The organism is Microtetraspora niveoalba, assembly GCF_001570405.1.
GTDB classification, from domain to species: Bacteria; Actinomycetota; Actinomycetes; order Streptosporangiales; family Streptosporangiaceae; genus Microtetraspora; species Microtetraspora niveoalba.
In genome coordinates this window covers 1-55,990 of record NZ_BBYM01000018.1, presented here as the reverse complement: position 1 = coordinate 55,990, position 55,990 = coordinate 1, and the positions used below count along the sequence as shown (strand labels likewise).

Sequence of the window (55,990 nt, the reverse complement as noted above, 5' to 3'; positions counted from 1 at the left end):
GCTAACAACACGGGCGGACAGAAGCGAGTGAGCGTCGGCAATGGAAGTGCGCACCAGTCAAGAGCCCGTTCGCCGGAACGTCAATAGCGGGTTTCCGGCGCGTTTCGCCGTGATCGGAACGTGACGCGACGCCCTCTTGACGGTGCAGTTGTTAACGTTCACAGTCTTGCCCAAGCCGAAGAGAGAGGCGGGGCCGGACGTCGGGGGCCACCCGCTCGTGATGCTCGGCGCGGCCGGGCGCGTGCCGGCCGCAGGAGAAGAGGCCGGGTCGCGACGCGGCCTGTTAGCGCTCACATCAAGAAGGGACCCCCACCGTGTTGAAGAGGATCTCGGCGCTGGTTCTGGCCGGCGCCACCGCCCTGACGCTGGCCGCGTGCGGCGGCGGCGCGGGACCGGCCGCGGGCGGCGGCGACGGAGCGCTCGTGATGGGGTTCGCGCAGGTCGGCGCGGAGAGCGGCTGGCGGACCGCCAACACCAAGTCCGTCCAGGAGTCGGCGAAGAGCGCCGGGGTCGAGCTGAAGTTCTCCGACGCGCAGCAGAAGCAGGAGAACCAGATCAAGGCGATCCGCTCCTACATCCAGCAGAAGGTGGACGTCATCGCCTTCTCGCCGGTCGTCGAGTCGGGCTGGGACACGGTGCTCAAGGAGGCCAAGGACGCGAACATCCCGGTCATCCTCACCGACCGGGCCGTCGACTCCGAGGACACGAGCCTCTACAAGACCTTCCTCGGATCCGACTTCGTGGAGGAGGGCCGCAAGGCCGGCCAGTGGCTGGTCGAGGAGTACAAGGACGCCAAGGACCCGGTGAACATCGTCGAACTGCAGGGCACCACCGGCTCCGCCCCGGCCAACGACCGCAAGGCGGGCTTCGCCGAGGTCATCGCCGCCGACCCGAAGTTCACGGTCGTCGCCTCGCAGTCCGGCGACTTCACCCGCGCCAAGGGCAAGGAGGTCATGGAGGCCTTCCTGAAGTCCAACCCCGACATCGACGTGCTGTACGCGCACAACGACGACATGGGCCTCGGCGCCATCGAGGCGATCGAGGGCGCGGGCAAGGTCCCGGGCAAGGACATCAAGATCATAACGGTGGACGCGGTGCGCGACGGGATGCAGGCGCTGGCCGACGGAAAGATCAACTACATCGTCGAGTGCAGCCCGCTGCTGGGCCCCCAGCTCATGGACCTGGCCAAGAAGGTCGTCAAGGGCGAGCAGGTGCCGGCCCGCGTGGTCACCGAGGAGACCACCTTCACCCAGGAGCAGGCCAAGCAGGCCCTGCCCACGCGGCAATACTGACGCGACCGCGACGCCGGGGCGGCCGGCCCCGGCGTCGCCGCGAACCCGGTGACGGCCCCGGCGGCGCTCCCGCCGGCGGCCCGGTGACGAAGGACGAGGAGAGGGGCGCCGCATGGCCGTACCCCCGCCGATCCTGCGGATAAGCGGGATCGGCAAAGAGTTCCCCGGCGTCAAGGCGCTGGACGGCGTCGACTTCCGGCTGCTGCCCGGCGAGGTCCACGCCCTGATGGGCGAGAACGGCGCCGGGAAGTCGACTCTGATCAAGGTGCTGACCGGCGTGTACGGCATCGACGCGGGCGAGATCGAGCTGGACGGCCGCCCGGTGGCGTTCAGCGGGCCGCAGGCCGCCCGGCAGGCCGGGATCAGCACCGTCTACCAGGAGGTGAACCTCTGCGCCAACCTGTCGGTGGCGGAGAACATCTTCATCGGACGCGAGCCCCGGCGCTTCGGCCGGATCCGGTGGAAGGAGGTCCGCCGCCGGGCGGCCGAGTTGCTGGCCGGCCTCGACCTGGACGTCGACGTGACACTGCCGCTGTCGTCGTACTCACTGGCGGTCCAGCAGATGGTGGCCATCGCCCGGGCGGTGGCGGTCGAGGCGCGGGTGCTGATCCTCGACGAGCCCACGTCCAGCCTCGACGCGAGCGAGGTCGCCCAGCTCTTCCGGGTCATGCGCCGGCTCAAGGAGCAGGGCATCGCGATCCTGTTCGTCTCCCACTTCCTCGACCAGATCTACGAGATCTCCGACCGGATGACGATCCTCAGGAACGGCAGGCTGGTCGGCGAGTACGCGACCGCCGAGCTGTCCCAGGTCGAGCTGGTCGCCAAGATGATCGGCCGCGAGCTGGCCGACCTGGAGGAGCTCGGGGCCAGGCCGCCCGCGCGCGGGGGAGCGCCCCTGGTGGAGGCGCGCGAGCTGGGCCGCCCCGGCGCGATCGAGCCGTTCACCCTGACGATCAGGGAGGGCGAGGTCGTCGGCCTGGCCGGGCTGCTCGGCTCCGGCCGGACCGAGATCGCCCGGCTGCTGTTCGGCGCCGACCACGCCGGCACCGGATCGGTCAGCGTGGCGGGGCGGACGGCCGGGCTGCGCACACCGCGCGCGGCGATGGGCCACGGCATCGCGTTCTGCTCGGAGAACCGGCGGGCCGAGGGCCTCGTCCCCGGCCTCACCGTGCGGGAGAACCTGATCCTCGCCCTGCAGGCCGCGCGCGGCTGGGCCAGGCCGCTGCCCCGCCGCAGGCAGGACGAGCTGGTCGCCAAATACGTCGCAGCCCTGAACATCCGCCCGGCCGACCCCGAGCAGCTCATCGGGAACCTCAGCGGCGGCAACCAGCAGAAGGTGCTGCTCGCCCGCTGGCTCATCCTGGAGCCCCGCCTGCTCATCCTCGACGAGCCGACCCGCGGCATCGACGTCGGGGCGAAGGCGGAGATCCAGCGCCTGGTCGCCGAGCTGTCCGACGGCGGCATGGCCGTGCTGTACATCTCCGCCGAACTGGAGGAGGTGCTGCGGCTGAGCCACAAGGTCGGCGTGCTGCGCGACCGGCGGCTGGTCGCCGAGCTGGAGAACGACGCGGGCCTGACCACGGAGGTCCTCATGGAGACGATCGCGAGCGGAGCCCGGTCATGAACGCGGTCGCGCGGCACCGCCTGTTCTGGCCCGCCGTCACCCTGGCCGGGCTGCTGCTGCTCAACCTGGTCTTCACCGACCACTTCTTCTCGGTGCAGATGAAGGACGGGCACCTGTACGGCAGTCTGGTCGACATCGTCCGCTTCGGGGCGCCGCTGATCCTCGTCGCCACCGGCATGACCCTGGTCATCGCCACCGGCGGCATCGACCTGTCGGTCGGCTCGGTGGTGGCGATCTCCGGGGCGCTCGCCTGCCTGCGGATCAGCGAGCTGGGCGATCAGGGGTCGGTCGGCGGTGTGCTGGCCGCGGTCGGCGTCGCGCTGGCGCTCTCGCTTGCCCTCGGCGCGTGGAACGGCTTCCTCGTCGCCGGGGCGGGCATCCAGCCGATCATCGCGACGCTGATCCTGATGGTGGCCGGGCGCGGCCTGGCCCAGCTCGTCACGGACGGCCAGATCATCACGGTGAACAGCGCGCCGTACAAGCTGATCGGCGGCGGCTACTGGCTGACCCTGCCGTTCGGGATCGTCGTGGTGGCCGCGGTGCTGGCGCTGACCGTGTTCCTCACCCGGCGGCTGGCCCTCGGCCTGCTGATCGAGTCGGTCGGCGGCAACGCCGAGGCGAGCCGGCTGGCCGGCGTCCGCGCGCGCGGCCTGATCGTCACGGTGTACGCGTTCTGCGCGCTGTGCGCGGGCGTCGCCGGGCTGATGATCAGCTCCAACGTCTCCAGCGCGGACGGAAACAACGCCGGGTTGTGGATCGAGCTGGACGCCATCCTGGCCGTCGTCATCGGCGGCACGTCCCTGGCGGGCGGCCGGTTCTCGCTCGGCGGCACCGTCCTGGGCGCGCTGATCATCCAGACGCTGACGACCACGATCTACTCCATCGGCGTCCCCCCGGAGACGACGCTGCTGTTCAAGGCGCTCGTGGTGACGCTCGTGTGCCTGGTGCAGTCCCCGGCCTTCGGGAGGAAGGCGTTCCACCGCCGCGCGCGCCCGGCGAGCCCGCGCCCGGCGCCCGACGAGAAGGTGAAGGTGACGGCATGAGCGCCGCTCTCCCGGCCGGCCGCCGCGGGCTCCCGCGGAAGGTGCCCAGGAAGTACGTGCCCGTCCTGGTGACCGCCGGGTTGTTCGCGGCGATGCTCGTCGCGGGCGGCCTGCGCTACCGCGGCTTCGCCGACGGCCAGGTCGTGCTGAACGTCTTCGTCGACAACGCCTTCCTTCTGGTGGTCGCGGTCGGCATGACGTTCGTGATCCTCACCGGCGGCATCGACCTGTCGGTGGGCTCGGTGGTCGCGCTGTCCACGATGATCTCGGCGACGCTGCTCACCGGCCACGGCTGGCCCGCCCCGGCGGTGATCGTGCTGGTCCTGGCCATCGGAGCGGCGCTCGGGCTGGCGATGGGCGCGATCATCCACCACTTCGAGATCCAGCCGTTCATCGTGACGCTCGCCGGCATGTTCCTGGCCCGCGGCCTGTGCTACACGATCGGCACCGAGTCGATCCCGATCACCGACGGGACCTTCACCGCGCTCGCGCAGACGAAGGTCCGCCTCGGCGGCGGCCTGTGGGTCTCGCCGAGCGTGGTCGTGGCACTCGTCGTGGTGCTCGCCGCGGCGTACGTGCTGCACCACACGCGCCTCGGCCGCGACGTCTACGCCGTCGGCGGCGGTGAGCAGTCGGCGCTGCTCATGGGCCTCCCGGTGGCCCGCACGAAGATCGCGGTCTACACGATCAGCGGCTTCTGCTCCGCGCTCGGCGGGGTGCTGCTGTCCTTCTACATGTTGTCCGGGTACGGCCTGCACGCGGTCGGCATGGAACTGGACGCGATCGCGGCCGTCGTGATCGGCGGGACGCTGCTGACCGGCGGCTCCGGCTACCTGCTCGGGACGGTGCTCGGCGTGCTGGTGCTCGGCCTGATCCAGACGATCATCAGCTTCGAGGGCACGCTGAGCTCCTGGTGGACCAAGATCTTCATCGGCCTGCTGCTGTTCGCCTTCATCCTGCTGCAACGGCTCATCTCGGCCCGCCGCGGCTAGCGGCCGAGGGTTACCCGAACGTTGCCGGCGGGTCACGGCAACCCATTGACACCGTGAATGTTAACGATAACAATCTCTCCAGACGGCATGAGAACTTTATTCCGTTCTGTCACCGTTTGGGCGAATCTTCATTGCCGGCGGCCGCCTTCGGCGGCGTCGCCGAACCCCCACTGCGAGGAGAAGCACGATGAGGTTGGGACGAATCGGGGGCGTGATGTCCGCGATCGCGCTCGCCGCGACCATGACGGCCTGCGGCTCCAGCCAGAAGACGATCGACACGGAGGCGTCCGCCGCCGCCGGCGGCGGTGCCGCCGGAGCCCTGATCGGCGTCACCATGCCCACCAAGTCGTCGGAGCGCTGGATCCACGACGGCGACAACGTCAAGTCGCAGCTCGAGAAGCTCGGCTACCGGGTCGACCTGCAGTACGCGGAGAACGACATCCCCACCCAGGCCAACCAGATCGAGAACCAGATCACCAAGGGTGCGAAGCTCCTGATCGTGGCCTCGATCGACGGCACCGCGCTGACCTCCCAGCTCCAGCAGGCGGCCGACAACAAGATCCCGGTCATCGCCTACGACCGCCTGATCCGCAACAGCCCGAACGTCGACTACTACGCCACCTTCGACAACTTCAAGGTCGGCGTGCAGCAGGCGTCCTCGCTGCTGGCCGGCCTCGGCGTGGACAAGGGCGAGAAGGGCCCGTTCAACGTCGAGCTGTTCGGCGGCTCACCCGACGACAACAACGCCACCTTCTTCTGGAACGGCGCCATGTCGGTGCTCCAGCCGAAGATCGACGACGGCACGCTGAAGGTCAAGAGCGGCCAGACCGACTTCAAGACCGCCGCCATCCTGCGCTGGGACCCGGCCACCGCGCAGAAGCGCATGGAGGACATCCTCACCAAGACCTACACCGGCGGCGCCAAGGTCGACGGCGTGCTCTCGCCGTACGACGGCCTGTCCATCGGCATCCTGTCGGCGCTCAAGAGCAGCGGCTACGGCACCGGCGGCCAGCCGTACCCGATCGTGACCGGCCAGGACGCCGAGCTGGCGTCGGTGAAGTCGATCGTCGCCGGAGAGCAGTACTCCACGATCTTCAAGGACACGCGCAAGCTCGCCGAGACCACGGTCAAGATGGCCGACGCCGTCCTGAAGGGCGGCACGCCCGAGGTGAACAACACCAAGGACTACGACAACGGGAACAAGGTCGTCCCCGCCTACCTGCTCGACCCGGTCGTCGTCGACAAGGGCAACTACAAGGACGTCATCGTCGGCGGCGGCTACTACACCGAGGACCAGCTCAAGTAGGGACGTGCCCCGGGGGCGGCGCGTCCCCGGGGCCCCTGAGCGAGGGGCTCGAGCCTTTGCCCTGCTCTGCGGGGAGTCCGATTCCTTCTCCGCCCGAAGGCGGAGGTTTCCTCGGAGGTTTCCGATGACGGACCACATCTTGCGGATGAACGGCATCACCAAGACGTTCCCCGGTGTGAAGGCGCTGCAGGACGTCACGCTGTCGGTGCGGCGGGGCGAGATCCACGCGATCTGCGGCGAGAACGGCGCCGGCAAATCGACGCTGATGAAGGTGCTGTCCGGGGTGTACCCGCACGGCTCCTACGACGGCGAGATCCACTTCGACGGCGCGCGCTGCGCGTTCGGCGGCATCCGCGACAGCGAGCACGCCGGCGTCGTCATCATCCACCAGGAGCTGGCCCTCTGCCCGCAGCTCTCGATCGCCGAGAACATCTTCCTCGGCAACGAGCGGGCCAGGCGCGGCCTCATCGACTGGAACCGCACCAACCACGAGGCCGCCCGGCTCATGGAGCGGGTGGGCCTGCGCGAGAACCCGACCACCGCCGTCTCCGACATCGGCGTGGGCAAGCAGCAGCTCGTCGAGATCGCGAAGGCGCTGTCGAAGGAGGTGCGGCTGCTCATCCTCGACGAGCCGACCGCCGCGCTGAACGACGACGACTCCGCCCACCTGCTCGACCTGCTGCGCGGGCTGCGGGACGAGGGCATCACCTGCGTGATCATCTCCCACAAGCTCAACGAGGTCACCGCGATCGCCGACTCGGTCACGATCATCCGCGACGGCAGGACGGTCGAGACGCTCGACATGGCGACCGACGACGTGACGGAGGACCGGATCATCTCCGGCATGGTCGGCCGCGCCCTCGACAACCGTTTCCCGCCGCACGAGCCGGCGATCGGCGAGGAGGTGCTGCGCATCGAGGACTGGACCGTCCACAGCCCCAGCCAGCCCGGCAGGAAGGTGGTCGACAGGGCGAGCCTGACCCTGCGCAGGGGCGAGATCGTCGGCCTCGCCGGGCTCATGGGCGCGGGCCGCACCGAACTGGCGATGAGCGTGTTCGGCCGGACGTACGGCGTGCGCGTCTCCGGCCGGATCTTCAAGGACGGCAGGCCGATCGAGATCCGGACCGTCCAGGACGCGATCGGGCACGGCCTCGCGTACGCCACCGAGGACCGCAAGAGGTACGGCCTCAACCTCATCGACGACATCAAGCGCAACGTCTCGGCCGCCGGGCTGCCCCGTCTGGCCCGCCGCGGCTGGGTCGACGAGCGCGAGGAGTACCGGGTCGCCGAGGGGTTCCGCGCGAGCATGAACATCAAGGCGCCCGGCGTGTCGAGCGTCGTCGGCAAGCTGAGCGGCGGCAACCAGCAGAAGGTCGTCCTCTCCAAGTGGATCCTCACCGAGCCCGACGTGCTGATCCTCGACGAGCCGACCCGCGGCATCGACGTCGGAGCCAAGTACGAGATCTACACGATCATCAACCGCCTGGCCGGCGAGGGCAGGGCCGTACTGGTCATCTCCTCGGAGCTCCCCGAGCTGCTCGGCCTGTGCGACCGCATCTACACCCTCTGCGAGGGCCGCGTCACCGGTGAGGTGGCGCGCCGGGACGCCACGCAGGAACGCCTCATGCATCTCATGACCAAGGGACAGGAGTAGCTCGGATGAGCAGCATCACGCCCGCCGGCGTGGAGGCCGGCGCGAAGGGCGGCCGGCCGGAAGAGCCGCGCCTGCCAGGCCGGGTGTCGCTGGGCGGGCTGTCGCTCAACCTGCGCGCCGGCGGCATCTACATAGCCTTCGCGCTCATCGTCGCGCTGTTCTCGGTGCTCACCGACGGCGCGCTGCTCCAGCCGCAGAACATCTCCAACATCATCGTCCAGAACTCCTACGTCCTGATCCTCGCGATCGGGATGATCCTGATCATCATCGCCGGGCACATCGACCTGTCGGTGGGGTCGGTGGTCGCGGTGACGGGTGCCCTCGCCGCGGTGCTCATGGTGGACATGGGCGTGCCGTGGCCGCTCGCCCTGCTGCTCACGGTCGTGGCCGGCGGCCTCATCGGCGCCTGGCAGGGGTACTGGGTCGCCTACTTCGGCATCCCGGCGTTCATCGTGACGCTGGCCGGCATGCTGCTGTTCCGCGCGCTCACCCTGACCGTGCTGGGCAACCAGGGCATCGGCCCGTTCCCCGACCAGGTGCGCACGCTCGCCAACGGATTCACCGACGGCTACCTCGGCAACGTCGGCCTCGGGCCGCTGGGCGGCGCCGACCTGTTCAGCCTGCTGGTCGGCCTGGTCGCCGTCGCGGGCATGGTCGCGGCGCAGTGGCGCGGCCGGGCCGCCCGCCGCGGCTACGGCCAGGTCGTGGAGCCGGTGGCGCTGTTCGCGCTCAAGATGGCGGCCGGCGCCGCGCTGATCCTCTTCCTCGTCGTCCAGCTCGCCCGTTTCAAGAACCTGCCCTGGGTGCTGGTGCTGCTGGCCGTCCTGGTGCTGGCGTACTCCCTGATGGCGGGCCGCACGGTCTTCGGCCGGCAGATCTACGCCATCGGCGGCAACCTGCAGGCGGCCGTCATGTCCGGCGTCAAGGTCAAGAAGGTCGTTTTCTGGATCTTCGTTAATATGGGCGTCCTGTCGGCCATCGCCGGCATCATCTTCGCCGGGCGGCTCAACCAGGCGGGTCCGACGGCCGGCAACAGCTTCGAGCTCGACGCCATCGCCGCGGCCTTCATCGGCGGCGCCGCGGTGCAGGGCGGTGTCGGCAAGGTCGCCGGCGCGATCACCGGCGGTCTCATCATGGCCGTGATCAACAACGGCATGTCCCTGATCGGCTCGCCCAGCGAGCGCGTCATGCTCGTCAAGGGAGCCGTCCTGCTGGCCGCCGTCGCCTTCGACGTGTGGACGAAGCGCAGGGCGGGGGCCCGGGGCTGACCGCTCCGGCAATACGATCGCAGCAGCTCTTGGGGACCGGAAGGAGAGACCGTGGGATCGAACAAGCACCGCATGCCGGTCATGGCCGACGTGGCCAGGGAGGCGGGAGTGTCCCACCAGACGGTCTCCCGGGTGCTCAACGACCATCCGAACGTCCGGGCCGACACCCGCGCGCGGGTGGAGGCGGCGATCAGCCGGCTGGGCTACCGCCGCAACCTGGTCGCCCGCGCCCTGGTCACCCGGCGGTCGCGGACGCTCGGCGTGGTGAGTTTCGACACGACGCTGTACGGCCCGGCCAGCACGATCTACGGCATCCAGCAGGCGGCCAGGGCCGCCGGATACTTCGTCAGCATCGTGAGCCTGAAGACGATCGACGCCGAGGGCGTGCGCGACGCCATCGACTACCTCACCGAGCAGGGCGTCGACGGGATCGTGGTGGTCGCCCCGCAGCACTCGGCCAGCCGGGCGCTGGAGAGCCTGCCCGCGGACACGCCCGTGGTGGCGGTCGAGGGCACCCACCGGGCCGACATCCCGGTGGTGTGCATCGACCAGGTCGAGGGGGCCAGGCTCGTCGTCCGGCACCTGCTGGAGCTCGGGCACGAGACGGTCTGGCACGTCAGCGGCCCGTCCGACTGGCTGGAGGCCGAAGGCCGGATGGAGGGCTGGCGCTCAGCGCTGGAGGAGGCGGGCCGCCAGGTCCCCGAGCCGCTCGCCGGTGACTGGAGCCCGCGCGCCGGTTACGAGGCGGGCAAGATCCTGGCCGCGTCGGAGGGCGTCACCGCCGTCTTCGCGGCCAACGACCAGATGGCGCTCGGCGTGCTGCGCGCGCTCTCCGAGGAGGGGGTTCCGGTCCCCGGCCGGATCAGCGTCGTCGGCTTCGACGACATCCCCGAGTCCGAGTTCTTCTCGCCCCCGCTGACCACCGTCCGGCAGGACTTCGGCGCGGTCGGCCGGCACTGCATCGAGGTGCTGCTGCGGCGGATCGACGCGGGAGCCGGGTCGGACGAGCGCCTGGTCGTGCCGCCGACCCTCGTCGTCAGGTCCAGCACCGCCCCCGCCCGATAGAGACCCCGCGGAGACCGGCGGAGACACGCGGCTTCGCCCCACGAGTTCCCCCTGGAGTTGAATGTGAACGCTAACAGCGAGCGCTGCGTCGTCGGCGTGGACTTCGGCACGCTGTCCGGCCGAGCGGTCGTGGTGCGGGTCGCCGACGGCGCCGAGCTGGGCGCCGCCGTGCACGAGTACGCCCACCGGGTGATCGACGACCGGCTGCCGGGCGGCGGACCCCGCCTGGGCCCCGACTGGGCGCTGCAGTCGCCCCAGGACTGGTGCGAGGTGCTGCGTGTCGCGGTGCCGCGGGCGCTGGCCGAGGCCGAGGTCTCCCCGGAACAGGTCGTCGGCATCGGCACCGACTTCACCGCCTGCACGGTCCTGCCCGCCAGAGCGGACGGCACGCCGCTGTGCGAGCTGTTCCCCGACCGCCCGCACGCCTGGCCCAAGCTGTGGAAGCACCACTCCGCGCAGCCGTACGCCGACCGGATCAACACGCTCGCCGCGCGGCGCGGCGAGACCTGGCTGCCCAGGTACGGCGGGAAGATCTCCTCCGAGTGGCAGTTCGCCAAGGGCCTGCAGCTCCTGGAGGAGGACCCCGAGACCTACGCCGCGGCCGAGCGGTGGATCGAGGCGGCCGACTGGATCGTCTGGCAGCTCACCGGCGTCGAGACCCGCAACGTCTGCACCGCCGGATACAAGGGGATCTTCCAGGACGGCGGCTATCCCTCCGAGGACTTCCTGGCCGAGCTGAACCCCGCCTTCGCCGGTTTCACCGGCAAGCTCGGCCGGGAACTCTCCCCCCTCGGCGGCCTCGCGGGCCGGCTGACCGCCCGCGCCGCCGCGTGGACCACGCTGCCCGAGGGCATCGCCGTCGCGGTCGGCAACGTCGACGCGCACGTCACCGCCGCCGCCGCGGACGCCGTACGGCCCGGGCAGATGGTCGCGATCATGGGCACCTCGACCTGCCACATCATGCCCTCCGACACCCTCGCCGAGGTGCCCGGCATGTGCGGCGTGGTACGCGACGGCATCGTGCCGGGGCTGTGGGGCTACGAGGCGGGGCAGTCCGGCGTCGGCGACATCTTCGCCTGGTTCGTCGACACCTGCGTGCCCGCCCGCTACCACCGGGAGGCGGAGCGGCGCGGCCTGACCGCGCACGAGCACCTCACCGAGCTCGCCGCCGCCCAGCGGGTCGGCGAGCACGGCCTGGTCGCGCTCGACTGGCACAACGGCAACCGGTCGGTGCTGGTCGACCACGACCTGTCCGCGGTCGTCGTCGGCCAGACGCTCGCCACCCGCCCCGAGGACACCTACCGGGCGCTCATCGAGGCCACCGCCTTCGGCGCCCGCACGATCGTGGAGGCCTTCGAGGCGTCCGGGGTGCCGGTCGCGGAGTTCGTCGTCGCGGGCGGCCTGACCAGGAACCGGTTCCTGATGCAGGTCTACGCCGACGTCCTGCGCCGCCCGCTCTCGGTGATCGGGTCCGCCCAGGGCTGCGCCCTCGGGTCGGCGATCCACGCGGCCGTCGCCGCCGGGGCGTACCCGGACATCACCTCGGCCGCCGCGGCGATGGGCAGTCGCGCGGAGGCGGCGTACCTGCCCGACCCCGGGCGCGCCGACGCCTACGACCGGCTGTACGCGGAGTACCGCCGTCTGCACGACCACTTCGGAGACGGCGGCATGCTGCACCGGCTGCGCGCCCTCCGCAACGAATCGGTGAAGGAGCACTCATGACCCCCATCCGGCTGCTGCGCGAGACCGTCTGCGGGCTGCACGCCGAACTGGTGCGCAACAACCTGGTGGCCTGGACCGCGGGGAACGTCTCCGGCCGCGTCCCCGGCGCCGACCTGTTCGTGATCAAGCCGAGCGGGGTCTCCTACGACGAGCTGACGCCCGAGACGATGGTCGTCTGCGACCTCGACGGGGTCCTCGTCGAGGGATCGTTCTCGCCGTCCAGCGACACCGCCGCGCACGCGTACGTCTACCGGCACATGCCCGAGGTGAACGGCGTGGTGCACACCCACTCCACGTACGCGTCGGCCTGGGCGGCGCGCGGCGAGCCCATCCCGTGCGTGCTCACCGCGATGGCCGACGAGTTCGGCGGCGAGATCCCGGTCGGCCCCTTCGCGCTGATCGGCGGCGACGACATCGGCAGGGGAGTCGTCGAGACCCTCTCCGGCCACCGCTCGCGCGCCGTGCTCATGCGCAACCACGGCGTCTTCACGGTCGGCGCGTCGCCGAAGGCCGCGGTGAAGGCGGCCGTGATGTGCGAGGACGTCGCCCGCACGGTCCACCTCTCCCGCCAGCTCGGCGAGCCGCTGCCGATCGCGCCCGCCGACGTCGACCGCCTTTACGACCGCTACCAGAACGTCTACGGACAGAGGAGTCACCGGTGAAGCTATGGTTCCTGACCGGCAGCCAGGGTTTGTACGGCGAGGACACGCTGCGGCAGGTGGCCGAGCAGTCCCGGGCCGTGGCGGCGGCGCTGGACGAGGCGCTGCCGTACGAGGTGGAGTGGAAGCCGGTGCTCACGGACGCCGGGGCCATCCGGCGGGCGTGCCTCAAGGCGAACGCCGACGACGACTGCGGCGGCCTGATCGCGTGGATGCACACGTTCTCCCCGGCGAAGATGTGGATCGCCGGGCTGGACGCGCTGCGCAAGCCGTTGCTGCACCTGCACACGCAGGCCAACCGGGAGCTGCCGTGGAGCTCCATCGACATGGACTTCATGAACCTTAACCAGGCCGCGCACGGCGACCGGGAGTTCGGCTTCGTCCAGGCCCGGCTGGGCGTGCCCCGCACCACCGTGGCCGGGCATGTCGCGGACCCGTCCGTCGTGGCGCGGATCGCGGCGTGGGCGCGGGCCGCCGCCGGGCGGGCCGAGCTGTCCACGCTGCGGCTCGCGCGCTTCGGTGACAACATGCGCGACGTCGCCGTCACCGAGGGCGACAAGGTGGAGGCCCAGCTCAGGTTCGGCGTCTCGGTCAACACCTACGGCGTCAACGACCTCGTCGAGGCGGTCGACGCCGCCTCCGATGCTGACGTCACCGCGCTCACCCGCGAGTACGAGGAGCTGTACCGGGTCGCCCCCGAGCTGCGCGCGGGAGGGGAGCGGCACGAGTCGCTGCGCTACGCGGCCCGCATCGAGCTGGGCCTGCGGCACTTCCTCGACGCCGGCGGGTTCAGGGCCTTCACCACCAACTTCGAGGACCTGGGCGGGCTGCGCCAGCTTCCCGGCCTCGCCGTCCAGCGCCTGATGGCCGACGGGTACGGCTTCGGCGGCGAGGGCGACTGGAAGACCTCCGCGCTGCTGCGAACGCTGAAGGTGATGGCGGAGGGGCGGCCCGGCGGCACCTCCTTCATGGAGGACTACACCTACCACCTGACGCCGGGGGAGGAGCTGATCCTCGGCGCGCACATGCTGGAGGTCTGCCCGACGATCGCGGACGGCGTCCCCTCCTGCGAGATCCACCCGCTCGGCATCGGCGGCCGGGAGGACCCGGTGCGGCTGGTGTTCGACGCCGCGCCCGCCCCGGCGGTCGTGGTCGGACTGGCCGACATGGGCGACCGGTTCCGGCTGGTCGCGAACGAGATCGACGTCGTCTCCCCGCTGGAGCCGCTGCCGCGGCTGCCGGTCGCGCGGGCGGTGTGGCGTCCCCGTCCCGACCTGCGCACCTCCGCCGAGTCGTGGCTGACCGCGGGCGCCCCGCACCACACCGTCCTGTCCGCGGCCGTCGGCGCCGAGGAACTGGCCGACTTCGCCGACATGCTCGGGGTGGAGCTGGTCCTGATCGACGCCTCGACCACCGTGCGCGGGCTCGTCAAGGAACTGCGCTGGAACCAGGCCTACCACCGGCTGGCCCAGGGGTTCTGAGCCGGGCGGCTCAGCCGGGGGCGGCGGCCGGCAGCGCCAGCAGGGCGAGGGCGAGACCGGCGGCCCCGGCCAGCAGCCACGCCACGTAGTCGCCCACGTGGCCCGAGTGCAGGCGGTGCAGGCCGTCCACCGCGGGCCGCAGCCGCCGCGCCCGCACACGCGCCCCACGCGGGAGCCAGAGGGACAGCGCGGCGACCGCGCCGGCGAGCACGGTGGACACCACCCCGGACAGGACGCCGGAGCCGGTCCAGCGCGCGGCGACGGGCGGCGGCGCCGGGCGCGGCGGCCCGCCGTACAGCACCTGGCCGAGATAGCCGGCCCGGTCGGCGAAGGTCTGCCCGGCCCGGCCGGCCGCCGCGGCGAGGGCGGGCACCAGGCCCACCGCCACGCCCGCCGCGACACCTCCGAGGACGAGCAGCACGACGGCGGCGAGCATGGTGGGCGGCGTGCGGGTCAGCGCGGTCTCCGTCTCCGGCCGCTCCTCGCCCGCCGTCTGCGTGTCCCGCTCCACGGGGCCGAGCCGGTGGCCGAGACCGAGGAAGACCCGCAGCCCGGCGCGCAGGACGGCCCCGCCGGTGACGGCCGACACCAGTACGAACACGGCCGCCAGCCAGGGGAGGCCCGCCGCGCCCGCCGCGTCCTCGGAGAGGGCCTTGCCCAGCCCGGGGCCGAGCGGCGGCAGCCCGGCCAGGGCGAGGGCCGCGAGCAGGAACAGCCAGCAGGGGGCGCCGCGCCCGCCCCGCCCGAACAGCTCGCCCTCGTCCACCGTCTGGAAACGGTCGAGCAGCAGCCCCGCGAGGAGGAACAGCGCCCCCTTGATCCCGGCGTGGCCGGCCACGTACACGGCGACCCCGGTGAACCCGTCCGGCGTCAGCAGGGCGAAGCCGATCAGGAACAGCCCGATGTGCGCGATCGTCGAGTACGCGAACAACCGCTTGAGATGCCGCTGGGTGACGCACATGACGCAGCCGACGGCGGCGGTGAGCACCCCGAACGCGATGAACGCCTCCCGCACCGCCGCCGCCGGGACGGCCGCGGAGAAGACCGTGACGTACACCCGCGCCAACGCGTACACGCCCAGCTCCACCATCACACCGGACATGAGCACGCACACCGGCGCGGGGGCGACCGCGTGCGCGTCCGCCAGCCAGAAGTGCATCGGCGCCATCGCCGCCTTGGTCACGAAACCGACGATCGCCAGCACGAACGCCACGACGACCAGCGCGTCGGCCGGCCGTCCGCCGAGGGCCGCGCCGATCTGGGCCAGGCCGAGCTGCCCGGTCCGCGCGTACAGCAGGCCGAGGCCGATCAGGGACAGGTACGCGGCCAGCGAGTTGATCACCGCGAAGTTGAGGCCGCCCTGCAGCGAGTTCGGCTCCTCGACCCGCAGGCCGGTCAGCGCGAACGCGGTCGCGCCCATCAGCTCGAAGAACACGAACATGTCGAACAGGTCGCCGGTCAGGGCGAAGCCGTTCATCCCGGCCAGGAACAGCAGGACGAGCGCGTGGTAGTGGCCCGCCGCCGAGTCCACGTAGCGCCAGCTGTACAGGAGGGCGCAGCAGGTGAGCGCGGAGGCCAGGCAGGCGAGGCCGGCGTTCACCGGGTCGGCCGCCAGGACGATCCCCACCGACCGGCCGTCCCGGGGAGACCAGCCGCCGGTCCAGGTGACCACCCTGCCGCCGAACGCGGCCAGCGTGAGCGCCCCGGTCAGCCAGGCGGTCACGGCCGCCGCCCCCGTCGCGAGCAGGTCGATCAGCGGGCGCGGCGCCCACCGCGCGCCAACCAGCGCCAGACACGCCGCCACGATCGGCACGGCGACCGCCAGCGGCGCCGCCGCGGTGTCCGGGACCCAGGGCACCTCAGCCCTTCAGCTTCCGCAGTTCGTCCGGGTCGACCGTCCCGAACCGCTTCTCGATCTGGATCGTCAGCGCGAGCAGCAGCGCGGTGACCGTGGCCGACACGACGATGTCGGTCAGCGTCATCGCCTGCACCACCGGATCGACGACCGGGGTGGTGACCGGGACGCCGGAGGCGAAGACCGGCGCCGCCGCCTCCCACTGGTATCCGACCGACAGCAGCAGGACGTACGTGCCGGACTGCACCACCGAGAGCGCGACCACGGCGTGGACCAGGTTGTGGCTGCGCGCGATGCCGAGCGCGCCGGCCAGCGCCAGCCACCCGGCGACCGCGTACGCGTACACCTGCACGGGCGGCCGCCTCAGCCGGAGGAGCCGGGTCCGGCCCCGCCGGTGATCCGGATCGCCTGCTCGAGGAACTGGGCCAGCAGGACGACCGCGCCCGTGGCGACCGCGCAGCCGACCACGATGTTGAGCACCGGCACCGTGCCCGCCGACAGCAGCTCACGGAACGAGCCCAGCGGCAGCACGTTCGCCAGGAACGACCCGCCGGCCGCGAGTCCCGCCAGCCCCACGCCGACGAACGCCGTCGCGCTCGCGCCCTCGCCGAACTCGTACCAGGCGAGCGGGCGCAGCCGCTCCAGGCTCCGGTACCGCCCGGCCAGATAGAGCAGGTGCAGGCCGGTGGCGAGCACCACGCCGCCCTGGAAGCCGCCGCCGGGTGTGAGATGGCCGTGCGCGACCACGTCCAGCCCGATCAGCAGGGTCACCGGCAGGAGCAGATAGCAGCCGAGCCCGATCGCGTCCGGCAGCCGCCCTCCGGCCCGCTCGGGGCGCTCCTTCTCGTGCCCGACCAGGCGCAGCAGCGCCGCGGCGCCGATCACCGAGCCCAGCAGGATCGTCTCCTCGCCGAGCGTGTCCAGCGCCCGCTGGTCGAAGTTGACCGACGAGACCACGTTGGGCGTGACGTGCCGCAGCGCCGCCGCGACCGCCAGGTCCCGGTAGGGGTGCTCGCTCCCGCCGAACGGCGGCATCCCGCCCAGCGCGAACACGAACGCCACCGCCAGCCCCGCCGCCCCGAGGACGAACACGACCAGCCGCGCGCGCCCGCTCACCGCGGGCCCCGGCGGATTCTCCGTACGGTGAGGACGACCATGAGCGGCACGAGCGCGGCGCCCACCCCGATCTGGGACAGCGCCACGTCCGGCGCCTGCAGCACCGTGAACAGCACCGCGAGCAGCACGCCGAAGACGGAGGACAGCACCGCCTGGCGGGCCGGGTCGAACGTCCAGGCGACGGCCGTGCCCGCCACCCCCACCAGCGTCAGCGCCACCACCGCCAGGGCGTCGCTCACTCCGGGGCCTCCTCGGTCACCAGGCCCTGCCGCTGCGCCCGCGCCTGCGCGGTCGCCGCGGCGAGCACCGGCCCGGTGGCGGCGAGCACCAGCACGATGAGCAGGTCCATCGCGGCGGTCGCGCTCCAGCCCGCGTCCACCGCGAGGCCCGCGCCGACCAGCGGCGCGGCGAGCGACGTGACGGGGGTGACGAAGTGCAGCCGGGTCAGCGTGTCGCGCGGGAGCACGGCGCCCACCGACGAGGCGAGGGCGACGAGCACGCCCAGGCCGACGAGGACCTCCGCCACGGGGTTCACGGCCGGGCCGCCAGCACCCGGGCGAACACGAGCGTGCCCGCGAACGACAACACGGCCAGCACCAGCGGCACGATCAGGTACGACGACCGGGTGGAGCCGTGCGAGAGCAGCATCAGCACGAGCGTGGCGACGGCGCCGCCCAGCTCCAGGCCGATCAGCCGGTCGAGGGCTCCGCCGCGCGCCGACACGTACAGCGCGGGGCCGAGGCCGCCCACCATCAGCGCGATCGTCGCGAGCGACCACAGGCTCACCGGGTCACCGCCGACTCCAGGCGGGACGGCCGGGACGTCACCGCGTGGACCAACGCCGGAGCGCCGTCCGGCGGCCAGTCCACGACGACGGCTCCGGGCGAGGCCGAGACCGCCGCCGTCCCCAGCGCCCGCCGCGCGCGGGCCGTCGGCTCCGGCTCCCCGGGCGGCGGGGGCAGCCGCCGCAGCGACCCGGACCACTCCCGGTCGCGCAGCAGGCGCGGCACCGTCACCGCGAGCAGGCGGGCGGTGTCGGCCGGGACCGCGAGCGCGAGCGGCCCGAGCCAGGCCGCCCACCGCGGGGCGGGCCGCCACGACTGCCCGAGCAGGCGCGGGACCGCCATCGCCACCGCGACGCAGGCGAGCGCGCAGGCCGCGCCGGTCACCAGTTCGGCCGTGGCCGGGGCCGACAGGGTGGCCCACCAGACCGCCATGAGCGCCGCCCACCAGGCGACCGCCTTACCCATCGGCCGCATCCCGACCTCCTGAGCTCAGGCCCCCCACGAGCCGGCACGGATGTGTCGTCCGGAGATTCCCGGGGCCGGATCGGGCGAAACGGCGGACGGCGGCGGCTTGGCCGGGTCCTGGCGGAGCGCTGACCCCGGGGCTATTCGGTGGTGGGCTCCTCCACGTCGTCCGAGGAATCGGCGCCCGGCACGTACCACCCCTGCCACGGGCCGTCCTCGGGATCGCCCTCGGCGTCCGGGGACTGGCCCAGCGGGGGCAGCCAGTCCAGGTCGCCGCCGCGTGGGGCCCGGCTTCCCGGTTGCCAGATGTTCGTCATCGTTTCCCCCCGAAGTCGCGAGGCCGCGCGGGCCGCCACGCGGGCGGCCCGCCCTCCGTAGCGCCCCCGCTTCCCGCGTCCGCCCAGGTCAAACGCGCCCCCCGTGGGTAGGAGGCGGGGCACGAGGATGCGGAGCCACCCCGGGGAGCGCGCGTGCGGAGCGACGACGAGAGGATGCTGGGCGGACTGGTCCACGCCAGCCATCTGGTCTCGCTCGAGAACGTGCCGGCGCTGGTCGCCGAGCACGCGGCCCTCTGGGGCCTGTCCGAGACGACGATCTACATCGCCGACCTGCAGCAACTGTCGCTCGTCCCGCTGCCCGGCCAGCGGAGCGAGTCCGGAGAGCCGCCCGCCCCCATCCGCATCGACGCCACTCTCGCCGGGCGGGCCTACCGCAACGTGGAGATCGTCCGCGTCGGGGCGGCCACGCACCCGTCCGCGGGCGAGGCCGCGGAGCCGCCGGTCGAGGAGGGACCGCTCCGCCTGTGGGTGCCGCTGCTCGACGGCACCGAACGGCTCGGCGTGATCGCGGTCACCGTGGCCGAGCCCACCCCGGCCACCGGCTGGCGGATCCGCTACCTCGCGTCGCTCCTCGCCTTCATCCTGGAGAGCAAGCGGGCCGTCAGCGACTCCTACGCCGTCCTTGAGCGCACCCGGCCGATGAACCTCTCCGCCGAGGTCCTGTGGAACCTCATGCCGGCCAGGACCTTCGCCAACGAACGCGTGGTGGTCGGCGCCGCGCTCGAACCCGCGTACGAGATGGGCGGGGACACCTTCGACTACGCGCTCAACGGCGACATCATGCACCTGGCGATCTTCGACGCCATGGGGCACGACACCGCAGCCGGGCTGACCGCGACCATCGCCATCGGCGCCTACCGCTACAGCCGGCGGCAGGGCGTCGACCCGGTGGCGGCGAGCGAGGCGATCGACGCGGCGATCGGCGAGCAGTTCGCCGGCACCCGCTTCGCCACCGGCGTCCTGGCCGCGCTGAACACGGCCACCGGCCGGCTCGTCTGGGTCAACCGGGGGCACCACCCGCCACTGGTCATCCGCGACAAGCGCACCACCATCTCCCTGGACGGCACGCCGTCGCCGCCGATGGGGCTCGGGCTGAGCGTGCCGGCGAGCCTCGCGGAGTACCACCTCGAACCCGGCGACCGCCTGCTGCTCTACACAGACGGGATCATCGAAGCGCGCAGCCCCGAGGGGGAGCCGTTCGGGCTGCGCCGCTTCATCGACTTCGTCGTCCGCCAGGAGGCGGGCGGGCTGACCACCCCGGAGACCCTGCGCCGCCTGATCCAGTCGATCCTCGCCCACCAGGAGGGGCGCCTGCAGGACGACGCCACCGTGGTGCTGCTCGAATGGCGCACCCAGACCCAGCCGCGGCTGATGCTGTGAGCCGCGCGGCACGGCCCGGCGTCCCGGCCGCTCAGCTCTCCCCGGCCGGGTCCACGGGCAGCCGTCGCGCGGCGACGCCGGCCCAGCCGAGGCTGAACGCCGTGATCCACAACACCCCGCCCGCGCCCAGCCCCGCCGCCACGAGCCCGGCCGCGCTGGGGATCAGCACCTGGCCGGTGCGGTTGCCCACCAGGCGCAGGGACATGGCCCGGCCGCGCAGGCCCGGCGGCGCCGACTCCGCCAGCCACGACATCGTCAGCGGCTGGCCCACGCCGAGGCCGAAACCGGCGGCGGCGAGCAGCGCGGCGAGCGCCCAGACCGGCATCGGCGACGGCATGGCCGCCAGCGCGACCGCCGCCGCCACGGTGCTCGCGACCAGCAGCCTGCGGCGGCCGAACGCCCGGGACAGGCGGCCGAGGAACAGCCGCGACCCCATGGACGCCACCCCGCGTACGGCGAGCAGCAGGCCGACCGTGCCCGAGGCGAGGCCGCGCTCCGCGCCCAGCGCGGGCAGGTAGACGAGGGTGATGTCGACGGCGGCCAGCACCACGCAGCTCGTCGCGAGGGCGCCGGCCAGCCCCGGCAGGCGGATCAGCGACCGGATCCCGGGCGCGGAGCCGTCGCCGCGGCCCGCCGTTCCCGGGCTCTCGGGCAGGAAGGCCGACAGCGCCGCGAGCGCGGCGGCGAGGACGAGCGCCGCGAGGAAGACGGCGGTGGTGTCGGGGATCGCCCGCGAGCCGCCGAAGGCAGAGATCAGCACCGGCCCGGCGGCCTGGCCCAGCGACGCCGCGAACGTGTAGTGCCCGAAGGCGGTGTCGTAGCGTCCGGGCCGCGTGGTGTTGGCGACCAGGGCCTGCTGCCCGACGACGCAGCCGAGGTGGCCGGTGCCGAGCAGGACGCCCGCCGCCACCAGGCCGCCCACGCCGTCGCCGAGCAGCAGGAACGCCAGGCCGGAGCAGACGAGCAGGACGGCGCCGGCCAGGGCCACCGCGCGCTCCCCGAACCGGTCGGCCGCGTGCCCCGCCGGGATGGCCAGCACCAGCGGGGCGATCGCGAAGCTCGCGCTCAGCACGCCCAGCCACCCCGCCGGGACGTCCAGCTCGATCGCCCGGTACGACATGGTCGGGCGCAGCACGAAGGTGACGGCCTGCGTGATCAGGGCGTGGAGCAGGAGCACGGGCGGCCGGCGCCGCCCGCGCCCGGGGTCACGTCGCATCCGGCCGCGCGGGCCTCCTGAACGCGTACCGCCGGAGCAGCGGCCACACCAGCATGATCACCACCACAGTGTAGACGGCGTACGAGACGGGGCCCCCGAGCAGGCCGGACGGGTCGCCCCCCGAGAGCTGGAGGGACCGCCTGCCCTGCAGCTCGGCGCGCGGCCCGAGGATGACTCCGACGATGAGGGGCAGCACCGGCAGGCCGAACCGGCGCATGGCGAACCCGAGCAGCCCCAGCAGCAGGAGCAGCAGCAGGTCGAGCGGCTGGGCGTTCACCGCGTACGCGCCCATCGAGGCGAAGAACAGGATCCCCGCGTACAGGTAGGGGCGGGGGATGCGCAGCAGCTTCGCCCAGGCGGGGGCCAGCGGCAGGTTGAGGACGAGCAGCAGCAGGTTCCCGACGAACAGGCTCGCGATGAGCGTCCAGACCAGCGTGGACTCGCGCTCGAACAGCAGCGGTCCCGGCTGGATGCCGTAGGACTGGAACGCGGCGAGCATGACCGCGGCGGTCGCGTTCGTCGGCAGGCCGATCGCCAGCATCGGCACCAGGGTGCCCGCCGCCGACGCGTTGTTCGCCGCCTCGGGACCGGCGACGCCCTCGATCGCGCCCTTGCCGAACTCCTCCGGGTGCCGGGTCAGCTTCCGCTCCGTCGCGTACGACAGGAAGGTCGGGATCTCCGCGCCGCCCGCCGGGAGCGCGCCGAACGGGAACCCGAACGCGGTGCCGCGCAGCCACGGCCGCCACGACCGCCTCCAGTCCTCGCGGCCCATCCACGGGCGGCCGACCGGGATCACCTCGCCGGGCCGTCCGCGCAGGTGCGCGGCCACCCACAGCGCCTCTCCGACGGCGAAGACGCCGACCGCGACGACGACCACGTCGATGCCGTCGGCGAGTTGCGGGACGCCGAACGTGAGCCGCTGCTGCCCGCTCACCGCGTCGATGCCGACCAGCCCGATGACCAGCCCGATCAGCAGGGAGGCGAACCCGCGCACGCGCGAGGCGCCGAGCACCGCGGTGACCGCGACGAACGCCAGGATCATGATCGCGAGGTAGTCGGGCGCGCCGAGGTCCACGGCGAACCGCACCACCACCGGGGTGACGAGCACCAGGAGGAGCGTGCCGATCGTGCCCGCGACGAACGAGCCGATCGCCGCGGTCGCCAGCGCCTGCGCGGCCCGGCCCGCCTTCGCCATCTTGTTGCCCTCGATCGCGGTGACGACCGACGACGACTCGCCCGGCGTGTTCAGCAGGATCGAGGTGGTGGATCCGCCGTACATGCCGCCGTAGAAGATGCCGGCGAACAGGATGAACGCGTGCGCCGGGTCCATCCCGTACGTCACCGGGAGCAGCAGCGCCACGGTCATCGCCGGTCCGATGCCGGGCAGCACCCCGACCGCCGTGCCGATCGTGACGCCGATCAGGGCGAGCAGCAGGTTCGTCGGGGAGAGGATGTTCGCGAACCCCTCGGCGAGGTGCGCCAGGTTCTCCGTCACAGGATCCCCCGCAGCACCCCGGCCGGGAGGTTCACTCCGAGCCCGATCGCGAAGCCGTAGAAGGTGGCCAGGGACAGCGCCGCCGCGATCGCCAGGTCGCGGACCGGCCGCCGGCTCCCCAGGGCGAAGGCCGACCCCCAGAACAGGATCGCCCCGCTGATCACCCAGCCGAGCAGCTCGATCAGGGCCGCGTTCGCCGCGAAGGCGCCGATCAGCAGGAGCACGGTGCGCCAGTCGATCCGGGTGGTCAGGTCGACGTCCTCGCCGCCCTCGGGCTCGCCGCGGCCTCCCCGCGCCACGTCGACCGCGTAGATCACGGCGACCGCGACGAGCAGCACGCCCAGGAACACCGGCACCGGACGCGGCCCGATCGGGTCACTGCCGCTCGTCACGTGCGCGATCCCCCGCGCGTCGGCGATCACGAGCGCGCCGGTCAGCGCGAGGAACGCGCACACGCCGTACTGCGCGCGGTCCCGGCCGCGGGACCGCGGGGCGGCCATGTCGCCGCCCGCGCTCTCCCCGTCCGTCCCGTCCGCGCGCGTCGCGGCGCCGTCGCGCCCGCGCCGCGGTGCGCGGATCCGCAGGCTCATGCCAGCCCGAGCCGGGTCAGGATCTCGGCGACCTGCGTGTCCTGCTCGGCGAGGAAGGAGGTGAACGCGTCGCCGGTGACGAAGGCGTCGGTCCAGCCGCGCTTGACCAGCTCGTCCTTCCAGGGCTTCGAGTCGTGCATCCGCGTCAGCGCGTCGATCCAGGTGCCCTTGTCGGCGTCGGAGATGCCCGGCGGCGCGACGATCCCGCGCCAGTTGGTGAAGACGAAGTCGATGCCCGCGCTCTTCAGCGTCGGCACGTCGCCGAGCACCTCGACCGGCTCCTCGCTGGTCACCGCGAGCACCCGCACCTGGCCCGCCTGCACCTGGTCGAGGAACTCGCTGTACCCGCTGGCCGCGAATGCGATCTTGTTGCCGAGGATCGCGGGCAGCAGCTCGCCGCCGCCGTCGTAGGAGATGAAGTTGACCTGCTTGGGATCGATGCCGACCTTCTGGGCGAGCTGCATCGGCAGCAGGTGGTCCGGGCCTCCCGGGAGCGAGCCGCCGCCGACGGCGAGCCCCTTCGGGTCCTTCTTCCACGCCTCGACCAGCTCGCCGATCGTCTGGTACGGCGACTGCTTCGGAACGACGATCGCGCCGGCCTCCTCGATCAGCTTGGCGATCGGGGTCGTCTGGGTCAGCGTCGCCTTCGACTTCGACGTGTACGACGCCCCGACGACGCCGAGGCCCATCTGCATGGCGAGCTTGCCGTTGCCCTTCTCGTTCACGGTGCGCTGGAGGCCCACCGTGCCGCCCGCGCCCGGCAGGTTGAACACCTGCACGCCGGAGGCGACCCCGGCGTCCTCCATCACCCTGGCCACGGTCCTGGCCGTGGTGTCGTAGCCCCCGCCGGGGGTGTTGGGCACCATGATGCGCAGGCCGGTGGCGGCCGCGCCCTCCTTCGCGGGCCCCGCCTGCTGGGCGGTGGCCCCGCAGGCGCCGACCGCGAGCATCAGCACGCCGGCCACGGCGCCGGCCAGTGCGGTGAGTCGAGTTCTCACAGTCCGTCTCTTTCGCTTTGCGGCATTCCAGCGCCATGATTGTGGCGACCTGGGGGCGTCCCGTCTGCCTTGTGTCACCAGCGAAGATTGAGTTCATTGTGGTCGTGACATTCCGCCGCCACACCCTGGCGGGCGAGCTGCTTGCGCTGCAGCTCGCCATCATCCTGGTCGTCCTGGTCGCCGTCGGCGCCGTCTCGGTGGCGCAGTCGAAGGCCACGTTCGACCGGGTGGAGGGGCGGCGGGTGACCGCGCTCGCCGAGCAGCTCGCGAGCAACCCCCTGGTGCGGGTCCAGATCGAACGGCCCGCGCCCGGCGAGACGCTCGCGCCACTGGTCCAGACCACCCTCACCCAGTCGGGCGTCACCTCCGTGACGGTGGCCGACCTCCACGGCGAGATCGTCAGCTCGACCGACCCCCGGCTGGTCGGGACCCGGCTGCCGCTCGGCGATCCCGGAGTCGCCCGGGCCCGCGGCTGGTCGGGGGAGCTGGCCGTCGGCTCCGCCAGGGAGCTGGTCGCCCAGGTCCCCGTGTTGGGGGCGGCGCCGCACAACCTCGGCCGCCACCTCGGCACCGTCATGATCGGCCGGGCGTCGCCGACGGTCTGGGAGCGGCTGGTGGGCGCGTCGTCGTACCTGCTCACCTATCTCGGCATCGCGAGCGCGCTCGGCGTGGTCGGCTCCTGGCTGCTCGCCCGCCGCATCAAGCACCAGACCCTCGGCCTGGAGCCGCGCGAGATCGCCGGGCTCGCCGAGCACCGGGAGGCCATGCTGTACGGCATCGCCGAAGGGGTGGTCGCGCTCGACCCGCACCTGCGCCTGACGCTGGTCAACGAGGTCGGCAGAAGGCTCCTCGACCTGCCGGAGGACTGCGTCGGGAGGAGCCTGTCCGACCTGGGCGTCGAGGGGCGGCTGCACGACGTGCTCGCCGGCACCGGCGGCGAGACCGCCGGGGCCCGCGACCAGGTCGTGGTGCGGCGCGGCCGGGTGCTGGTCATGAACCGCATGGACGTCACCAAGGACGGGCGCAGGCTCGGGTCGGTGACGACCCTGCGCGACCGCACCGAGCTGGCCCAGCTCGAACGCGAGCTGGGGTCCTTCCGCAGCTCCACGGAGCTGCTCCGCGCCCAGGCGCACGAGTTCTCCAACCAGCTGCACATCATCTCGGGGCTGATCCAGATCGAGGAGCATGACGAAGTGGTGCGATATGTCCGCGCGCTGCGCCGCCACCGCGAGTCGCTCGACCTGGCCCTGGCCGGCCAGGTCCGCGACACCGCGGTCGCCGCGCTGCTGATGGCCAAGTCCTCGCTCGCCGCCGAGCGCAAGGTCCACCTGCGGGTCTCGGAGCGTACGGCGCTCGACCGGCTGGAGCCGGCGGACTCGGCCGACGTCGCGACGGTGGTCGGCAACCTGGTGGACAACGCGGTCGACGCCGCCGTTGACGCCGCCGTGGACGCCGCCGCGGCGGGTCCGGGCGGTGCGGAGCGGCCGGGACGGGAGGCGTGGGTGGAGGTCGAGCTGCGCCAGGACGCGTCCAGCGTGGAGATCGTGGTGCGCGACTCCGGCCCCGGGATCGCGCCCGAGCTGGCCCGCGAGGTGTTCACCCGCGGCTTCACCACCAAGGCCGCCCGGGGTGGGGAGCGCGGCATGGGGCTGGCGCTCACCCGCCTGGTCTGCGAGCGCAGGGGCGGCGAGGTCGCGGTGACCAACACCCCCGAGGGGGCCATGTTCACCGCGTCGCTGTCGGTCGGCCGCCCGGCCGGCACGGCCGCGGAGGCGCGCCGATGATCGACGTGCTGGTCGTCGACGACGACTTCATGGTGGCGCGGATCCACCGCGGGTTCGTCGACCGGGTCGAGGGGTTCCGGGTCGTCGGCACCGCGCACACCGGCGAGCAGACGCTCACCGCCGTCGCCGAGCTGCGGCCCGACCTCGTCCTGCTCGACCTCTACCTGCCGGACGTCTTCGGACTGGACGTGATCACGCGGCTGCGGGCCGCCGGGTACGACTGCGACGTCCTGGTGATCAGCGCGGCGCGGGAGATCGACGCCGTGCGCGGCGCCGCCCGCCAGGGGGTGGTGAACTACCTGCTCAAGCCATTCGATGTGGACGACCTGCGGGTCCGGCTGGAGCGGTACGCCGCGCAGCGCAGGGACGCGCCCACCGCCCCGGTCCTCGGCCAGCGCGAGGTGGACCGGGTGCTCGCCCGGGGCGGCGCGGCGGCCCCGCCCGCGCCCGCCGCGCCGCCGAAGGGCATGAGCGCCGAGACCGCCGAGCTGGTCGCGCGCGCCCTGCGCGGCGCGGACGGGACGCTGTCGGCGGCCGAGTGCGCGGAGCGGGTCGGCGTCTCGCGGGTGAGCGCGCGCCGCTACCTCGAGTACTTCTGCGGGACCGGCCAGGCCGAGGTGTCCCTGCGGTACGGCGCGGCCGGACGGCCCGAGCGCCGCTACGGCTGGCTGCGCTGAGGGCCGGGCGTCAGGGCGCGGAGACCGTGCGGAGCAGGTGGGCGGTCGCGTCGGTCATCGCGTCCCTGGCCGCCGCGAGCCTGGGCCGGGGGTCCGCGCCGGACGGCTTCTCCGCGAGCGACCCGCGGATCGCCTCGGTGAAGGCGACGTTCAGCGCGGTGCCGATGTTGATCTTCTTCATGCCGGCCGCCACGGCCCGGCGCAGCTCGTCGTCGGGGACGCCCGACGAGCCGTGCAGCACCAGCGGCACCGGCAGCGCCGCGCGCAGCGCGCCGATCAGCTCGTGGTCCAGCTTCGCGACGCGGGAGGTCATCGCGTGCGAGCTGCCGACCGCGACCGCGAGCGCGTCCACCCCCGTGGCGGAGACGAACGCGGCCGCCTCGCCCGGGTCGGTCCGCACGCCCGGCGCGTGCGCGCCGTCCTTGCCGCCCACCTCGCCCAGCTCGGCCTCCAGCCACAGGCCGTTCTCGTGCGCCCACTCGGCGGCGGCCTTCGTCCGGGCCACGTTCACCTCGTACGGGTCGAGCGAGGCGTCGTACATCACCGAGCTGAACCCCGTGTCGGCGGCCTGGCGCAGCAGCGCGTCGTCCGTCACGTGGTCGAGATGGAGGGCGACCGGCACGGCGGCCTCGACGGCGAGCGCGGCCGCGGCCGCCGCCAGCGGCCGCAGCCGGCCCAGCCGGAACCGCACGGCGTTCTCGCTGACCTGGAGGATCACCGGGACGCCGGTCCGCTCCGCCGCCGCGACGACGGCCTCGGCGTGCTCAAGGGTGATGACGTTGAACGCGCACACTCCTCCGGGCGCGGCGGCGACTATCGAGGCGGTCGTGGCGAGGGGCATGTGATCTCCTGCAGGAAGGCGCGGTAGGCGGACGGGTCGATGTCCCCGGCGACCGGGGAGAGGACGGCGGCGGCCGACATCGCGGCCGCGTCGGCGAGGGCGCGCGGCCAGTCCGGCGGCCCGGGGGAGTGCAGCGCCCGGGCCAGCGCCGCGGCCACCGCGTCCCCCGCTCCGGTGGGGTTGCCCGACAGACGGCGCGGCGGGCGCACCTCCCAGCTCCCGTCGGGCGTGACGCCGAGCAGGCCGTCGGCTCCCCGGGAGACGACCACGGCGGCCGGTCCGTCGGCGAGCAGCCGCCGCGCGACCTCCTCGACGGGCCCGGGCCCGGCGGCCCTGGCCAGCTCGGCCGCGTTCGGCTTGGCGATGTCGGGCCGGGCGGCCAGCCCGAGGCGGAGCGCCTCGTGGTCGGCGTCGAGCAGGACGCGCGCCCCCTCGGCCCGGGCGTCCCGGATCAGCTCGGCGTAGGCGTCCGGGGCGACGCCGGGCGGCAGGCTGCCCGACAGGACGACGACCCGCGCGTCCCGGCACAGCTCGCGGAACAGGGCGCGGAACCGCCGCCACTCCTCGGCGGTGACGGCGGGGCCGGGCTCGTTGAACACGGTCGCGTCGCCGGCCACCACGGTGACCGTCCGCCGGGACGTGCCCTCGATCGCGCCGAAGCGCGCCGGGATCCCGGCGCGGGACAGGTCGTCGGCGATCTCCGCCCCGGCGCCGCCCCCGGCCAGTCCCGTGACGAGCACGTCGGCGCCGAGCGAGGCGAGCACGCGGGCGACGTTGACGCCCTTGCCGCCGGCCCGCTGGTGGACCGCGGTGACCCGGTGGCTGGAGTGCGGCACCAGCCCGTCCACCTCGTACGTCACGTCCAGGGCGGCGTTGAGGGTGACGGTGAGGATCATGCGCGCCCCGGCCTCCTTGTGCGTATTTCTGAGCACAATATGTCATTAGCAATCAAATACGCGCAAGCCGGAGGTTGGATACGCTTCGCGGGGCGAAACCGAAGTGAGCGGCGAGGAGGACCGATGTCGAGCCATGAGCGGTGGAACGCGTTGCTCGCGATCCTGGCCAGGGACGGCAAGGTCGAGGTGGACGCGGTGGCCGTCGAGCTGGGCGTCTCGGCCGCCACCATCAGGCGCGACCTCGACCACCTGAGCCGGCAGCAGATGCTGACCCGCACCCGGGGCGGCGCCGTGGCGAACGCGATCTCCTACGACCTGCCGCTGCAGTACAAGGCGGCCAGGAACGCGCCGGAGAAGCACCGCATCGCCGCCGCGGCGGCGGCGCTGGTCCCGCCCGGATCGATCGTGGGGCTGAACGGCGGCACCACCACCACCGAGGTCGCCCGCTCCCTCGCGAGCCGGGCCGACCTCGACCGGCAGGGCGGCGAGCCGAGCGTCACCGTGGTGACGAACGCGCTGAACATCGCGAACGAGCTGGTGGTCCGCAGGCACGTCAAGCTCGTGGTGATCGGCGGCGTCGCGCTGCCCGCGTCGTACGAGCTGATCGGGCCGCTCGCGGACGGCTTCCTGCGGGAGATCTCGCTCGACTTCGCGATCCTCGGCGTCAACGCGCTCGACCCCGAGGGCGGCGCGTTCGCCCACCACGAGGGCGAGGCGGGCATCAACCGGCTCATGGCCTCCCGCGCCGGGCGCGTGATCGTCGTGGCCGACTCCTCCAAGCTGGGCGTCCGGGCGTTCGCGCGGATCTGCCCCTGCTCGGCCCTCCACACCCTGGTCACCGACCGGGACGCCCCCGCCGACACCGTACGACGGTTCCGCGACGTGGGCGTCGAGGTCATCCAGGCCTGATCCCGCCCAGCCCGCCACGCCGGCCCACCCCGCCCGGCCCCGCGCCCGTGCGACCTGGCCGGGTCACCCCGCCGCGTTTCCCGCGCTCGCCCCGCCCGGCCCCGCGCTCGCCCCGCTGGGCCCCGGGCTCCGCCGGACCTCGGCCCCGCGCGCTCGGCCCGCCTCGCCCGGCCCGCCGGCCTCCTGCGTGTTCTCTCGGGTCGTGGTCCTCCGGAGGGCGACCGTGGCCCGCCCGCCCGGCGCCGTAGCGTGACTCGAATGTCACAGTATGTGGCGGATGATCGTTTATGCGCTTTCACGACATCTTGACGGCGTGAATTCGTGCGATATACCGCTAATATGCGCAATATCGCGCAACCGCCCCCACGTGCGGGCGGTGCCGCGCCTGGTCGTCGCCGCCGCGTGGGGGCGCCGCGGTCCGGCGCCTCCGCAGGCCGCCTGGTATAGACCGGCGCCGTCGCGCCGATGCCCCTTCGTTGCGAATCCGATATTCGCCGGTATAGACCGGCCGTTTGCCACCTGTTTACTCTTGGCTCCCAAGCCGCTCAAAGGCGGCCTATCCGCTGTTCGGGTCTCAACCGGTACAGACCAGTCATCCCCAGATCAAGGTGGTATTCGTGATGAGCAAGAGGATCGCCGGGGTGGTCACCCTCGGCGTGGCCGCGGCGCTGGCCCTGTCCGCCTGCGGCGGCGAGTCGGGCGGGGGCGACGGCGGCGGCGCTGACAAGGCCGCGGGCGGCTCGGTGACGCTGAAGCTGGTCGCCGCCGACTACGGCGACGGCCCCACCGCCGACAACAGCGGCGACAAGTTCTGGAAGGGCGTCGTCGACGAGTTCCAGGCGGCCAACCCCGGCATCAAGGTCGACGTCCAGGTCATCAACTGGAACGACATCGACACCCAGGTCGCCACCATGGTGCAGAACGGGCAGATGCCCGACATCCTGCAGACCGGCGACTACTCCGGGTTCGTCAAGGACGGCCTGCTGTACAAGGTGGACGAGGTGCTCTCGCCGAACACCCGGTCCGACCTGCTGGAGAAGTTCGCCGAGTTCGGCAAGGTGGACGGCGCCGCGTACGGCATCCCGTTCGTCTCCTCCGCCCGCGCCCTGTTCTACAACAAGGACCTGTTCACCAAGGCCGGCGTCAGCGAGCCGCCCAAGACCTGGGACGAGCTGAAGGCCGCCGCGGAGAAGCTGAAGAAGGCCGGGGTGACCCAGCCGTTCGGCCTGCCGCTCGGGCAGGAGGAGGCCCAGGGCGAGTCGTTCCTGTGGTTCATGGGCAACGGCGGCGGCTACAAGGACGCCTCCGGCCAGTGGGCGATCGACTCGGCGCAGAACGTCGAGACCTTCGCCTTCCTCAAGGACCTGCACGCGGCCGGCCTGACCACGCCGAACCCCGGCACCAAGGACCGCAAGACGGTCTGGGAGGACTTCGCGGCCGGCAAGGTCGGCATGGTCAACGGCGGCCCCATGTCCATGCCGATCTTCGAGAAGGGCGGCCTGACCAACTACGGCGTCGCCCCGATCCCCGGCAAGGGCGGCCCGCTCGACACGACCCTCGGCGTCGAGGACTGGATCATGGCCTTCAACAAGAACGGCCACCAGGAGGAGATCAAGAAGTTCTTCGACTTCTTCTACGCCTCCTCCGCCGCGCAGAAGATCAGCGACACCTACAAGCTGCTCCCGGTGACGAAGTCGGGCATCGAGAAGCTCTCCGGCGACGAGAAGCTCAAGCCGTTCCTCGACGCCCTGCCCAACGCCACCTTCTACCCCTTCACCGACCCGAAGTGGTCCGAGGTGAACACGCAGATCAAGCAGACGATCGGCGGCGCCGTCACCGGTGATCCCGCGAAGGTCCTCGGGGCGATCCAGAAGGTCGCCACGGCCGGATGACCCGGTGGCACGGCCCGCGCCGGCGCGGCGCGGGCCGTGCCCCTGCGGCCGTACCTCATCGCAGGAAGCAGGAGTGATGCAGCAGACCTCCCCTCTGACGCGGGCGGCGCGCGCGCTGGCGCCCCTCGCCTGGACCGGCCCCGCCGTCGTGCTGATCGCCGTCGTGGTCGTGTGGCCCGTCGTCGAGATGATCAAGTCGTCGTTCCAGAAGATCAGCCGGTTCGGCGTGGTCCAGGGCCCGAACGGCATGGCCAACTACACCAAGCTGTTCGAGGAGCCGGACTTCCCCGGGGTCATGGCGCGCAGCGTGATCTGGGTGGTGGCGGTCGTCGCCGTCACGATCCTGCTCTCGCTCGGCCTCGCCCAGCTCTTCAACCAGCGTTTCCCCGGCCGCCGCCTCGCCCGCTGGGCGATGATCGCGCCGTGGGCGGCCTCGGTGCTGATGACGGGGATCATCTTCAAATGGATGCTCGACCCCGAGGTCGGCCTCCTCAACGTGGTGCGGCGCGACCTCGGCCTGCTCGACGCCCTCGGCAGCACCGAGGCCGACCAGCTCGGCCAGGCGTCCACCGCGATGCCGTGGCTGATCGCCGTGGCGGTCTTCGTCTCGCTGCCGTTCACGACGTACGCGCTGCTCGCGGGGTTGTCGACGATCCCGGCGGAGGTCTACGAGGCGGCCAAGACGGACGGCGCGTCCCGGCTGCGCACGTACTGGTCGATCACGCTGCCGCTGCTCCGGCCCGCGCTGATCGTGGCGACGCTCATCAACGTGATGAACGTCTTCAACAACTTCCCGATCATCTGGGTGATGACGCACGGGCAGCCCGGCTACTCGACGGCCACGTCCACGATCTTCATGTTCATCCTCAAGGGCTCCGACATCGGCGAGTCCGCCGCGATGTCCGTCGTGAACTTCGGCATGGTGATCGTCCTGGTGGCGATCTTCCTCAAGGTCAGCAAGTGGAAGAACGAGGTGTCGTGATGACCGCCACCGCGACCCCTCCGGTCGCCGCGCCCACGCGCGCCGCGAGCGCCGGTCCCGCCCGGCGGCTGCCGCGGACCAGGACGGTGGTGATCGCCGCGGCCGCGTACCTGATCGCGTTCCTCTTCCTGTTCCCGTACCTGGTGATGATCCTGACCGCGCTGCGGCCGCAGAAGGAGCTGCGCGAGCCGAGCTACCTGCCGACGGAGTTCGCCTGGGAGAACTTCGTCAACTTCTGGTCGGGCGGGCTGTCCGGGAACCTGCTGGTCACCCTGCAGGTCGCGGCCGGATCGACGATCCTGGTGCTGCTGGTGGCCATGCCCGCCGCGTACTACACGGCCCGGCACCGGTTCCGCGGCCGCACGGCGTTCCTGATCCTGGTGCTGGTCACCCAGATGTTCCAGCCGACCGCGATGCTGGTCGGGATCTACCGCGAGTTCTCCCAGCTCGGACTGGTCGACTCGATCTGGTCGCTGATCCTGGTCAACGGCGGGTTCAACCTGGCCTTCGCGGTGTGGATCCTCAACGCGTACTTCGGCTCGATCCCGCGCGAGCTGGAGGAGGCGGCGTTCATCGACGGCACCGGCCGCTTCGGCGCGCTGTTCCGGATCACGCTCCCGCTGGCCGCGCCGGGCGTCGTCACCGCGCTGATCTTCACGTTCATCGCGGCGTGGAACGAGTTCGTGGTCGCCCTCACCCTGACCACCTCGCCCGAGCAGCAGCCGCTCACCGTGCGGCTGAACTCCTTCATCGGGCAGTACCAGGTCGACTGGCAGAACCTGTTCGCCGGATCGGTGATCGCGACCGTCCCGGTCATCATCCTCTTCGCGCTGATCGAGCGGAAGGTCGTCTCCGGTCTCACCGCCGGATCGATCAAGTAGGCCCGCGTGCGGCCGCCGGGGCCCGCTCCCGAGCCCGGGAGCGGGACGTCCGGCTCGGAGCGGGGTTCAGGCGGTCGGGGCGGCGACGTCGCCGCGGAGGAGGCCCACGCCGTCGGGGACCCCGGCCGGGTCGTGGCCGGTCTCGACCACCTTGTTGTCCGCGTCGACGAACACCACGCTCGGGCGCAGCGTGCCGACCTCCTCCTCGGCCACCAGCGCGTACGCGATGATGATCACGAGGTCGCCCACGCCGATCAGCCGGGCGGCCGCGCCGTTGATCCCGATGACGCCGGAGTCCGCCGGGCCCTCGATGACGTACGTCGAGAGGCGGTTGCCGTTGTCGATGTCGACGATGTCGACCTTCTCGCCCTCCACCAGGTTCGCGGCGGCCATGAGCTCGCCGCTGATCGTCACGGATCCCACGTAGTGCAGGTCCGCCTGGGTGACGGTGGCGCGATGGATCTTGGACTTCATCATCGTGCGGAACATGGTCCCCCGCAGGGTCTCGGAAGTGTGGGGTACCGGGCGCGGCGGCTCCGGTCTCGCGCCGTCGATAGTACGTGACGCCGCGGCCCGTACGGTCCGGCGGCCGACCCCGCGGGGGCGCCGGTCATCCGCAGTGTTCGAGGGGGCTGTCGTAGCTGTTGCCGCCCGCGGAGCCGCCCCACCTGACGCAGGTGCCCGCCGCGGCGGCGCGGACGGGGCCGGCGTAGTAGCCGAAGTTCCCCGAGTCGGTGATGCGGCTCTTGCCCTGGACCTCCAGGTAGGCGCTGGTCGCGGTGTTCGTGCCGAGAGAGGTCCGCTTGAGGGTGGTGACGCAGTTGTACCCGTTGGAGCTGTTGTAGAGGAGGTAGACGGTCCCGGCGGTGCCGAGCGCGGCGGAGTCGATCACGCTGTAGCCGCTGCCGCACACCTGCTCGGGCGTGTACGGGTTGGTGCCGCCGCCGCAGTTGCGGGAGGTCACCGTCTGCACCGGGTAGCCGAACGTGACGCCGTCGAACTTGGCCTTCTGGATGTTGGCCGGATAGGAGGCGGTGTCGGTGCGCACCTCGTAGTGCAGGTGCGGGGAGATGTCGTTGCCGGGCTTGCTCGTGTTGCCGACCTCGCCGATCTTCTGGCCCTGGCTGACGGTCGCGCCCGCGCTCACCGACCGGACGAGCAGGTGGGCGTAGTACGTGTACCAGCCGCCGCCGTGGTCGATCTTGACGAGGTTGCCGAAGCCGTTCGTCGAGCCCTGGTGCGCCGAGATCACGACCGTGCCGGCGGCCGCGGCGACCACGGTGTCGCCGAGGTCGGCGTCGGCGGTGCCGCCCCGGTTGAAGTCGATCTCCCACGACTGGTGGGCGCTGCTCGCGCTGGAGTTGCCGGTCCACGTCTGCCCGCAGGGGAAGGGCATCTGGAACGCGGGCTCCGCCATGGCGGCGGAGGCGGTGGAGGCGGTGGACGACGAGGCCGCCGAGGCGGCGGCGAGGCCGGTCGAGGCGCCCGCGGTGACGCCGAGCAGCAGCGCCAGCGCGGCCTTGACGAGGGACGTCGGTCTCATGCGGATCCTTCCTCGCGGGTGATCCGCCGGGCCGCCCCGGCGGATCACGCGCACTGACTGTGGAGCCCGCCTGGAAGGTGCGGACGGGAGCCAAGGGTCCGGGGCGGCCGCACAAGGAACATCCAAAACCCATACAAAGGGCTAGCGAAGATCTGACATGAGGCGATAAATGGTGGCAATGCCTCTGTAAGAGGAGTAGGCGATCATGATCGTTGATCAGCCCACGCACCGGGTCCTCGGCCCGCTGGAGGTCCGGTCCGCCCAGGGGCGGCCCCTCCCGCTCGGCGGCCGCAAGCCGCGCATGCTGCTCGCCACCCTGCTGCTCGACGCCAACCGGACGGTCGGCACGGACCTGCTCGTCGAGGTCCTGTGGCCCGCGGCCCGCCCCCGCTCGGCCGTCGCCAACCTGCGCACGTACGCGAGCACGCTGCGCGCGGCCCTCGGCCCCGGCGGCGCCGCCATCCGGACGGGGCCCGGCGGCTACGCCGTCGAGGTGGCGCCCGACCGGCTCGACCTCCTCACCTTCGAGGAGCTGGTCGCGCTGGCCCGGCGCGACCCGGCGGGCGCGCCCGCCCACCTCGCCCGCGCGCTCGCGCTGTGGCGCGGCCCCCTTCTGTGCGACCTGCCGGGCAGCCCCGTATGGGACCGCCGCGTCCGGGAGATCTCCGACGCGCGGCTCGCCGCGGCCGAGGAACTGTCCGACGCGCGGCTGGCCGCCCGGGACTACCCGGCGGCGATCGCCGGGCTGCGCGACCTGATCGCCGAGCAGCCGTTCCGCGAGGACCTCTGGCGGCGGCTCGTGCTCGCGCTTCACTGGAGCGGCAGGCGGGCCGAGGCGCTGCGCTGCTACGACGAGATCCGCGGCGCGCTGGACACCGAGCTGGGCGTGGACCCCGGCCCCGAGCTGCGGCGGGCCCACCTGGCCGTGCTCTCCGGAGACCGGCCCCCGTCCAGGAGCCCGCCCCGCCGGACATCCCGATCCGCGTGGCCGGGACGGTGCGCCCGCGCCAGCTCCCTCCCGACGTGCCGGACTTCACCGGCCGCCGGGAGGCCGTCGCCGCCCTCCTGCGCGTGCTGGCGCCCGCGACCGGGCCGCCGGCCGTCGCCGTGATCGCCGGCCCGCCCGGCGTGGGGAAGTCGGCGCTCGCCGTCCACTGCGCGCACGCCGTACGCGAGCGGTTCCCCCACGGGCAGCTCTACCTGAGCCTTGGCGGCGCCCCGGGCGCGCCCGCGGAGCCCGCCGACCTGCTCGCCGAGGCGCTGCGGGCGCTCGGCGTTTCCGGGGAGGCCGTGCCGTGCGGGCCGGGGGAGCGGGCGGCGCTCTACCGGTCGCTGCTGGCCGAACGCCCCATGCTCGTGCTGCTCGACGACGCCTCCGGCGGGGCGCAGGTCCGGCATCTGCTGCCCGGCAGCGGCTCGGCCGTGCTCGTGACGAGCCGGCGGCGGATCACCGAGATCCCCGGAGCGGCCCTGGTGGAACTGGACGCCCTCCCGCACGCCGAGGCCGTGGAACTGCTCGGCAGGATCGCCGGAGCCGAGCGGGTCGCCGCCGAACCCCGGTCGGCCGCCGCTGTCGCCCGGGCCTGCGCGCACCTGCCGCTGGCCGTACGCGTCGCCGGGGCGCGCCTCGCCGCGCGTCCGGGCTGGCCGCTGCGCGCCCTCGAACGACGGCTGGCGGACGAGTCCTCCCGGCTGGCCGAGCTGCGCGCGGGCGACCTCGAGGTGCGGGAGAGCCTCGACCGGAGCTACCGCCTGCTGCCCGCGGACGCGGCCCGGGCCCTGCGGGCGCTCGCCCCGCTCGGCGCGCACCCCCTCCCCGCGTGGGCGGTGGACGCGGCCCTCGACCGGCACGGCGCGGACGACGTGACGGACGTCCTCGTGGACGCGAGCCTGCTGCGCCAGGACGGCGTCGACACGCTCGGCCGTCCCCGCTACCGGCTGTACGACCCGGTCCGCTGGGACGCGGGGGAGCGGGCGGCCCGCGACCCGGATCCGCGCGCCCTGGCGCGCGTGGCGGGAGCCTGGCTCGTGGCGGCGGAGCGGGCCGCGGCGGGGCTGCCCACCACGGTCTTCAGCGTCGCGTCCGCCGGCGCGGAGCGCTGGACCCCGGTGGGGCACGGCCTGGCACGGCTCGCGCGGGACCCGCTCTCCTGGTTCCGGCAGGAACGGGACGCCCTGGTGCGGCTGGTCGAGCTGACCGCCGAGCGGGGACCGGCCGGGTCGGCGTGGGCGCTCGCCGCCGCGCTCGTGCCGTTCTTCGACCTGCGCTGCCACCTCGACGCGTGGCGGCGCACCCACCGCGCCGCGCTCGACGCGGCCCGCGAGGCCGGGGACCGGTACGGCGAGGCCGCCATGCTGCGCGGGCTCGGGCAGGTGTCCCTCTACCGCGACCGCTATCGCGAGGCCGCGGAGATGTTCGGGCGGTCCCGCGCGATCTTCCGGCAGGTGGGCGACCCCAGAGGAGAGGCGATCTCCGTCTGCGGTCTGGGCGCCGCCGCCCAGTTCCGCGACGACCGGCCCGCCGCGCTCCGCCACTTCCGGCGTGCCCTCGCCGTGTTCCTGTCGCTGGGCGACCGGCAGGGCGAGGCGTACGCGCGCCAGGCGATCGGCCGCGCCTGCCTGAGGTCGGGCGACCTCGCCGGGGCGGCGGAGTGGCTGGAAGGAGCGCTCCGGCTGGCCAGGGACATGGGCGACACCCACCGGGAAGGGTGCGTGTCCATGCAGGTCGGACGGATGCACGACCTCGCCGCCGACGCCGACGCGGCGCTGCGCTTCCACGGGCGGGCGCTGGAGATCTTCGAGAGCCTCGGCGACCGGCACTGCGGCGCCTACGCGATGCAGGGGATCGGCGGCCTCCAGGCCGCGCGGGGCGACCTGCGGCCCGCCTCGATCCGGCTCGAACGTTCGCTGGCCGTCTTCCAGCGGCTCGGCGACCTGAGCGGCGCCGCGGCGAGCAGCCAGATGCTCGCCGAACTGCACCGCTCGGCCGGCCGTACCCGCCTGGCCAGGGACTATCTGGACCGCGCCGTCTGTCTGCGGCGCGGTCTGCCCTCCGGCTTCCCGTGAACACGCGAAAGGCGCCGCCGGGGCCCCCATGAAAGGGGCACCCGGCGACGCCTCGCCTGGATGTCGTCGCCGAAGCCCGGACCACGCCTGGGCGCGGATTACGCCTTGACGGCCCAGCTCAGCAGGTTCTGGGCGGTGTCGAACCGCCGGTTGGAGGCGGACTCGCCGAGGATGACGCCGATCAGCCGGTGGCCGTCACGGTCGGCGGCGAACGTCAGGCAGTAACCCGCGGCCCGGGTGAAGCCGGTCTTGACGCCGAGCGCGCCCGGGGTGCCGAGCATCTTGTTGGTGTTGACCCAGGTGTAGGAGCGGTGCTCGCCGTTGCTCGGGACGTAGTGGCTCTGCGAGGAGGTGACGGCGGTGAACGCGGGGATGCGGAGCGCCGCCTCGGCGAGCCGGGCCTGGTCCTTCGCGGTCGAGTAGCCGTCGCCGCCGGCCATGGGCAGGCCGTCGGCGTTCACGTAGAGGCTGTCCTTCATGCCGAGCTGCTTGGCGGTGGAGTTCATCTTGCGGACGAACCCGTCCAGGCCGGGGCCGTACGTGCGGGCGAGGGCGTGCGCGGCGTCCGCGCCGGACGGCAGCATCAGGCCGTACAGCAGGTCCTTGACCTGGACCCGGTCGCCGGCGCGCAGGTCGGCGCTGGTGCCGTCGTTGTCGTCGGCGTGCCGGACGTCGGCCGAGGTGATCGTGACCTTGTCGGTGAGCTTGGCTTCCTTCAGGACGACGTACGCCGTCATGACCTTGGTGAGGCTGGCCACCGGCATGCGCTCGGTGGCGTCCTTGCTGAGCTCGACCTTGCCGGTCGAGGCGTCGATCAGATATGCCGCCCGCCCGTAGACGTTCGGAGTGTTGTACGCGGTCTCGGTGACCGGAATCCGTGTCGGAGTGGCCTGCGCGACCGCGGGCGTGGCGAGCCCGGCGGCGAAGGTGAGGAGTGCTGCGCAGACGGAGAGTCGAACTTTCCCGTTGTGCATTCCCACAGGTTAACCGCCAAATTGACACTTTCTTTGACGGATCATGGGGATTTGAGTAAAATTTTTGGGCGCCTGTGGGCACCCCGGTGGTCAACACTCGACGCGCGGGCCGGGACGCGTGACATCGGAAGCTCTGCCCTTGCCCATGTGATGGGCGACCCGGGGGAGGAGCCGCCCGCGAACGACCCTCCCGGCGCCCTCCACCTTCCGCGGGTCTCACCGGGGCCCTCTTCAGCGGCCGGACCCGGAGCGGCGGTGGCCGAAGCCGACCCAGACGAGGAAGTACAGCGCGGCGGAGACGGCCGCCCAGACGCCGAGCCCGGCCAGGAGAGCGAAGTGCGCCGGGATCCGGGGCGCCAGCACCCAGACGCAGGCGGCGTAGGCGACCATGCCGACCGCGCCCAGCATCGCGCCCCGCGCGTCCTGGACGGCCGGCGCCCGCTTGTGCTCCTCGTGCTGGATCAGGGTGAGCGTCGCGGCGAGGATGGCGGGGAACGCGAGGAACACCCCGCCGGTGACCCCGCCCCAGCGGCGGCCGATCAGCGCGGCGACCACCGAGATCACCGCGCCGAAGACGAACCGCACCGCCATCTCGCGCTTGGTGACCTTCTTCAGCCGCGACGGCTGGACGCGGATCCGCGCGGAGGGGCTCATGCCAGCCCCGCGATCAGCGCGCGGCAGACGGCGGCCGTCGCGCCCCAGGTCACGAGCGCGATGATCGTGCCGAGCAGCACGCCCAGGCGCGTGACCAGGGGGACCGCAGAGGCGCAGTAGGCCACGAGCGCGACCGAGCCGGCGATCATCCCGAGAGCGGACTCCGCGACCGGCACGTCACCCTGGACCGTCATCGTGAGCGTCATGCCGGCGAGGGCGACGGCGGGCGCGGCGGAGAAGATCCCCGCGAACTGCTTCGGTGTGACGAGCTCGCCGATCAGCGCGAACGCCATGACGAAGAGGCCGCCGCAGAGCGCCCGTGCGGCGAGCACCAGCAACTCGCTCAAACCCGCCTCCCCACAGTCCGCGCCCGGCGCCCGTCCCGCCGTCCTCCGGCGGGCTCCGGCAGGTTCGGCGCGGGGGAGGCGCGCCGGGGCGGACCCTCGCCTACGGCGGACGGGAGATGCCGTCTTTGTACCACCCGGCCGGGCGTTCCCTCCGGAGCCGTGCCGTTCCGGCGCCAGGCTTGGGCGGCGGATCACCTTTTCCGCCCGCGCCCATGCCGGACGCCCGCCCGGGAGGCCGGGTCAGGGGGCGAGCCGGGCCAGCGCGCCGGTGTAGATCTCGACGGCCTCCTCGATGCGCGGGATCACGCAGTACTCGTCGGTGACGTGCGCCTGCTCGGGCTCGCCCGGACCGCAGATCACGGCCGGCGCTCCGCCGCAGGCGGCGACCAGCACCGAGGCGTCGGTGAAGTAGCTGGCGGCCGGCCGGTCGCCCGGCGGCGCGGCCCCCGCCGCGAGCAGCGCCTGGACGACGTCGTCGTCCGGGTCGGTCCACACGGCGGGCAGGTCGGTCAGCACCTCGAGCGCGGTCTCCTCGCCGACGGCGCGGCCCAGCCGCTCGCGCAGCTCGGCGTGGTCCTGGCCGGCGACGGTGCGCATGTCCACGGTGGCCTCGGCCAGGTCGGGCACGGAGTTGACGTTGATCCCGCCGCGCACCGTGCCGACGTTCGCGGTCGGCGCGCCGAGCCACGGGTGGGCCGGCACGCCGGGGTCGAACCGCTCCACCGCCCCGATCGCGCGGGCCAGCTTGTAGACGGCGTTGTCGCCCAGGTGCGGCATCGACCCGTGCGCGGTGCGGCCGCGGGCGACCGCCCTGAGCCACAGGGCGCCCTTGTGCCCGAGCAGGGCCCGGTTGGCGGTCGGCTCGGCCACCAGAAGCGCCCGCGCCCTGCCCACCATCCCCTGGGCGATCATGTCGATCGCGCCCTCGCACCCGGTCTCCTCGCCCGCGGTGAGGACGATCTCCAGCGCGGCCCGGGGACCCGATCCGCGCACGTGCCGTTCGGCGGCGACGACGAGCGCGGCCACCCCGGCCTTCATGTCGCTGGAGCCGCGCCCGTAGAGGCGGTCGCCGTCCACCTCGGCGGCGTGCGGATCATGCTCCCACGCCCGGCCGCCCAGCGGCACCGTGTCGAGATGCCCGGTCAGCACGACCGGCGTGCCGGACCCCCACCGGGCCACCAGACCGGTGCGCCCCGGCGCGTAGCGGTGCTCCCGTACGTCGAAACCCGCCTCCGACAGGCGCCGGGCGAGCGGCCCGGCGACCGCCGCCTCGCCGCCGCCCACGGAGTCGATCCTGATCAGCTCGCGGGCCAGCTGCACCGCCTCGTTCACGCGGTTCCCCTTCCGTTCACGCTTACTTCGCCGCCGCCGGCGGGCACCGGGCGGCTGGTCTCCCGTACGACGAGCCGGGGGGCGATGGCGATGCGCTGGGCGGGGCGCGGATCGCTCACCCGGACCTGGCCGAGCAGGCGCACCGCCTCGGCCGCCATCTCCTCGACCGGCTGGCGGACGGTGGTGAGCGGGGGGTCGCACATCGAGGCGTGACCGACGTCGTCGAAGCCCACGACGGAGACGTCGTCGGGCACCCGGACGCCGCCCGTCCGGAGCGCCCGCACCAGGCCCACGGCTATCTCGTCGTTTCCACAGACCACCGCGTCGGGCATGGCGCCGCCGTCGAGGAGCAGGCGGCCCGCCTCGACGCCCCATTCCAGGGTGAACTCGCCGAGCAGCGGAGGCGTGGCGTCCACCCCGGCCCGGGCGGCGGCGCGCTCGAAGCCGGACAGGCGGGACCTGGCCGACGAGTTCATCAGGCGGCTGCCCACGAACGTCACCAGCCGCGCGCCTCCCCGCACCACGTGGTCGACCGCCTGGGCCAGCGCGGAGTCGTCGTCCACGCCCACCCAGTCGGCTCCGCCGCCCTCGATGTACCGGTCGACCTGGACGAGGGGGACGCGCCGCGCCGCGTTGAGCACGGCGGGCACGCTGGCCTCGATGTCGCACGGACTGATGATGAGGCCGTCCACCCTCCGGGCGAGCAGGGTCTCCAGCCGCCTGGCCTCGAGGTCCGGCCGGTACCGCGACGCGCAGAGGAGCAGGTCGCGCCCGGTCTCCTGGAGCCGGCTCTCGACCGCCTCGACGATGGTGGTGAAGAACGGGTTGCCGATGCCGGGGACGATCATGCCGATCGTGCCCGTGGTCTGGTCGCGCAGCGCCTTGGCCACCGCGTTCGGCCGGTAGCCCAGCTCGGCGGCGGCGCGCTCGACGCGCTCGGCGATCTCCGGGGTGACCTTGCGGCGGCCGGAGAGGGCGCGGGAGGCGGAGGCCACGGAGACCCCGGCCGCCCTGGCGACATCGTGGATTGTCACGCCCATGCTGTCATCACTGTGTCATCACCGTGTAATCGTTTTCCCTGTCCGGTCCACTCGTGACGGCTCTTCGTCGATCTGTGAGCTGCCTCACTGATCTGTTCAGCAAAACGATAGATCGTTCTGGGGCTTACGTCACCTTGACGCCCGTTTGTGCTGCTCGCTAGCATCCCAGAAATTGGTAATCGATTACCACACTCCCCACGTTTTTACCTTGCGGCTCCTTTGGAGCGGCCCCCGAAAGGCTTGGTCCGATGGCACGATCCATTCGACTCACCCGCATGACCACGGCGACCGCACTCCTCGCGACCGGCCTGCTGGCCGCCGCGTGCGGTGGCACGGACGACTCCGGTTCCGCGGCCTCGGGCGGCGGAGACAAGCCGAGGGTCGGCCTGGTCCAGATCAACCAGCAGGCGATCTTCTTCAACGAGATGAACGCCGGCGCCCAGCAGGCGGCGAAGGAGGCCGGCGTCGATCTGACGATCTTCAACGCCAACGACGACCCGGCCAAGCAGAACGAGGCGATCGACAACTTCGTCCAGCAGCAGTTCGACGCCGTCGTCGTGGTCGCCATCGACGTCGAGGGCATCAAGCCCGCCGTCAAGATCGCCAAGGACGCGGGGCTGAAGGTCGTCGCGGTCGACGCCATCGTGGACAGCCCGTCCGTCGACACCCAGGTCGGCGTGGACAACGCCGCCGCCGCCCAGCAGGCCGGCGCGTTCGTCAACGACTGGGCCAAGGCGCAGAACCTCTCCGCGCCCAAGATCGGCGTCGTCGGCGCGCTCAACTCGTTCATCCAGAACATCCGCAAGGACGACTTCGTCAAGACGGTCGAGGGCGCGGGCGCGAAGATCGTGCAGACGGTTGACGGGCAGAACAAGCAGGAGGCCGCCATGACGGCCGCCGAGAACCTGCTCACCTCCCGCTCCGACATGAACGTCGTGTACGCCACCGGCGAGCCCGCCCTCCTCGGCACCGTGGCCGCCGTGAAGTCGCAGAACGCCGGCGACCGCGTCAAGGTCTTCGGCTGGGACCTCACGAAGGAGGCGATCAGCGGCATCGACGCCGGCTTCGTCGCCGGTGTCGTCCAGCAGGACCCGAAGACCGAGGGCTACGAGGCGGTCAAGGAGGCCAAGGCCCTCGTCGGCGGCGCCGAGCCCAAGAAGAAGATCGACGTTCCCGTGACGATCGTGACCAAGGACAACGTCGACCAGTACCGGGCCACCTTCAAGTGAGCGACGAGGCGACCCCGTACCGGAAGGCGGAGGAGGTGAAACCCGTGACCAGTGCCGACAGCACGGTCGACCGCGTGGTGATGCGCGACATCCGCAAGCGCTACGGAATGGTCGACGCGCTGCGCGGAGTGACCCTGCGCGTCGGACCCGGCGAGGTGATCGGGCTCGTCGGCGACAACGCCGCCGGCAAGTCCACCCTGATGAAGGTGCTCGCGGGCGCGGTCGTGCCGGACTCCGGCGAGATCGTGTTCGACGGACGTCCCGTCTCGTTCTCCACACCGCGCGACGCGCGCGAGCTGGGCATCGAGATGGTGTACCAGGATCTCGCCCTCTGCGACGACATCGACGTGGCAGGCAACCTGTTCCTCGGCCGCGAGCCGCGCAAGGCGGGCGGCCTGCTGCTCGACGTCGCGCAGATGCACAGGGACGCCCGCCGCCACCTCGACGCGCTGAACATCCGGATCCCGCTCACGGACATCCCCGTGGGCGGCCTGTCCGGAGGGCAGCGCCAGGCCGTGGCCATCGCCCGCGCGGTGACGTTCGGCCCCAAGCTGCTCATCCTCGACGAGCCCACGGCGGCGCTCGCCGTCGCCGAGGTCGAGACCGTGCTCGAACTGATCAAGACGGTCTCCGCGCAGGGTGTCTCGGTCATCCTGATCACGCACCGCCTGCAGGACCTGTTCCGGGTCTGCGACCGGCTCTGCGTCATGTACGAGGGCACCCTGCGGGCCGACCTCGACGCCAGGGCCACCAGCCTGGAGCGGCTCGTCTCCGAGATCGTCGCCCACGACCAGATCGACCCCGGCGCCGGCGACGCGGCGGCCGGCGACGGGCGGCGGGAGAACGACACGACCGAGGGAGCGCGACGGTGACCACCAGCGAGCGGACCACCACGAGCGAACGGGGCGGCGGCGCGGCCGTCAGCGAGCGGGTCGTGACCACGAGGTCGGCCCGCGCCAACGCCCACATCGGCAAGCACGCGCAGACGATCGCGATCGGCGTGGTGCTGGTCGTCCTGCTGATCTTCTTCGCGTTCTCCGCCGACCGGTTCGCCACCACCGGCAACATCCTCAACCTGCTGCGGCAGATCTCGCCCACGCTGATCGTCGCGATCGCGATGACGTTCGTGATCAGCACGTCCGGCATCGACCTGTCGGTCGGGTCCACGGTCGCGCTGTCGGGGTCGCTGCTGGCGATCGTGCTGCAACACGGCTGGGACCCGACGCTGGCGCTGGTCGCCATCCTCGCGCTCGGCGCGCTGATCGGCTTCGTCAACGGCTGGTTCTCGTCGTACCAGAACATCCCGCCGTTCATCGTCACCCTGGCCATGTTGTCGATCATGCGCGGCACCGCGCTGCGCGCCACCGAGGGGTACTCCACCCCGATCGACGGCGAGCTGTGGATCGTCCAGCTCGGGCAGGGCCGCGTCGCCGGGATCCCGGTGCCGGTCATCCTCGCCGTCGTGATCGCGGCGGTCGGCTGGCTCACCCTGACCCGCACGCCGTTCGGCCGGTACGTGATCGGCCTCGGCTCCAACGGCGAGTCGCTGCGCCGCACCGGTGTGAACACCCGCAAGGTCGGGCTGGCCGTCTACGTGCTGACCGGCCTGGCCGCCGCGCTGGCGGGCGTGCTGATCGCCACCCGGCTCAGCTCCGGCTCCTCGAACGCGGGCTCCGGCTTCGAGCTGGAGGTCATCACCGCCGTGGTGCTCGGCGGCACCAGCCTGTTCGGCGGCCGGGGCAGCATGCTCGGCACCATCCTGGGCGCGCTCACCCTCGGCGTCATCGCCAACGGCCTCGTGCTGCTGCACGTCTCGCCGTTCTACGTCCAGATCGTGCAGGGCGCCATCCTGCTGCTGGCGATCTTCGCCAACAGCAAGGTCTGGGCCAGGTTCGGAGCGGTGCGGAAATGAGCGCGCGGACGGGTGGCGCCGGGGTCACCGTGACCTCGGTGCTCGGCCCGGTGCCCGTCGAGGAGCTCGGCGTCACGCTCTGCCACGAGCATCTGCGCAACGACGGCGCCCTCGCCTGGCATCCCGCCCCCGAGGGCGACGCCGAGGGCGGGCTGATCGCCCGCTCGCCCGTGCGGATGGAGTTCCTCGGCCGGCTGCGCAACGACCCGTACCTCTCCCGCGACAACGTGTCCCTCGACGACACCGACGTCGCGATCGAGGAGGTGGCGCGGTTCGCCGCGCGCGGCGGCCGCAGCCTCCTGGAGGTCACCCCGGACGGCCTCGGCCGCGCCCCCGCCGAACTGGCCGCGATCGCCCGCGCCACCGGCCTGAACATCGTGATGGGCTGCGGCTTCTACCTGGAGGGCACCCACCCGGCACGGGTCCGCGGCATGGGCGTCGCGGACGTCGCGGCCGAGATCGAGCGCGACCTCACCGAGGGCGTCGGCGGAGTGCGCGCGGGTGTCATCGGCGAGATCGGCGTCTCCCCGGACTTCACCGCCGAGGAGGAGAAGGTCCTGCGCGGCGCCGCCCGGGCGCAGGCCCGCACGCGGGTGCCGCTCTCCGTCCACCTTCCCGGGTGGGTACGGCACGGCCTCCGCGTGCTCGACGTCATCGCCGAGGAGGGCGGCCTGATCGAGGCCACCGTCCTGTCCCACCTCAACCCGAGCGGGCGGGACCGCGACTACCAGGTCGCGCTCGCCACCCGGGGCGCGTACCTCGGCTACGACATGTGCGGCATGGACTACCTCTACCCGGGTGAGGGCCAGTCCCCGTCCGACGAGGACAACGCGGCCGCGATCGCGTGGCTGCACCGCGCCGGGCTGGGCCACCGGGTGCTGCTGTCCCAGGACGTGTTCCTCAAGACCATGCTGGTCCGCTACGGCGGCACCGGTTACGCCCACATCCTGACCCACTTCGTACCGCGCCTGCACCGCCACGGGCTGACCGCCGCGGACACCTCGCGGATGCTCGTGGACAACCCGCGCGACCTCTTCCAGGCCGCCGCCGCCCCCGGCGACCGGCACACTTCCGACACAATCCACACCCACTGAAGGAGACATCCCCATGACCCGCGTGCTTGTCGCCGGCGAATCGTGGGTGAGCGTTTCGACCCACTACAAGGGGTTCGACGCGTTCACCACGACGACCTACCACACCGGTTTCGAGCCGCTGCGGGACGTCCTGGTCGCCGACGGCGTGGAGGTCGACCACCTCCCGGCGCACGACGTGCCCAAGCTGTTCCCGGGGACGCTCGAGGCCCTGTCGGCGTACGACGTCGTCGTGCTCTCCGACATCGGCGCCAACAGCATCCTGCTGCACCCCGACACCTGGCTGTCCAGCGGCAAGACCGCCAACCGGATCGAACTGCTCGCGAACTGGGTGGAGCAGGGCGGCGGCCTCGCGATGGCGGGCGGCTACCTGAGCTTCCAGGGCTTCGAGTCCAAGGCGGCCTACAGCGGCACCGCCGTCGAGCGGGTGCTGCCCGCCCGGATCTCCCGGTACGACGACCGGGTGGAGACCCCGCAGGGCGTCCCCGGCGCCCTCGCCGACGGCTCGCACCCGATCACCGCCGGCCTTCCCGCCGAATGGCCCGACCTGCTCGGGTACAACCGCTTCGAGGTGCCGGAGGACGCGACTCTCCTCGCCACGGTCGGCGGCGACCCGCTGCTCTCCGTACGCGAGGCCGGGGCCGGCCGCACGCTCGCCTGGGCGTCGGACATCGCGCCGCACTGGTGCCCCGACGAGTTCGTGGCGTGGGAGGGGTACGCCACCCTGTTCACCCGCGCCGTCCGCTGGCTGGCCAAGGAGATCTGACGTGCCCATCCCGGTGATCCTCGACTGCGACCCCGGCCATGACGACGCCATGGCCATCCTGCTCGCGGTGGCGAACCCGGCGATCGACCTGCGCGCGGTGTCCACCGTCGCGGGCAACCAGACCGTCGAGAAGACGGCGCTCAACGCCCGGCGGATGCTCAGCCTGGCGGGGGTCACCGGCGTGCCCGTCGCGGCCGGGTGCGACCGGCCGCTGGCCGGGACCCTGGAGATCGGCGACTACGTGCACGGGGAGAGCGGGCTGGACGGCCCGGCGTTCGGCGAGCCGGACGTGCCCCTCGACCCGCGCCACGGTGTCGAGCTCATCCACGACACGCTCGCGGCGGCGGACGAGCCGGTCACGATCGTGGCCATCGGTCCGCTGACCAACATCGCCACCCTGCTGCGGCGCCACCCCGGGGACCGGGAGCGGATCCGCGAGATCGTGATCATGGGCGGCTCGACCGAGCGGGGCAACCACACCCCGTACGCCGAGTTCAACATCGTCACCGACCCGGAGGCGGCGGCCGAGGTCCTGGACAGCGGCGTGCCGACGACGTGGGTGGGGCTCAACGTGAGCCACCAGGCGCTGGTCACCACCGACGTGCTCGACCGCATCTCCGCCCTCGGCACCCCGCTGGCCCGCGTCTGCGTGGAACTGCTCACCTTCTTCGGGTCGAGCTACCACCAGGCGTGGGGCTTCGAGGCGCCGCCGCTGCACGACCCGATCACCATCGCGTACCTGATCGACCCCCAGGTCATGACGTACGCCCGGGTCGGGCTGCGGATCGAGGTCGAGGGCGCGTACACCAGGGGAGCCACGGTCGCGGACCTGCACGGCCGGATGGACTGGGAGCCCAACGCCGACGTGGGCCTGATCCTCGACCGCGACCGCTTCTGGGACCTCATGATCGGCGCGATCGAGCAGCTCGGAGCGTCGGAATAGCCGCTGAGCCGTAGAGACGCCTTTCGGGAATCCTCCAGGACACTCCACGTTCCGCCGAGATCATGACGCACGCGTGACGCGCGATCATGAAAGCGCCCCGCCGCCGTCCAGGCGACGGGGCGCACGCGCGTACAGGCTTGGCCCGGCAGCGCTTCGGGTGAAGAGATAGGCAGGGGAGCAGCAATCCGATAGGGACGCTCGGTCGTCTCCTATATCGAGTCGCTCTGCGCCGAGACGGCTCATACCCAGGGAACCGGACTACCTGGCCGAGGTGATGGCCCGCTTCGACGCGGCGATCTTCGCCGGAGACACGGCCAAGGCTGAGCAGACCCTCGGCCCTTTGCGGCAGGGGCTGCACCGGTTCGAGGCCGAGATCGAGGCCGTGCGCGCCCTGCTCCGCGCCCTGCTCCGCGCGCTGCACGCCGAGGCGCCGAGGCGTACGAGTTGGCTGGCAAGCGCGGCTATCAGAAGTGGGTGGCCGGGTGCGGCCTCACCTACTGGGTCATGGTGCTTTGGCCTGGAGAACGCCGGCGACGCCAAGTTCGGCCTGTCGGAGGCCCAGCGGGACGCGTATGGCGAGCGACGATCGGCTGACGGTCACCGGCCCGGAGCGCAGTTGACCCAGCCGGCCGCCTCAACATAACTCACAGTTGAGTGGACGATGCCAAGGAACTTCGTCCGCCAATGTCCACGTTAACCTTTTGTGCGACTCCCCTCGATCGGTACCGCAACGTGCGGCTTGCTCGCGCTCTCCATCCTGGCGCTCACCATTTTCTCGGTCTTCGAGATGAACCAGACCAGAACGATCCTGGCGCGAGGGGTTCAGGCCGAGGCAACGGTCGTTGATGCACAGCATTTCCGGTATAGGGGGGATCTCGTCACTGTGACCTTCTCCACGCTCACCGGGAACCACGTCACGACCAACGTGTCGGATTCGATCGATGCCTCAGAAATCGGTACTGGCGATTCGTTGGACATCCTCTATGACCCGGTCCATCCTGACCGTGTCATCAGCGCCGGTATTACGAGCCTCTCACACCATTATGTAATTATCCCCTTAGAGATCCTTCTCATGATCGCGTTGGCGTGGAAATGCATTCGCTCCTGGGGCTCGCCAACGTATCGGTCGTGACCTTCCTGACCACACCGCTCGACACAGCGTCGGCCCACAGCGCGTGCTCCGAGGTCACCACGACCGCGGCCTTCCAGTCCCCGGACGTCGGCCGGACCTCGGCGGCGAGGAACGCCACCTCCACCCCCACGCTGGGCGGCTGCCCAGTGCTGCCGAAGTACAGGTACTCGGTGCTCTCTCGCTCCATGGTGGTGCTCGTATCCCCACTCCTGTCACGTCGCGGCTCACATCTGGTCCGTCCAGGACGCGCCGGGCGGCGGGGCCGTCGAGCGCCTGGACCGCGCGGACGGGTCCATCCGCGGGCGTCGGCGCGAGCGACGGGCCGTCTAGGACGTGCCGCGGCGCGGGCCCAGGATCGCCGACAGCCGCTCCAGCACGGCCGGATTGATCCAGTAGTAGACCCAGGTGCCGCGCCGCTCGCAGTCGATCAAGCCGGCCTTCCGGAGGACCTTCAGGTGATGGCTGATGGTCGGTCCGGTGAGGTCGAAGGCGTCGGTCAGGTCGCACACGCACGCTTCGCCGCCCTCATGGCAGGCGATGAGGGACAGCAGCCGCAGCCGTACCGGGTCGGCGATGGCCTTGAACAGTGGGGCCAGTTCTTCGGCGTCGGCCTGGCCGAGGGGTTCACGGGTCGGCGGCGTACAGCAGGCCGTGCTGCCGGTGTCGCTCGCGAGGGGCTGGAGGACCGGCAACTCTTGTTTCGACATACATCTAACTTGACGGACTTCTAATCAGCCTGCAAGCTGACGGCGGGCTCTGATTAGACATCCATCTAGACAGCGCTCGTGGTGGACGTCCACCACTCGCCCACTCGTCCAAGGAGGACCAGATGTCCCGCGTCCAGCTCGCCCTGCGCGTCTCCGACCTGGAAGGCTCGATCGCCTTCTACTCCAAGCTGTTCGGCACCGAACCGGCCAAGCGCCGGGAGGGATACGCCAACTTCGCCATCACCGAGCCGCCGCTGAAGCTCGTGCTGTTCGAGGGGGAGGCCGGACAGGAGACCCGCCTGGACCACCTCGGAGTCCAGGTCTCCTCCACCGACGAGGTCACGGCCGGCACCGAGCGGCTGAAGGAGGCGGGCCTGGCCACGTTCGAGGAGAACGACACCTCCTGCTGCTACGCGCTGCAGGACAAGGTGTGGGTCCACGGCCCCGGCGCCGAGCCGTGGGAGGTCTACGTGGTCAAGGACGACGCCGACACCCTCGGCAAGAGCGCCGCCGTCACCAGCAGCGGCGACGCCTGCTGTGGGAACGACGAGCCCCCCGTCGACTCCAGCCGGCCCCAGGGAGTCGCGGCGACCGGCTGCGCCTGCGGCGCCTGATCCGAACGACAGGGATATGGCCCCGCTCTCCGGCCGGAGAGCGGGGCGTTCGCCCCGGCAGCGACTCACCCCGGATCCGGCAGGTTCATCGACGCGAGCCTGGCCGGGTCGGCCACGACCGCGATGCCGGCGATCCGGCCGTCGACGACGGTGAACGCGATGACCGAGAGCGGGGCGCCGTCCTCCCGCCAGGACAGGATCCCGGGAAGGCCGTTGACGAGCACCGCCCGCCCTCGTGCGGCCGCTCCGGCGGCCAGCCGCGCGCCGGCGGCGACCTTGGTGGCGCCGAGGGCGACGACCACACCGTCAGGGGTGTCGACGGTCAGCCTCACCTCGGGGTCGAGTACACGCAGCAATCCCTCGAAGTCGCCGCGGCGGGCCGCCGCCAGGAAGGCGTGGACCACCTCTCGCTGCTCCCGTCCGGCGGCCGCCGCCCGCTCGGTCGCCCGCACCTTCCTGCGGGCGCGGCTGGCGAGCATCTTGGTGGCGTCGGTGGACCTGCCGAGGATCTGGCCGATCTCGGCGAACGGCACCGCGAACAGGTCGTGCAGCACGAACGCCAGCCGCTCGCTCGGCCCGAGCGACTGCAGGACGACGAGGAGCGCGAGCCCGACCGAGTCCGCGAGCGCCACGTCGTCCTCTGGCGCGGGGCCGTCGTCGACCGTCACCACCAGCTCGGGCAGCCGGTCGTCGTATGACGCCTCGGGGCGGGCCTGGCGCGATCGCAGGACGTCGAGGCTGATCCGGCCGACGACGGTGGTCAGCCAGCCGGCGAAGTTGTGAATGGTCGCGGTGTCCTGGCGGGAGAGCCGCAGCCAGGCCTCCTGGACCACGTCCTCGGCGTCGGCGTGCGATCCGAGCATGCGGTAGGCGACCGCGCGCAGGCGGTCGCGCTGGGCCTCGAACGTCTCCGCCAATTGGACCGTCGGGCCGGTTTCGGACATGGTGTTACCTTCCTCGGATCTGCTCCGTCATGGGGATGACGGGCCCGGAAGGGCACAGGTAACCGATGAAGGAGCAAACCCATGGAAGCACGCATGAAGAGCCGGGCGAACGCCGACGTGACGACGGCGATCCAGCACCTCTACAAGGCGATCCACACCGGTGGCGTGGACCCGCTCGTGCTCGATCTGGTCCACCTGCGGGTGAGCCAGATCAACGGCTGCAGCCCGTGCGTCTTCGCCGGGGTCGCGGCGGCCAAGAAGCATGGAGAGACCGATGAGCGGCTGCACAACGTGGTCGCCTGGCGCGAGACGCCGTTCTTCACGGAGGCGGAGCGGGCAGCGCTCGCGCTGGCCGAGGCCGCCACCCGGATCCAGGACGGCGCGCCGGGCGTGACCGACGAGGTCTGGGACGCCGCCGCCGCCCACTTCGACGAGAAGCAGCTGTCCGCGATCAACCTGGAGATCGCGCTGACCAACTTCTACAACCGGATCAACCGTACGATCCGGGAGCAGGCCGGCAAGACCTGGTGAGCCGGGCGGGGCGTCATCCTTCCGGAGGCCGCGCCTCCCGAGTCGAGGGATGACGCCCCGCCGGTGACACGTCTCCCGTCCGGCATCCGCATTTCCTGTCAGGTGCGCCACGACGGCGACCCGGCCGCGACGGCCGCCGCCGCGCGCGCGTTCGCCGAGGCCGGAGCGGACCTCGCGATCGTCTACCTGCGACCGCCCTACCACCCGTCGGTGCTGGAACCGCTGGCGGCGGCCCTGCGGGCGGGCTGATGCCACGGCTTTCTCGGCTATGTGGCGACGACCCCTCGAATACGCCGAGCAGGCGGCGGGGCGCACTCACATCCGGTCGTCGTCCCTCGGCCGGGCCATTAGTCCGCGGGTGAGCCGCGGGAGCCGCGGGAGTTACGGCGGAGCGGTGTGCGGGCGCGGCCGGGTCCGGCGGCGGAGCTTCCACGTTGTCACTTATGAGGCCGATCGACGCGCAACTTGAGGATCGTGCCGCACCGCGCGTCCACTGTATGTTCGAAAGCCTGCCGATCTTCTCCGGCCGGGGCCGTCCCGCACCGGGACAGGTGCGATGAGAAGCGGCTCGTCCACAGGGGTGCGGCGCGTGCATCGGGCGGCCGGTGGCGATGCGGCAGACTGATCCGTAGGTCTTGTGAGTGTCCTGTTGTGACCGGCCGACACGCGGGCCGGCGTGGCGGCCCGCTGAAGGCCGGTGGGCCGGCCCGGGTGGGGCCGGCGTTGAAGGAGCGTGAGAAGCCATGACCCATGAGCGCGCGGGACTGCCCGCCCGGCCGTCCGATCTCGTCGATGTCGCCCGCCTCGTCACGGCGTACTACGCGCTGCGCCCCGATCCCGGGCAGGTGGGGCAGCGGGTGGCCTTCGGTACGTCGGGGCACCGCGGATCGGCGCTGAACGCGGCCTTCAACGAGGACCACATCCTCGCCACCAGCCAGGCGATCTGCGAGTTCAGGGCGAGCAAGGGCGTGGACGGGCCGCTGTTCCTCGGCGCGGACACGCACGCCCTGTCCGAGCCCGCCCGGGTGTCGGCGCTCGAGGTGTTCGCCGCCAACGGCGTGACCGTGCTGATCGACAGCCGCGACGGCTACACGCCGACCCCGGCCGTCTCGCACGCCATCCTGACCCACAACCGGGGTCGCACGTCCGGCCTGGCGGACGGCGTCGTGGTCACCCCGTCGCACAACCCGCCCTCCGACGGCGGCTTCAAGTACAACCCGCCGAACGGGGGCCCGGCGGACACCGACGCCACCACGTGGATCCAGGACCGGGCCAACGCCCTGATCGCCGGCGGGATGAAGGAGGTCAGGCGGGTGCCGTACGCGCGGGCCCTCGCGGCGGAGACGACCGGCCGCTACGACTTCCTGGCCGCGTACGTGGACGACCTCGGCTCCGTGCTCGACCTTGACGCGATCAGGAACGCGGGCGTGCGGATCGGCGCCGACCCGCTCGGCGGCGCGTCCGTGGCGTACTGGGGGGAGATCGCCGAGCGGCACCGGCTCGACCTGACCGTGGTGAACCCGCTCGTCGACCCGACCTGGCGGTTCATGACCCTCGACTGGGACGGCAAGATCCGCATGGACTGCTCGTCGCCGCACGCGATGGCGTCCCTGATCGCGAACCGGGACGCCTTCGACGTGTCCACCGGCAACGACGCGGACGCCGACCGGCACGGCATCGTCACGCCGGACGCCGGGCTGCTGAACCCCAACCACTTCCTGGCCGCCGCCATCTCCTACCTGTACGGCCACCGGCCCGGCTGGCGGGCGGAGGCCGGAGTCGGCAAGACCCTGGTCAGCAGCAGCATGATCGACCGGGTGGCGGCGGACCTGGGCCGGCGGCTGGTCGAGGTCCCGGTCGGATTCAAGTGGTTCGTCCCCGGTCTGCTCGACGGATCGCTGGGCTTCGGCGGCGAGGAGAGCGCGGGCGCGTCGTTCCTGCGCCGCGACGGCTCGGTGTGGACCACCGACAAGGACGGCATCATCATGGCCCTGCTCGCCGCCGAGATGCTCGCCGTCACCGGCCGCTCGCCCAGCATGTTGTACGCCGACCTGGTCACCCGCTTCGGCAACCCGGCGTACGCGCGGGTGGACGCCCCGGCGACACGCGAGGAGAAGGCGGTGCTGTCCAAGCTGTCCGCCGGCCAGGTCACCGCCGACACCCTGGCGGGTGAGTCGATCACCGAGGTGCTGACGACGGCGCCCGGGAACGGCGCGCCGATCGGCGGGCTCAAAGTCTGCACCGCCAACGCGTGGTTCGCCGCCCGCCCCTCGGGCACCGAGGACGTGTACAAGATCTACGCCGAGTCGTTCCACGGCGCCGAGCACCTCGCCCAGGTGCAGGAGGAGGCCCGGCGGCTGGTGAGCGACGCGCTGCGCGGCTGACCGGCGCCGCCCGCGCCCGGCCCCGTCACGCGGGAAGGCCGGGCACGGGCGCGACGGGTAGCCCGGTGCCGGGCCGGGCGCGTACCGGACGCGGTGCCCGTCGTCAGAGACGACGGCGCGGTGACCGCCGCCGCGGGCCGGGATCGGCCGGCCGTCCCGGGGCCGGGCGGCTCAGGACGGTTCGGCCTGGACCAGCGACGCGGCCACGGCGGCCGGCAGCTCCCGCAGGCGATGCGCGGGCAGTTCGAGCGGAGTGACGTCGGCCGACCAGGGGGCGACGGCGGCCACGATCGAGCGGGCCTGCTTCTTGGTCGGTCCGCCGGGCAGCCTGGTCAGCGCCTCGCGCCAGGTGTTGGCCAGCTTGCCGTGCGCGTTGTCCAGGATCCGGCGGAGAACGGCCCGTTCGCCCGACTCCTCCTCTCCCGGCGCCGGCAGCCGCGTCGCGTCGAGGACGGCGCCGTGCGCGGAGAGCGCGTACACGGGGGAGAGCAGGTCGGACAGCGCCGTGAGATCCTCCGGCGGTGCTGCCAGGTAGGCGCGCACATGCCGCGCCCTCGTCGCCAGCAGCAGCCGGGGCAGCGCGGCCTCCAGCCCGGCCGGTACGGCGATCGCGACGCGCTCGGGGGCCGCCGCGTACGGCTTGGCGAGCCAGGTGGCGAGCTTGGCCCTGGGGGTCCTGGGGAGCAGGTCCTTGGGCCAGTCGCCCACCAGCACCCCGGGGGCGAACCGCGCGAGCCCGTCCGCGCCGTCCACGCCTCCCGCCGCCTCGTGGGATTCCACCGACTGCGGGCCGTGCGTGTAGATCGCGGTGGCGAAGCGTTCGGTGCGCGCCGCCACGGCGGGCCGGGTCTTGGTCGTCGGGCGCAGGACGTACATGTCGGCGGCCGAGCCGATGGCCTCCGCGCCGAAGTACCGGTTGAAGTCCGGATAAATCGCCTCATAGGCGAGGTTGAGGTCATGGAGCGCGCTCTGGACCTTGAGCGCGAGCATCGGTGTCCGCTCGCCCGCGCCGTACGCCAGGAGGACGCGGCCCTGCTCGACATCCCGCAGCCCTTCGCAGGCGCGGGCGGTGAACAGGCCGATGCCCTCCGGCGTGTACGGCGGGTCGGTGACGGCCAGGTCCGCGTACTCGTGGACCGAGGGCGGCAGGCCGAGACGCAGATCCGCCCAGCGGGTGCGCACGTCGAGGCCGAGCCGCTCGGCCTGCTCGCCGATGTAGGCGAGGATGCGCTCGTCGATGTCCACCACCGTCACCTCGACCTCCGGGCGGAGCAGCGCCACCGCGAGCGAGGTCAGGTCGTGGTCGCCCACGCACAGCAGCCGCGCGCCCGGCAGCCAGAACCGCGCGTCCAGCAGCAGCGCCCGGCGCACGGCCGTTTCCGGTGTCGCGGCCACGTGGTCGAGGGCCTGGACGCCGCGCGGCGCGCCGGCGACGAGCCGCTCCATCCGCGCGAGCAGGTCCGCGTGCCGGGGGAGCAGGTGCCCGACCGGGTCCGCGGTCAACCCGGGCGCCGGCCCAGCGGGTGCGGGCGCGCCCGTCCGCGGCACACCGGGAGCGGCCGCGCCGAGCCCGCC

The 55,990-nt window shown here is 72.4% G+C and carries 56 protein-coding genes; 32 read left to right on the top strand and 24 right to left on the bottom strand.

Annotation, left to right across the window (positions count from 1 at the left end; genetic code table 11):
* Nucleotides 1-314 precede the first annotated feature (314 nt).
* The 11 genes from AWQ70_RS18470 to araA all read left to right on the top strand — a co-directional run bounded on the left by AWQ70_RS18470 (nt 315) and on the right by araA (nt 14,106).
* Entirely contained in the window at nt 315-1,292 is a 978-nt protein-coding gene (locus tag AWQ70_RS18470) for an ABC transporter substrate-binding protein (protein WP_067177659.1), read from the top strand.
* 112 nt (nt 1,293-1,404) lie between these two features.
* On the top strand, nt 1,405-2,916 hold the full coding sequence (locus AWQ70_RS18465) for a sugar ABC transporter ATP-binding protein (protein WP_067177657.1): 1,512 nt from the start codon (nt 1,405-1,407) through the stop codon (nt 2,914-2,916).
* Entirely contained in the window at nt 2,913-3,959 is a 1,047-nt protein-coding gene (locus AWQ70_RS18460) for an ABC transporter permease (protein ID WP_067177655.1), read from the top strand. The genes AWQ70_RS18465 and AWQ70_RS18460 overlap by 4 nt, the downstream gene beginning before the upstream one ends.
* Entirely contained in the window at nt 3,956-4,951 is a 996-nt protein-coding gene (gene yjfF / locus AWQ70_RS18455; RefSeq protein WP_067177652.1) for a galactofuranose ABC transporter, permease protein YjfF, read from the top strand. Before AWQ70_RS18460 ends, yjfF begins: the two co-directional genes overlap by 4 nt.
* A gap of 187 nt (nt 4,952-5,138) precedes the next feature.
* The gene (chvE, locus tag AWQ70_RS18450; RefSeq protein WP_067177650.1) at nt 5,139-6,257 is read left to right on the top strand and encodes a multiple monosaccharide ABC transporter substrate-binding protein; all 1,119 of its coding nucleotides are present in this window, start codon (nt 5,139-5,141) and stop codon (nt 6,255-6,257) included.
* 124 nt (nt 6,258-6,381) lie between these two features.
* On the top strand, nt 6,382-7,911 hold the full coding sequence (gene mmsA, locus AWQ70_RS18445; protein ID WP_067177648.1) for a multiple monosaccharide ABC transporter ATP-binding protein: 1,530 nt from the start codon (nt 6,382-6,384) through the stop codon (nt 7,909-7,911).
* Nucleotides 7,912-7,916: 5 nt separating this feature from the next.
* Entirely contained in the window at nt 7,917-9,179 is a 1,263-nt protein-coding gene (gene mmsB, locus AWQ70_RS18440; protein WP_218004582.1) for a multiple monosaccharide ABC transporter permease, read from the top strand.
* An 81-nt stretch (nt 9,180-9,260) separates the two neighbouring features.
* The gene (locus AWQ70_RS18435) at nt 9,261-10,244 is read left to right on the top strand and encodes a LacI family DNA-binding transcriptional regulator (RefSeq protein ID WP_067178037.1); all 984 of its coding nucleotides are present in this window, start codon (nt 9,261-9,263) and stop codon (nt 10,242-10,244) included.
* A gap of 63 nt (nt 10,245-10,307) precedes the next feature.
* A complete protein-coding gene (gene araB, locus AWQ70_RS18430; RefSeq protein ID WP_067177646.1) occupies nt 10,308-11,966 on the top strand; it encodes a ribulokinase in 1,659 nt (552 codons plus the stop codon).
* On the top strand, nt 11,963-12,628 hold the full coding sequence (locus AWQ70_RS18425; protein WP_067177643.1) for an L-ribulose-5-phosphate 4-epimerase: 666 nt from the start codon (nt 11,963-11,965) through the stop codon (nt 12,626-12,628). Before araB ends, AWQ70_RS18425 begins: the two co-directional genes overlap by 4 nt.
* Nucleotides 12,625-14,106 (top strand): L-arabinose isomerase, encoded by a 1,482-nt coding sequence (gene araA / locus AWQ70_RS18420; RefSeq protein WP_067177641.1) that lies wholly within the window; start codon nt 12,625-12,627, stop codon nt 14,104-14,106. Before AWQ70_RS18425 ends, araA begins: the two co-directional genes overlap by 4 nt.
* 10 nt (nt 14,107-14,116) lie before the next feature.
* On the opposite strand, the gene AWQ70_RS18415 is transcribed toward araA, so the two are convergent.
* The 8 genes from AWQ70_RS18415 to AWQ70_RS39030 form a co-directional block, all read right to left on the bottom strand.
* Nucleotides 14,117-15,964 (bottom strand): complex I subunit 5 family protein, encoded by a 1,848-nt coding sequence (locus tag AWQ70_RS18415; protein WP_218004581.1) that lies wholly within the window; start codon nt 15,962-15,964, stop codon nt 14,117-14,119.
* A gap of 1 nt (nt 15,965) precedes the next feature.
* Nucleotides 15,966-16,313 (bottom strand): sodium:proton antiporter, encoded by a 348-nt coding sequence (locus AWQ70_RS18410; protein WP_067177639.1) that lies wholly within the window; start codon nt 16,311-16,313, stop codon nt 15,966-15,968.
* Between the two features lie 11 nt (nt 16,314-16,324).
* Complete coding sequence (locus tag AWQ70_RS18405) at nt 16,325-17,077, bottom strand: MnhB domain-containing protein (protein WP_067177637.1); 753 nt, start codon at nt 17,075-17,077, stop codon at nt 16,325-16,327.
* Complete coding sequence (locus tag AWQ70_RS18400; RefSeq protein ID WP_067177635.1) at nt 17,074-17,316, bottom strand: Na(+)/H(+) antiporter subunit B; 243 nt, start codon at nt 17,314-17,316, stop codon at nt 17,074-17,076. Before AWQ70_RS18400 ends, AWQ70_RS18405 begins: the two co-directional genes overlap by 4 nt.
* Nucleotides 17,313-17,612 (bottom strand): monovalent cation/H(+) antiporter subunit G, encoded by a 300-nt coding sequence (locus tag AWQ70_RS18395; RefSeq protein WP_067177633.1) that lies wholly within the window; start codon nt 17,610-17,612, stop codon nt 17,313-17,315. Before AWQ70_RS18395 ends, AWQ70_RS18400 begins: the two co-directional genes overlap by 4 nt.
* Nucleotides 17,609-17,863, bottom strand: coding sequence for an MrpF/PhaF family protein (locus tag AWQ70_RS18390; protein ID WP_067177631.1), 255 nt, complete (start codon nt 17,861-17,863; stop codon nt 17,609-17,611). Before AWQ70_RS18390 ends, AWQ70_RS18395 begins: the two co-directional genes overlap by 4 nt.
* Entirely contained in the window at nt 17,860-18,336 is a 477-nt protein-coding gene (locus tag AWQ70_RS18385; RefSeq protein ID WP_067177628.1) for a hypothetical protein, read from the bottom strand. Before AWQ70_RS18385 ends, AWQ70_RS18390 begins: the two co-directional genes overlap by 4 nt.
* 131 nt (nt 18,337-18,467) lie before the next feature.
* On the bottom strand, nt 18,468-18,644 hold the full coding sequence (locus AWQ70_RS39030) for a hypothetical protein (RefSeq protein WP_157530162.1): 177 nt from the start codon (nt 18,642-18,644) through the stop codon (nt 18,468-18,470).
* A 153-nt stretch (nt 18,645-18,797) separates the two neighbouring features.
* Here AWQ70_RS39030 and AWQ70_RS18380 point away from each other — a divergent pair, with 153 nt between their 5' ends.
* Entirely contained in the window at nt 18,798-20,045 is a 1,248-nt protein-coding gene (locus AWQ70_RS18380; RefSeq protein WP_218004580.1) for a PP2C family protein-serine/threonine phosphatase, read from the top strand.
* 31 nt (nt 20,046-20,076) lie between these two features.
* Here AWQ70_RS18380 and AWQ70_RS18375 read toward each other — a convergent pair whose 3' ends face one another.
* From AWQ70_RS18375 to AWQ70_RS18360, 4 genes are read right to left on the bottom strand one after another with little or no spacing between them, the layout of a single operon-like run.
* Complete coding sequence (locus AWQ70_RS18375) at nt 20,077-21,261, bottom strand: MFS transporter (RefSeq protein WP_067177626.1); 1,185 nt, start codon at nt 21,259-21,261, stop codon at nt 20,077-20,079.
* A complete protein-coding gene (locus tag AWQ70_RS18370) occupies nt 21,251-22,756 on the bottom strand; it encodes a tripartite tricarboxylate transporter permease (RefSeq protein WP_067177624.1) in 1,506 nt (501 codons plus the stop codon). The genes AWQ70_RS18375 and AWQ70_RS18370 overlap by 11 nt, the downstream gene beginning before the upstream one ends.
* Complete coding sequence (locus tag AWQ70_RS18365; protein WP_218004579.1) at nt 22,753-23,346, bottom strand: tripartite tricarboxylate transporter TctB family protein; 594 nt, start codon at nt 23,344-23,346, stop codon at nt 22,753-22,755. Before AWQ70_RS18365 ends, AWQ70_RS18370 begins: the two co-directional genes overlap by 4 nt.
* Nucleotides 23,343-24,344, bottom strand: coding sequence for a Bug family tripartite tricarboxylate transporter substrate binding protein (locus AWQ70_RS18360; protein ID WP_218004578.1), 1,002 nt, complete (start codon nt 24,342-24,344; stop codon nt 23,343-23,345). Before AWQ70_RS18360 ends, AWQ70_RS18365 begins: the two co-directional genes overlap by 4 nt.
* Nucleotides 24,345-24,442: 98 nt before the next feature.
* Here AWQ70_RS18360 and AWQ70_RS18355 point away from each other — a divergent pair, with 98 nt between their 5' ends.
* Together AWQ70_RS18355 and AWQ70_RS18350 are read left to right on the top strand one after the other, a co-directional pair.
* Complete coding sequence (locus tag AWQ70_RS18355) at nt 24,443-26,128, top strand: sensor histidine kinase (protein ID WP_157530161.1); 1,686 nt, start codon at nt 24,443-24,445, stop codon at nt 26,126-26,128.
* Complete coding sequence (locus AWQ70_RS18350) at nt 26,125-26,805, top strand: response regulator (protein WP_067177621.1); 681 nt, start codon at nt 26,125-26,127, stop codon at nt 26,803-26,805. The genes AWQ70_RS18355 and AWQ70_RS18350 overlap by 4 nt, the downstream gene beginning before the upstream one ends.
* 10 nt (nt 26,806-26,815) lie before the next feature.
* Here AWQ70_RS18350 and AWQ70_RS18345 read toward each other — a convergent pair whose 3' ends face one another.
* Nucleotides 26,816-27,646, bottom strand: coding sequence for a class II fructose-bisphosphate aldolase (locus tag AWQ70_RS18345; RefSeq protein WP_067177619.1), 831 nt, complete (start codon nt 27,644-27,646; stop codon nt 26,816-26,818).
* Nucleotides 27,619-28,542, bottom strand: a complete 924-nt coding sequence (locus tag AWQ70_RS18340) for a 1-phosphofructokinase family hexose kinase (protein WP_067177617.1) — start codon at nt 28,540-28,542, stop codon at nt 27,619-27,621. Before AWQ70_RS18340 ends, AWQ70_RS18345 begins: the two co-directional genes overlap by 28 nt.
* A 123-nt stretch (nt 28,543-28,665) precedes the next feature.
* Between AWQ70_RS18340 and AWQ70_RS18335 the strand changes: the two genes are divergently transcribed.
* The 4 genes from AWQ70_RS18335 (at nt 28,666) to AWQ70_RS18320 (ending at nt 33,206) form a co-directional block, all read left to right on the top strand.
* Complete coding sequence (locus AWQ70_RS18335; protein ID WP_067177615.1) at nt 28,666-29,451, top strand: DeoR/GlpR family DNA-binding transcription regulator; 786 nt, start codon at nt 28,666-28,668, stop codon at nt 29,449-29,451.
* A gap of 620 nt (nt 29,452-30,071) precedes the next feature.
* A complete protein-coding gene (locus AWQ70_RS18330; protein WP_067177612.1) occupies nt 30,072-31,343 on the top strand; it encodes an extracellular solute-binding protein in 1,272 nt (423 codons plus the stop codon).
* A gap of 76 nt (nt 31,344-31,419) precedes the next feature.
* A complete protein-coding gene (locus AWQ70_RS18325) occupies nt 31,420-32,325 on the top strand; it encodes a carbohydrate ABC transporter permease (RefSeq protein ID WP_067178021.1) in 906 nt (301 codons plus the stop codon).
* Nucleotides 32,325-33,206 (top strand): carbohydrate ABC transporter permease, encoded by an 882-nt coding sequence (locus AWQ70_RS18320; protein ID WP_084517338.1) that lies wholly within the window; start codon nt 32,325-32,327, stop codon nt 33,204-33,206. Before AWQ70_RS18325 ends, AWQ70_RS18320 begins: the two co-directional genes overlap by 1 nt.
* Nucleotides 33,207-33,272: 66 nt before the next feature.
* Here the strand turns inward: AWQ70_RS18320 and panD are convergent, their stop codons facing one another.
* Together panD and AWQ70_RS18310 are read right to left on the bottom strand one after the other, a co-directional pair.
* Nucleotides 33,273-33,695, bottom strand: a complete 423-nt coding sequence (gene panD / locus AWQ70_RS18315; protein ID WP_067177610.1) for an aspartate 1-decarboxylase — start codon at nt 33,693-33,695, stop codon at nt 33,273-33,275.
* Nucleotides 33,696-33,816: 121 nt separating this feature from the next.
* Nucleotides 33,817-34,749 carry a M23 family metallopeptidase gene (locus AWQ70_RS18310; protein ID WP_067177607.1) on the bottom strand — a complete coding sequence of 311 codons (933 nt, stop codon included), beginning with the start codon at nt 34,747-34,749 and terminating at the stop codon, nt 33,817-33,819.
* A 205-nt stretch (nt 34,750-34,954) separates the two neighbouring features.
* On the opposite strand from AWQ70_RS18310, the gene AWQ70_RS41290 reads away from it, so the two are divergent.
* The gene (locus tag AWQ70_RS41290; protein WP_245647029.1) at nt 34,955-35,860 is read left to right on the top strand and encodes an AfsR/SARP family transcriptional regulator; all 906 of its coding nucleotides are present in this window, start codon (nt 34,955-34,957) and stop codon (nt 35,858-35,860) included.
* Nucleotides 35,773-37,815, top strand: coding sequence for a tetratricopeptide repeat protein (locus AWQ70_RS18305; RefSeq protein WP_245647028.1), 2,043 nt, complete (start codon nt 35,773-35,775; stop codon nt 37,813-37,815). The genes AWQ70_RS41290 and AWQ70_RS18305 overlap by 88 nt, the downstream gene beginning before the upstream one ends.
* 98 nt (nt 37,816-37,913) lie before the next feature.
* Here the strand turns inward: AWQ70_RS18305 and AWQ70_RS18300 are convergent, their stop codons facing one another.
* The 5 genes from AWQ70_RS18300 to AWQ70_RS18280 form a co-directional block, all read right to left on the bottom strand.
* Entirely contained in the window at nt 37,914-38,789 is an 876-nt protein-coding gene (locus AWQ70_RS18300; protein WP_067178017.1) for a D-alanyl-D-alanine carboxypeptidase family protein, read from the bottom strand.
* A 231-nt stretch (nt 38,790-39,020) separates the two neighbouring features.
* Nucleotides 39,021-39,443 (bottom strand): DUF3147 family protein, encoded by a 423-nt coding sequence (locus AWQ70_RS18295; RefSeq protein WP_067177605.1) that lies wholly within the window; start codon nt 39,441-39,443, stop codon nt 39,021-39,023.
* Nucleotides 39,440-39,790: a DUF3147 family protein gene (locus AWQ70_RS18290; RefSeq protein WP_067177603.1), complete on the bottom strand. Its 351-nt coding sequence runs from the start codon at nt 39,788-39,790 to the stop codon at nt 39,440-39,442. The genes AWQ70_RS18295 and AWQ70_RS18290 overlap by 4 nt, the downstream gene beginning before the upstream one ends.
* 240 nt (nt 39,791-40,030) lie before the next feature.
* Nucleotides 40,031-41,122, bottom strand: coding sequence for a M20 family metallopeptidase (locus AWQ70_RS18285; RefSeq protein WP_067177601.1), 1,092 nt, complete (start codon nt 41,120-41,122; stop codon nt 40,031-40,033).
* The gene (locus AWQ70_RS18280) at nt 41,119-42,162 is read right to left on the bottom strand and encodes a LacI family DNA-binding transcriptional regulator (RefSeq protein WP_067177599.1); all 1,044 of its coding nucleotides are present in this window, start codon (nt 42,160-42,162) and stop codon (nt 41,119-41,121) included. The genes AWQ70_RS18285 and AWQ70_RS18280 overlap by 4 nt, the downstream gene beginning before the upstream one ends.
* A gap of 275 nt (nt 42,163-42,437) precedes the next feature.
* Between AWQ70_RS18280 and AWQ70_RS18275 the strand changes: the two genes are divergently transcribed.
* From AWQ70_RS18275 to AWQ70_RS18240, 8 genes are all read left to right on the top strand, one after another.
* Nucleotides 42,438-43,391 (top strand): substrate-binding domain-containing protein, encoded by a 954-nt coding sequence (locus AWQ70_RS18275; RefSeq protein WP_067177597.1) that lies wholly within the window; start codon nt 42,438-42,440, stop codon nt 43,389-43,391.
* Nucleotides 43,392-43,435: 44 nt separating this feature from the next.
* The gene (locus AWQ70_RS18270; RefSeq protein ID WP_245647027.1) at nt 43,436-44,263 is read left to right on the top strand and encodes an ATP-binding cassette domain-containing protein; all 828 of its coding nucleotides are present in this window, start codon (nt 43,436-43,438) and stop codon (nt 44,261-44,263) included.
* Complete coding sequence (locus tag AWQ70_RS18265) at nt 44,260-45,303, top strand: ABC transporter permease (protein ID WP_218004577.1); 1,044 nt, start codon at nt 44,260-44,262, stop codon at nt 45,301-45,303. Before AWQ70_RS18270 ends, AWQ70_RS18265 begins: the two co-directional genes overlap by 4 nt.
* Complete coding sequence (locus AWQ70_RS18260; protein WP_067177595.1) at nt 45,300-46,397, top strand: phosphotriesterase family protein; 1,098 nt, start codon at nt 45,300-45,302, stop codon at nt 46,395-46,397. Before AWQ70_RS18265 ends, AWQ70_RS18260 begins: the two co-directional genes overlap by 4 nt.
* A gap of 13 nt (nt 46,398-46,410) precedes the next feature.
* Nucleotides 46,411-47,160, top strand: coding sequence for a glutamine amidotransferase (locus AWQ70_RS18255; RefSeq protein WP_067177592.1), 750 nt, complete (start codon nt 46,411-46,413; stop codon nt 47,158-47,160).
* A gap of 1 nt (nt 47,161) precedes the next feature.
* Nucleotides 47,162-48,103 (top strand): nucleoside hydrolase, encoded by a 942-nt coding sequence (locus tag AWQ70_RS18250; protein ID WP_084517334.1) that lies wholly within the window; start codon nt 47,162-47,164, stop codon nt 48,101-48,103.
* Between the two features lie 274 nt (nt 48,104-48,377).
* Nucleotides 48,378-48,746: a hypothetical protein gene (locus tag AWQ70_RS18245; protein ID WP_157530160.1), complete on the top strand. Its 369-nt coding sequence runs from the start codon at nt 48,378-48,380 to the stop codon at nt 48,744-48,746.
* Between the two features lie 60 nt (nt 48,747-48,806).
* A complete protein-coding gene (locus tag AWQ70_RS18240) occupies nt 48,807-49,235 on the top strand; it encodes a DUF3592 domain-containing protein (RefSeq protein ID WP_067177587.1) in 429 nt (142 codons plus the stop codon).
* 326 nt (nt 49,236-49,561) lie between these two features.
* Here AWQ70_RS18240 and AWQ70_RS18235 read toward each other — a convergent pair whose 3' ends face one another.
* Nucleotides 49,562-49,942 (bottom strand): ArsR/SmtB family transcription factor, encoded by a 381-nt coding sequence (locus AWQ70_RS18235; protein ID WP_067177585.1) that lies wholly within the window; start codon nt 49,940-49,942, stop codon nt 49,562-49,564.
* 122 nt (nt 49,943-50,064) lie between these two features.
* Between AWQ70_RS18235 and AWQ70_RS18230 the strand changes: the two genes are divergently transcribed.
* A complete protein-coding gene (locus tag AWQ70_RS18230; RefSeq protein WP_067177582.1) occupies nt 50,065-50,556 on the top strand; it encodes an ArsI/CadI family heavy metal resistance metalloenzyme in 492 nt (163 codons plus the stop codon).
* A gap of 65 nt (nt 50,557-50,621) precedes the next feature.
* Here AWQ70_RS18230 and AWQ70_RS18225 read toward each other — a convergent pair whose 3' ends face one another.
* Nucleotides 50,622-51,500, bottom strand: coding sequence for a sigma-70 family RNA polymerase sigma factor (locus tag AWQ70_RS18225; RefSeq protein ID WP_067177581.1), 879 nt, complete (start codon nt 51,498-51,500; stop codon nt 50,622-50,624).
* Nucleotides 51,501-51,581: 81 nt separating this feature from the next.
* On the opposite strand from AWQ70_RS18225, the gene AWQ70_RS18220 reads away from it, so the two are divergent.
* The 3 genes from AWQ70_RS18220 (at nt 51,582) to pgm (ending at nt 54,415) form a co-directional block, all read left to right on the top strand.
* Nucleotides 51,582-52,031 (top strand): carboxymuconolactone decarboxylase family protein, encoded by a 450-nt coding sequence (locus AWQ70_RS18220; RefSeq protein ID WP_067177579.1) that lies wholly within the window; start codon nt 51,582-51,584, stop codon nt 52,029-52,031.
* Nucleotides 52,032-52,094: 63 nt separating this feature from the next.
* Complete coding sequence (locus tag AWQ70_RS39025) at nt 52,095-52,280, top strand: hypothetical protein (RefSeq protein ID WP_157530159.1); 186 nt, start codon at nt 52,095-52,097, stop codon at nt 52,278-52,280.
* A gap of 494 nt (nt 52,281-52,774) precedes the next feature.
* Complete coding sequence (gene pgm / locus AWQ70_RS18215) at nt 52,775-54,415, top strand: phosphoglucomutase (alpha-D-glucose-1,6-bisphosphate-dependent) (protein WP_067177577.1); 1,641 nt, start codon at nt 52,775-52,777, stop codon at nt 54,413-54,415.
* A 171-nt stretch (nt 54,416-54,586) separates the two neighbouring features.
* On the opposite strand, the gene AWQ70_RS18210 is transcribed toward pgm, so the two are convergent.
* Nucleotides 54,587-55,990: bis-aminopropyl spermidine synthase family protein (locus tag AWQ70_RS18210; protein ID WP_157530158.1), on the bottom strand; the 1,404-nt coding region annotated here is incomplete at its 5' end.

Excerpts from the sequence above, each read along its gene's own strand:
- AWQ70_RS18465 (WP_067177657.1), top strand. The coding sequence starts at position 1,405 with ATGGCCGTACCCCCGCCGATCCTGCGGATAAGCGGGATCGGCAAAGAG.
- AWQ70_RS18460 (WP_067177655.1), top strand. The coding sequence starts at position 2,913 with ATGAACGCGGTCGCGCGGCACCGCCTGTTCTGGCCCGCCGTCACCCTG.
- yjfF (WP_067177652.1), top strand. The coding sequence starts at position 3,956 with ATGAGCGCCGCTCTCCCGGCCGGCCGCCGCGGGCTCCCGCGGAAGGTG.
- chvE (WP_067177650.1), top strand. The coding sequence starts at position 5,139 with ATGAGGTTGGGACGAATCGGGGGCGTGATGTCCGCGATCGCGCTCGCC.
- mmsA (WP_067177648.1), top strand. The coding sequence starts at position 6,382 with ATGACGGACCACATCTTGCGGATGAACGGCATCACCAAGACGTTCCCC.
- mmsB (WP_218004582.1), top strand. The coding sequence starts at position 7,917 with ATGAGCAGCATCACGCCCGCCGGCGTGGAGGCCGGCGCGAAGGGCGGC.
- AWQ70_RS18435 (WP_067178037.1), top strand. The coding sequence starts at position 9,261 with ATGGCCGACGTGGCCAGGGAGGCGGGAGTGTCCCACCAGACGGTCTCC.
- AWQ70_RS18425 (WP_067177643.1), top strand. The coding sequence starts at position 11,963 with ATGACCCCCATCCGGCTGCTGCGCGAGACCGTCTGCGGGCTGCACGCC.
- AWQ70_RS18385 (WP_067177628.1), bottom strand. The coding sequence starts at position 18,336 with ATGCGGCCGATGGGTAAGGCGGTCGCCTGGTGGGCGGCGCTCATGGCG.
- AWQ70_RS39030 (WP_157530162.1), bottom strand. The coding sequence starts at position 18,644 with ATGACGAACATCTGGCAACCGGGAAGCCGGGCCCCACGCGGCGGCGAC.
- AWQ70_RS18375 (WP_067177626.1), bottom strand. The coding sequence starts at position 21,261 with ATGCGACGTGACCCCGGGCGCGGGCGGCGCCGGCCGCCCGTGCTCCTG.
- AWQ70_RS18365 (WP_218004579.1), bottom strand. The coding sequence starts at position 23,346 with ATGAGCCTGCGGATCCGCGCACCGCGGCGCGGGCGCGACGGCGCCGCG.
- AWQ70_RS18350 (WP_067177621.1), top strand. The coding sequence starts at position 26,125 with ATGATCGACGTGCTGGTCGTCGACGACGACTTCATGGTGGCGCGGATC.
- AWQ70_RS18345 (WP_067177619.1), bottom strand. The coding sequence starts at position 27,646 with ATGCCCCTCGCCACGACCGCCTCGATAGTCGCCGCCGCGCCCGGAGGA.
- AWQ70_RS18340 (WP_067177617.1), bottom strand. The coding sequence starts at position 28,542 with ATGATCCTCACCGTCACCCTCAACGCCGCCCTGGACGTGACGTACGAG.
- AWQ70_RS18335 (WP_067177615.1), top strand. The coding sequence starts at position 28,666 with ATGTCGAGCCATGAGCGGTGGAACGCGTTGCTCGCGATCCTGGCCAGG.
- AWQ70_RS18330 (WP_067177612.1), top strand. The coding sequence starts at position 30,072 with ATGAGCAAGAGGATCGCCGGGGTGGTCACCCTCGGCGTGGCCGCGGCG.
- AWQ70_RS18325 (WP_067178021.1), top strand. The coding sequence starts at position 31,420 with ATGCAGCAGACCTCCCCTCTGACGCGGGCGGCGCGCGCGCTGGCGCCC.
- AWQ70_RS18320 (WP_084517338.1), top strand. The coding sequence starts at position 32,325 with ATGACCGCCACCGCGACCCCTCCGGTCGCCGCGCCCACGCGCGCCGCG.
- panD (WP_067177610.1), bottom strand. The coding sequence starts at position 33,695 with ATGTTCCGCACGATGATGAAGTCCAAGATCCATCGCGCCACCGTCACC.
- AWQ70_RS18310 (WP_067177607.1), bottom strand. The coding sequence starts at position 34,749 with ATGAGACCGACGTCCCTCGTCAAGGCCGCGCTGGCGCTGCTGCTCGGC.
- AWQ70_RS41290 (WP_245647029.1), top strand. The coding sequence starts at position 34,955 with ATGATCGTTGATCAGCCCACGCACCGGGTCCTCGGCCCGCTGGAGGTC.
- AWQ70_RS18300 (WP_067178017.1), bottom strand. The coding sequence starts at position 38,789 with ATGCACAACGGGAAAGTTCGACTCTCCGTCTGCGCAGCACTCCTCACC.
- AWQ70_RS18295 (WP_067177605.1), bottom strand. The coding sequence starts at position 39,443 with ATGAGCCCCTCCGCGCGGATCCGCGTCCAGCCGTCGCGGCTGAAGAAG.
- AWQ70_RS18280 (WP_067177599.1), bottom strand. The coding sequence starts at position 42,162 with ATGGGCGTGACAATCCACGATGTCGCCAGGGCGGCCGGGGTCTCCGTG.
- AWQ70_RS18275 (WP_067177597.1), top strand. The coding sequence starts at position 42,438 with ATGACCACGGCGACCGCACTCCTCGCGACCGGCCTGCTGGCCGCCGCG.
- AWQ70_RS18260 (WP_067177595.1), top strand. The coding sequence starts at position 45,300 with ATGAGCGCGCGGACGGGTGGCGCCGGGGTCACCGTGACCTCGGTGCTC.
- AWQ70_RS18255 (WP_067177592.1), top strand. The coding sequence starts at position 46,411 with ATGACCCGCGTGCTTGTCGCCGGCGAATCGTGGGTGAGCGTTTCGACC.
- AWQ70_RS18245 (WP_157530160.1), top strand. The coding sequence starts at position 48,378 with ATGGCCCGCTTCGACGCGGCGATCTTCGCCGGAGACACGGCCAAGGCT.
- AWQ70_RS18235 (WP_067177585.1), bottom strand. The coding sequence starts at position 49,942 with ATGTCGAAACAAGAGTTGCCGGTCCTCCAGCCCCTCGCGAGCGACACC.
- AWQ70_RS18230 (WP_067177582.1), top strand. The coding sequence starts at position 50,065 with ATGTCCCGCGTCCAGCTCGCCCTGCGCGTCTCCGACCTGGAAGGCTCG.
- AWQ70_RS18225 (WP_067177581.1), bottom strand. The coding sequence starts at position 51,500 with ATGTCCGAAACCGGCCCGACGGTCCAATTGGCGGAGACGTTCGAGGCC.
- AWQ70_RS18220 (WP_067177579.1), top strand. The coding sequence starts at position 51,582 with ATGGAAGCACGCATGAAGAGCCGGGCGAACGCCGACGTGACGACGGCG.
- pgm (WP_067177577.1), top strand. The coding sequence starts at position 52,775 with ATGACCCATGAGCGCGCGGGACTGCCCGCCCGGCCGTCCGATCTCGTC.